59 protein-coding genes (1 of these 59 running past the window's edge) are annotated in these 55,988 nt (G+C 69.7%); 24 read left to right on the top strand and 35 right to left on the bottom strand.

Features of this window, described 5'->3' with window-relative positions:
• The 4 genes from ACWDU4_RS13055 to ACWDU4_RS13040 all read left to right on the top strand — a co-directional run.
• Positions 1-704, top strand: partial view of an amino acid ABC transporter ATP-binding protein gene (locus ACWDU4_RS13055; protein WP_450114383.1) — the 3' portion only. The gene continues 25 nt to the left of window position 1, outside the view; the window shows 704 of its 729 coding nt (coding positions 26-729); its start codon lies beyond the left edge, outside the window; it ends in the stop codon at positions 702-704.
• 52 nt (positions 705-756) lie between these two features.
• Complete coding sequence (locus ACWDU4_RS13050) at positions 757-1,590, top strand: glutamate ABC transporter substrate-binding protein (protein ID WP_450114326.1); 834 nt, start codon at positions 757-759, stop codon at positions 1,588-1,590.
• Between the two features lie 69 nt (positions 1,591-1,659).
• Entirely contained in the window at positions 1,660-2,340 is a 681-nt protein-coding gene (locus tag ACWDU4_RS13045) for an amino acid ABC transporter permease (protein WP_450114325.1), read from the top strand.
• Positions 2,337-3,230, top strand: a complete 894-nt coding sequence (locus ACWDU4_RS13040) for an amino acid ABC transporter permease (RefSeq protein ID WP_450114324.1) — start codon at positions 2,337-2,339, stop codon at positions 3,228-3,230. Before ACWDU4_RS13045 ends, ACWDU4_RS13040 begins: the two co-directional genes overlap by 4 nt.
• A gap of 31 nt (positions 3,231-3,261) precedes the next feature.
• On the opposite strand, the gene recX is transcribed toward ACWDU4_RS13040, so the two are convergent.
• The 6 genes from recX to ACWDU4_RS13010 all read right to left on the bottom strand — a co-directional run bounded on the left by recX (position 3,262) and on the right by ACWDU4_RS13010 (position 8,762).
• Positions 3,262-3,879, bottom strand: coding sequence for a recombination regulator RecX (recX, locus tag ACWDU4_RS13035; RefSeq protein ID WP_450114323.1), 618 nt, complete (start codon positions 3,877-3,879; stop codon positions 3,262-3,264).
• A 10-nt stretch (positions 3,880-3,889) separates the two neighbouring features.
• The gene (recA, locus tag ACWDU4_RS13030) at positions 3,890-4,933 is read right to left on the bottom strand and encodes a recombinase RecA (RefSeq protein WP_450114322.1); all 1,044 of its coding nucleotides are present in this window, start codon (positions 4,931-4,933) and stop codon (positions 3,890-3,892) included.
• 188 nt (positions 4,934-5,121) lie between these two features.
• Entirely contained in the window at positions 5,122-5,316 is a 195-nt protein-coding gene (locus ACWDU4_RS13025; RefSeq protein ID WP_450114321.1) for a DUF3046 domain-containing protein, read from the bottom strand.
• A gap of 45 nt (positions 5,317-5,361) precedes the next feature.
• Positions 5,362-6,528, bottom strand: a complete 1,167-nt coding sequence (locus tag ACWDU4_RS13020; RefSeq protein WP_450114320.1) for a glycosyltransferase — start codon at positions 6,526-6,528, stop codon at positions 5,362-5,364.
• Positions 6,529-6,864: 336 nt separating this feature from the next.
• Positions 6,865-7,686 (bottom strand): CPBP family intramembrane glutamic endopeptidase, encoded by an 822-nt coding sequence (locus tag ACWDU4_RS13015; protein ID WP_450114319.1) that lies wholly within the window; start codon positions 7,684-7,686, stop codon positions 6,865-6,867.
• 92 nt (positions 7,687-7,778) lie between these two features.
• Positions 7,779-8,762 carry an LLM class F420-dependent oxidoreductase gene (locus tag ACWDU4_RS13010; RefSeq protein ID WP_450114318.1) on the bottom strand — a complete coding sequence of 328 codons (984 nt, stop codon included), beginning with the start codon at positions 8,760-8,762 and terminating at the stop codon, positions 7,779-7,781.
• 210 nt (positions 8,763-8,972) lie between these two features.
• Here ACWDU4_RS13010 and ACWDU4_RS13005 point away from each other — a divergent pair, with 210 nt between their 5' ends.
• Complete coding sequence (locus ACWDU4_RS13005; protein ID WP_450114317.1) at positions 8,973-9,128, top strand: hypothetical protein; 156 nt, start codon at positions 8,973-8,975, stop codon at positions 9,126-9,128.
• The gene (locus ACWDU4_RS13000; RefSeq protein WP_450114316.1) at positions 9,125-9,649 is read left to right on the top strand and encodes a pyridoxamine 5'-phosphate oxidase family protein; all 525 of its coding nucleotides are present in this window, start codon (positions 9,125-9,127) and stop codon (positions 9,647-9,649) included. The genes ACWDU4_RS13005 and ACWDU4_RS13000 overlap by 4 nt, the downstream gene beginning before the upstream one ends.
• Here ACWDU4_RS13000 and ACWDU4_RS12995 read toward each other — a convergent pair.
• From ACWDU4_RS12995 to ACWDU4_RS12985, 3 genes are all read right to left on the bottom strand, one after another.
• On the bottom strand, positions 9,646-10,176 hold the full coding sequence (locus tag ACWDU4_RS12995) for a DinB family protein (RefSeq protein WP_450114315.1): 531 nt from the start codon (positions 10,174-10,176) through the stop codon (positions 9,646-9,648). The genes ACWDU4_RS13000 and ACWDU4_RS12995 overlap by 4 nt on opposite strands.
• Positions 10,177-10,308: 132 nt before the next feature.
• Positions 10,309-11,811: a glycerol-3-phosphate dehydrogenase/oxidase gene (locus ACWDU4_RS12990; protein ID WP_450114314.1), complete on the bottom strand. Its 1,503-nt coding sequence runs from the start codon at positions 11,809-11,811 to the stop codon at positions 10,309-10,311.
• Between the two features lie 37 nt (positions 11,812-11,848).
• Complete coding sequence (locus ACWDU4_RS12985) at positions 11,849-12,460, bottom strand: TetR/AcrR family transcriptional regulator (RefSeq protein WP_450114313.1); 612 nt, start codon at positions 12,458-12,460, stop codon at positions 11,849-11,851.
• 77 nt (positions 12,461-12,537) lie between these two features.
• Here ACWDU4_RS12985 and ACWDU4_RS12980 point away from each other — a divergent pair, with 77 nt between their 5' ends.
• Positions 12,538-14,118: an FAD-binding oxidoreductase gene (locus ACWDU4_RS12980; RefSeq protein WP_450114382.1), complete on the top strand. Its 1,581-nt coding sequence runs from the start codon at positions 12,538-12,540 to the stop codon at positions 14,116-14,118.
• On the top strand, positions 14,115-15,047 hold the full coding sequence (locus ACWDU4_RS12975) for a diacylglycerol kinase (protein ID WP_450114312.1): 933 nt from the start codon (positions 14,115-14,117) through the stop codon (positions 15,045-15,047). The genes ACWDU4_RS12980 and ACWDU4_RS12975 overlap by 4 nt, the downstream gene beginning before the upstream one ends.
• A 19-nt stretch (positions 15,048-15,066) precedes the next feature.
• Here the strand turns inward: ACWDU4_RS12975 and ACWDU4_RS12970 are convergent, their stop codons facing one another.
• Positions 15,067-15,789: a PIG-L deacetylase family protein gene (locus ACWDU4_RS12970; protein WP_450114311.1), complete on the bottom strand. Its 723-nt coding sequence runs from the start codon at positions 15,787-15,789 to the stop codon at positions 15,067-15,069.
• A gap of 5 nt (positions 15,790-15,794) precedes the next feature.
• Complete coding sequence (locus tag ACWDU4_RS12965; RefSeq protein WP_450114381.1) at positions 15,795-16,952, bottom strand: MFS transporter; 1,158 nt, start codon at positions 16,950-16,952, stop codon at positions 15,795-15,797.
• A gap of 144 nt (positions 16,953-17,096) precedes the next feature.
• On the opposite strand from ACWDU4_RS12965, the gene ACWDU4_RS12960 reads away from it, so the two are divergent.
• The gene (locus tag ACWDU4_RS12960) at positions 17,097-17,984 is read left to right on the top strand and encodes a LysR family transcriptional regulator (protein ID WP_450114310.1); all 888 of its coding nucleotides are present in this window, start codon (positions 17,097-17,099) and stop codon (positions 17,982-17,984) included.
• A 19-nt stretch (positions 17,985-18,003) separates the two neighbouring features.
• Here the strand turns inward: ACWDU4_RS12960 and ACWDU4_RS12955 are convergent, their stop codons facing one another.
• Positions 18,004-18,177, bottom strand: coding sequence for a hypothetical protein (locus tag ACWDU4_RS12955; protein ID WP_450114309.1), 174 nt, complete (start codon positions 18,175-18,177; stop codon positions 18,004-18,006).
• A gap of 239 nt (positions 18,178-18,416) precedes the next feature.
• Here ACWDU4_RS12955 and ACWDU4_RS12950 point away from each other — a divergent pair, with 239 nt between their 5' ends.
• From ACWDU4_RS12950 to ACWDU4_RS12940, 3 genes are read left to right on the top strand one after another with little or no spacing between them, the layout of a single operon-like run.
• A complete protein-coding gene (locus ACWDU4_RS12950) occupies positions 18,417-19,013 on the top strand; it encodes a biotin transporter BioY (protein ID WP_450114380.1) in 597 nt (198 codons plus the stop codon).
• A 19-nt stretch (positions 19,014-19,032) separates the two neighbouring features.
• Entirely contained in the window at positions 19,033-19,713 is a 681-nt protein-coding gene (locus tag ACWDU4_RS12945) for an energy-coupling factor ABC transporter ATP-binding protein (protein ID WP_450114308.1), read from the top strand.
• Positions 19,710-20,315, top strand: a complete 606-nt coding sequence (locus ACWDU4_RS12940) for an energy-coupling factor transporter transmembrane component T family protein (RefSeq protein WP_450114307.1) — start codon at positions 19,710-19,712, stop codon at positions 20,313-20,315. The genes ACWDU4_RS12945 and ACWDU4_RS12940 overlap by 4 nt, the downstream gene beginning before the upstream one ends.
• Positions 20,316-20,465: 150 nt before the next feature.
• Here the strand turns inward: ACWDU4_RS12940 and ACWDU4_RS12935 are convergent, their stop codons facing one another.
• From ACWDU4_RS12935 to pgsA, 4 genes are all read right to left on the bottom strand, one after another.
• Complete coding sequence (locus tag ACWDU4_RS12935; protein ID WP_450114306.1) at positions 20,466-21,302, bottom strand: PspA/IM30 family protein; 837 nt, start codon at positions 21,300-21,302, stop codon at positions 20,466-20,468.
• Between the two features lie 264 nt (positions 21,303-21,566).
• Positions 21,567-21,947, bottom strand: coding sequence for a helix-turn-helix domain-containing protein (locus tag ACWDU4_RS12930; protein WP_450114305.1), 381 nt, complete (start codon positions 21,945-21,947; stop codon positions 21,567-21,569).
• Between the two features lie 86 nt (positions 21,948-22,033).
• The gene (locus ACWDU4_RS12925) at positions 22,034-22,534 is read right to left on the bottom strand and encodes a CinA family protein (RefSeq protein ID WP_450114304.1); all 501 of its coding nucleotides are present in this window, start codon (positions 22,532-22,534) and stop codon (positions 22,034-22,036) included.
• On the bottom strand, positions 22,531-23,139 hold the full coding sequence (gene pgsA / locus ACWDU4_RS12920; protein WP_450114379.1) for a CDP-diacylglycerol--glycerol-3-phosphate 3-phosphatidyltransferase: 609 nt from the start codon (positions 23,137-23,139) through the stop codon (positions 22,531-22,533). The genes ACWDU4_RS12925 and pgsA overlap by 4 nt, the downstream gene beginning before the upstream one ends.
• Before the next feature lie 159 nt (positions 23,140-23,298).
• On the opposite strand from pgsA, the gene ACWDU4_RS12915 reads away from it, so the two are divergent.
• The 3 genes from ACWDU4_RS12915 (at position 23,299) to ACWDU4_RS12905 (ending at position 24,651) form a co-directional block, all read left to right on the top strand.
• Positions 23,299-23,823 carry an amino-acid N-acetyltransferase gene (locus ACWDU4_RS12915; protein ID WP_450114303.1) on the top strand — a complete coding sequence of 175 codons (525 nt, stop codon included), beginning with the start codon at positions 23,299-23,301 and terminating at the stop codon, positions 23,821-23,823.
• A gap of 49 nt (positions 23,824-23,872) precedes the next feature.
• Entirely contained in the window at positions 23,873-24,160 is a 288-nt protein-coding gene (locus ACWDU4_RS12910) for a YciI family protein (protein WP_450114302.1), read from the top strand.
• Positions 24,161-24,360: 200 nt separating this feature from the next.
• Positions 24,361-24,651: a YciI family protein gene (locus tag ACWDU4_RS12905; protein WP_450114301.1), complete on the top strand. Its 291-nt coding sequence runs from the start codon at positions 24,361-24,363 to the stop codon at positions 24,649-24,651.
• A 25-nt stretch (positions 24,652-24,676) separates the two neighbouring features.
• Here the strand turns inward: ACWDU4_RS12905 and ACWDU4_RS12900 are convergent, their stop codons facing one another.
• From ACWDU4_RS12900 to ACWDU4_RS12890, 3 genes are all read right to left on the bottom strand, one after another.
• On the bottom strand, positions 24,677-25,669 hold the full coding sequence (locus tag ACWDU4_RS12900) for a TerC family protein (RefSeq protein WP_450114300.1): 993 nt from the start codon (positions 25,667-25,669) through the stop codon (positions 24,677-24,679).
• 217 nt (positions 25,670-25,886) lie between these two features.
• The gene (locus ACWDU4_RS12895; RefSeq protein ID WP_450114299.1) at positions 25,887-28,685 is read right to left on the bottom strand and encodes a DNA translocase FtsK; all 2,799 of its coding nucleotides are present in this window, start codon (positions 28,683-28,685) and stop codon (positions 25,887-25,889) included.
• Positions 28,686-28,746: 61 nt separating this feature from the next.
• On the bottom strand, positions 28,747-29,373 hold the full coding sequence (locus ACWDU4_RS12890; protein ID WP_450114298.1) for a TIGR03085 family metal-binding protein: 627 nt from the start codon (positions 29,371-29,373) through the stop codon (positions 28,747-28,749).
• 62 nt (positions 29,374-29,435) lie between these two features.
• Here ACWDU4_RS12890 and ACWDU4_RS12885 point away from each other — a divergent pair, with 62 nt between their 5' ends.
• Positions 29,436-30,215: a sulfite exporter TauE/SafE family protein gene (locus tag ACWDU4_RS12885; protein ID WP_450114297.1), complete on the top strand. Its 780-nt coding sequence runs from the start codon at positions 29,436-29,438 to the stop codon at positions 30,213-30,215.
• Positions 30,216-30,281: 66 nt separating this feature from the next.
• Here the strand turns inward: ACWDU4_RS12885 and ACWDU4_RS12880 are convergent, their stop codons facing one another.
• From ACWDU4_RS12880 to thyX, 3 genes are all read right to left on the bottom strand, one after another.
• Entirely contained in the window at positions 30,282-32,297 is a 2,016-nt protein-coding gene (locus ACWDU4_RS12880; RefSeq protein ID WP_450114296.1) for a ribonuclease J, read from the bottom strand.
• Positions 32,294-33,199, bottom strand: coding sequence for a 4-hydroxy-tetrahydrodipicolinate synthase (gene dapA / locus ACWDU4_RS12875; RefSeq protein WP_450114295.1), 906 nt, complete (start codon positions 33,197-33,199; stop codon positions 32,294-32,296). The genes ACWDU4_RS12880 and dapA overlap by 4 nt, the downstream gene beginning before the upstream one ends.
• Before the next feature lie 68 nt (positions 33,200-33,267).
• Entirely contained in the window at positions 33,268-34,020 is a 753-nt protein-coding gene (gene thyX / locus ACWDU4_RS12870) for an FAD-dependent thymidylate synthase (protein WP_450114294.1), read from the bottom strand.
• A gap of 495 nt (positions 34,021-34,515) precedes the next feature.
• Between thyX and ACWDU4_RS12865 the strand changes: the two genes are divergently transcribed.
• The 5 genes from ACWDU4_RS12865 (at position 34,516) to ACWDU4_RS12845 (ending at position 38,204) form a co-directional block, all read left to right on the top strand.
• Positions 34,516-35,310 carry a tyrosine-protein phosphatase gene (locus tag ACWDU4_RS12865; RefSeq protein ID WP_450114293.1) on the top strand — a complete coding sequence of 265 codons (795 nt, stop codon included), beginning with the start codon at positions 34,516-34,518 and terminating at the stop codon, positions 35,308-35,310.
• A gap of 70 nt (positions 35,311-35,380) precedes the next feature.
• Positions 35,381-35,908, top strand: a complete 528-nt coding sequence (locus ACWDU4_RS12860; protein WP_450114292.1) for a toxin-antitoxin system HicB family antitoxin — start codon at positions 35,381-35,383, stop codon at positions 35,906-35,908.
• 98 nt (positions 35,909-36,006) lie between these two features.
• Positions 36,007-36,441, top strand: coding sequence for an SRPBCC family protein (locus ACWDU4_RS12855; protein ID WP_450114291.1), 435 nt, complete (start codon positions 36,007-36,009; stop codon positions 36,439-36,441).
• Between the two features lie 27 nt (positions 36,442-36,468).
• Complete coding sequence (locus ACWDU4_RS12850; protein WP_450114290.1) at positions 36,469-37,731, top strand: hypothetical protein; 1,263 nt, start codon at positions 36,469-36,471, stop codon at positions 37,729-37,731.
• A gap of 68 nt (positions 37,732-37,799) precedes the next feature.
• Positions 37,800-38,204 (top strand): carboxymuconolactone decarboxylase family protein, encoded by a 405-nt coding sequence (locus tag ACWDU4_RS12845; RefSeq protein WP_450114289.1) that lies wholly within the window; start codon positions 37,800-37,802, stop codon positions 38,202-38,204.
• A gap of 13 nt (positions 38,205-38,217) precedes the next feature.
• On the opposite strand, the gene ACWDU4_RS12840 is transcribed toward ACWDU4_RS12845, so the two are convergent.
• Positions 38,218-39,432, bottom strand: a complete 1,215-nt coding sequence (locus ACWDU4_RS12840; RefSeq protein ID WP_450114288.1) for a winged helix-turn-helix domain-containing protein — start codon at positions 39,430-39,432, stop codon at positions 38,218-38,220.
• Positions 39,433-39,486: 54 nt separating this feature from the next.
• Between ACWDU4_RS12840 and ACWDU4_RS12835 the strand changes: the two genes are divergently transcribed.
• Complete coding sequence (locus ACWDU4_RS12835; protein WP_450114287.1) at positions 39,487-40,140, top strand: DUF3105 domain-containing protein; 654 nt, start codon at positions 39,487-39,489, stop codon at positions 40,138-40,140.
• Positions 40,141-40,177: 37 nt separating this feature from the next.
• On the opposite strand, the gene ACWDU4_RS12830 is transcribed toward ACWDU4_RS12835, so the two are convergent.
• The 5 genes from ACWDU4_RS12830 to dapB all read right to left on the bottom strand — a co-directional run bounded on the left by ACWDU4_RS12830 (position 40,178) and on the right by dapB (position 44,273).
• Positions 40,178-41,212: a TIGR03857 family LLM class F420-dependent oxidoreductase gene (locus tag ACWDU4_RS12830; protein WP_450114286.1), complete on the bottom strand. Its 1,035-nt coding sequence runs from the start codon at positions 41,210-41,212 to the stop codon at positions 40,178-40,180.
• Positions 41,209-42,300, bottom strand: coding sequence for a phosphotransferase family protein (locus ACWDU4_RS12825; protein ID WP_450114285.1), 1,092 nt, complete (start codon positions 42,298-42,300; stop codon positions 41,209-41,211). The genes ACWDU4_RS12830 and ACWDU4_RS12825 overlap by 4 nt, the downstream gene beginning before the upstream one ends.
• Before the next feature lie 231 nt (positions 42,301-42,531).
• Positions 42,532-42,987 (bottom strand): flavodoxin family protein, encoded by a 456-nt coding sequence (locus ACWDU4_RS12820; protein WP_450114284.1) that lies wholly within the window; start codon positions 42,985-42,987, stop codon positions 42,532-42,534.
• Between the two features lie 75 nt (positions 42,988-43,062).
• The gene (locus tag ACWDU4_RS12815) at positions 43,063-43,533 is read right to left on the bottom strand and encodes a hypothetical protein (protein ID WP_450114283.1); all 471 of its coding nucleotides are present in this window, start codon (positions 43,531-43,533) and stop codon (positions 43,063-43,065) included.
• On the bottom strand, positions 43,530-44,273 hold the full coding sequence (dapB, locus tag ACWDU4_RS12810; RefSeq protein ID WP_450114378.1) for a 4-hydroxy-tetrahydrodipicolinate reductase: 744 nt from the start codon (positions 44,271-44,273) through the stop codon (positions 43,530-43,532). Before dapB ends, ACWDU4_RS12815 begins: the two co-directional genes overlap by 4 nt.
• A gap of 302 nt (positions 44,274-44,575) precedes the next feature.
• On the opposite strand from dapB, the gene ACWDU4_RS12805 reads away from it, so the two are divergent.
• Positions 44,576-45,178, top strand: a complete 603-nt coding sequence (locus ACWDU4_RS12805; RefSeq protein WP_450114282.1) for a flavin reductase family protein — start codon at positions 44,576-44,578, stop codon at positions 45,176-45,178.
• A gap of 123 nt (positions 45,179-45,301) precedes the next feature.
• The gene (locus tag ACWDU4_RS12800; protein ID WP_450114281.1) at positions 45,302-45,952 is read left to right on the top strand and encodes a hypothetical protein; all 651 of its coding nucleotides are present in this window, start codon (positions 45,302-45,304) and stop codon (positions 45,950-45,952) included.
• Here ACWDU4_RS12800 and ACWDU4_RS12795 read toward each other — a convergent pair.
• The 7 genes from ACWDU4_RS12795 to ACWDU4_RS12765 form a co-directional block, all read right to left on the bottom strand.
• Entirely contained in the window at positions 45,911-46,312 is a 402-nt protein-coding gene (locus tag ACWDU4_RS12795) for a VanZ family protein (protein WP_450114280.1), read from the bottom strand. The two genes, ACWDU4_RS12800 and ACWDU4_RS12795, sit on opposite strands and share 42 nt — an antisense overlap.
• Positions 46,312-47,652 carry a M16 family metallopeptidase gene (locus ACWDU4_RS12790; RefSeq protein ID WP_450114279.1) on the bottom strand — a complete coding sequence of 447 codons (1,341 nt, stop codon included), beginning with the start codon at positions 47,650-47,652 and terminating at the stop codon, positions 46,312-46,314. The genes ACWDU4_RS12795 and ACWDU4_RS12790 overlap by 1 nt, the downstream gene beginning before the upstream one ends.
• Positions 47,653-47,740: 88 nt before the next feature.
• Positions 47,741-48,472, bottom strand: coding sequence for a respiratory nitrate reductase subunit gamma (gene narI, locus ACWDU4_RS12785; protein WP_450114278.1), 732 nt, complete (start codon positions 48,470-48,472; stop codon positions 47,741-47,743).
• A gap of 1 nt (position 48,473) precedes the next feature.
• Positions 48,474-49,166: a nitrate reductase molybdenum cofactor assembly chaperone gene (gene narJ, locus ACWDU4_RS12780; RefSeq protein ID WP_450114277.1), complete on the bottom strand. Its 693-nt coding sequence runs from the start codon at positions 49,164-49,166 to the stop codon at positions 48,474-48,476.
• Positions 49,167-49,179: 13 nt separating this feature from the next.
• Positions 49,180-50,844: a nitrate reductase subunit beta gene (gene narH, locus ACWDU4_RS12775; protein WP_450114276.1), complete on the bottom strand. Its 1,665-nt coding sequence runs from the start codon at positions 50,842-50,844 to the stop codon at positions 49,180-49,182.
• A 1-nt stretch (position 50,845) separates the two neighbouring features.
• Entirely contained in the window at positions 50,846-54,535 is a 3,690-nt protein-coding gene (locus ACWDU4_RS12770) for a nitrate reductase subunit alpha (RefSeq protein ID WP_450114275.1), read from the bottom strand.
• 66 nt (positions 54,536-54,601) lie between these two features.
• Positions 54,602-55,825 (bottom strand): nitrate/nitrite transporter, encoded by a 1,224-nt coding sequence (locus ACWDU4_RS12765; RefSeq protein WP_450114274.1) that lies wholly within the window; start codon positions 55,823-55,825, stop codon positions 54,602-54,604.
• Positions 55,826-55,988: the final 163 nt, after the last annotated feature.

Below are 55,988 nucleotides of genomic sequence, written 5' to 3'. Positions count from 1 at the left end.
AGCACTTCGGCGACCTGCACGTTCTCCGCGACATCAACCTCGACGTCCCCACCGGTCAGGTGGTGATCGTGGTCGGTCCGTCCGGGTCCGGGAAGTCGACGCTGTGCCGCACGATCAACCGGCTCGAACCCGTCGACGAGGGCACCATCGCCGTGGACGGCAGGGAACTGCCCGCGGAGGGCAGGGCGCTGGCCGCGTTGCGCGCCGACGTCGGGATGGTGTTCCAGTCGTTCAACCTGTTCGCGCACAAGACGATCCTGGAGAACGTCATGCTCGCCCCGGTGAAGGTGCGGAGGATGAGCAAGCCCGACGCCAGGGCCCGGGCTGTGGAGCTGCTCGACCGGGTCGGGATCGGCAACCAGGCCGACAAGTACCCCGCACAGCTGTCGGGCGGTCAGCAGCAGCGGGTGGCGATCGCCCGCGCGCTGGCGATGAACCCCAAGGTGATGCTGTTCGACGAGCCGACCTCCGCGCTCGATCCCGAGATGGTCAGCGAGGTCCTCGACGTGATGACCAACCTCGCGAAGGAGGGCATGACGATGCTCGTGGTCACCCACGAGATGGGGTTCGCACGCAAGGCCGGCGACCGGGTGCTGTTCATGGCCGACGGCCAGATCGTCGAGGACACCGACCCGGACACCTTCTTCACCGCACCGAAATCGCCACGCGCCAAGGACTTCCTCGGGAAGATCCTCGGCCACTGACCACACTGACCACCGCCGAAGTTCCGCTGCTCGACCCGAAGGAGAGGAACACATGAGGATCACCCGCGCGCTACGAGTCGGGGTCGGAGTGCTCGCCGTCGCCGTCGTCGCCACCGCCTGTGGCGGCGACGAGGAGAAGAGCGCCAGCCAGAGCGCCGAGTCCGGAACGCTCACGGTCGGCATCAAGTTCGACCAGCCCGGTCTCGGGCTGCGCAACCCCGACGGCACGTTCAGCGGCTTCGACGTCGACGTCGCCACCTACGTCGCGGGCAAGCTCGGCGTCGAGCCGTCCGGGATCACCTTCAAGGAGTCCCCGTCCGCCCAGCGCGAGACGCTGATCCAGAACGGCGAGGTCGACTACGTGGTGGCGACCTACTCGATCACCGACGCCCGCAAGGAGAAGGTCGACTTCGCCGGCCCGTACCTGACCACCGGACAGTCGCTGCTGGTGCGCTCCGACAACACCGACATCACCGGCCCCGAGTCGCTGAACGGCGGCAAGAAGCTGTGCTCGGTGACCGGCTCCACCCCGGCGCAGAAGGTCAAGGACACCTACGCCAACGAGGTGCAGCTGCAGGAGTTCGACACCTACTCCGCGTGCGTCGAGGCGCTGCGCAACGGTGCCGTGGACGCGGTGACCACCGACGCGATCATCCTGGCCGGCTACGCCGCCCAGTATCCCGGCCAGCTCAAGGTCGTCGGCGACCAGTTCACCACCGAGAACTACGGCGTCGGACTGGCCAAGGGTGACGACGAGACCCGCGCCAAGATCAACGACGCCATCGAGGCGATGATCGCCGACGGCTCCTGGCAGGCGGCGCTGGAGAAGAACGTCGGACCGTCCGGCTACCCGATCCCCGCGCCCCCCACCGTCAACCGCTACTGACCACCCGACGGCCGCGGACCCGGGCGAGATGCCCGGGCCGCGGCCGTCGCCGCCGCACCCGGGAGTGACGTGGACCTGCTCAGCAAGTACGGGGATCAGCTGATCTCCGCGTTCTGGACGACGATCGAACTGACCGCGCTGTCCGCGGTCGGCGCACTCGTCATCGGCACGGTGCTCGCCGCGATGCGGGTCTCCCCCGTCCCGGTGGCCCGCTGGCTCGGCACGGCCTACGTGACCGTCTTCCGCAACACCCCGCTGACGCTGATCATCCTCTTCTGCTCGTTCGGCCTGTACCAGACGATGGGTGTGCGGCTGGCCCCGGAGAACTCCCCGACCTCGCTGGTGGACAACAACTTCCGACTCGCCGTCCTCGGACTGGCCGTGTACACGGCGGCCTTCGTGTGCGAGTCGCTCCGCGCAGGCATCAACACGGTGCACGTCGGCCAGGCCGAGGCGGGCCGGTCGCTGGGCCTGACGTTCGGGCAGAACCTGCGGTTGATCGTGCTGCCGCAGGCCTTCCGGACGGTGATCGCCCCGCTCGGCAGTGTCCTGATCGCGCTGACCAAGAACACCACGATCGCGTCGGTGATCGGAGTGGCGGAGGCGTCGCTGCTGATGAAGACCATGATCGAGAACGAGGCGGCGATCTTCGTGGTCGGCGGGATCTTCGCGCTTGGCTTCGTGATCCTGACCCTGCCCATGGGTCTGCTGTTCGGCTATCTCGGCAAGCGGATGGAGGTGGCACGGTGACCCGGGCGACAGCAACCCCTCAGGCGACCGTCCTCTACGACGCCCCAGGACCCCGCGCCCGCACGCTCCACCGGCTCGCCTCGGTGGCCGTGGCGGCGCTCCTCGTTGCCGTCGGCTATCTGGTGTACCGGGCGCTCGACGCCAAGGGCCAGTTGACGGCGGAGAAATGGAGTCCGTTCACCGAGACGACGTCCTGGACGACGTACCTCCTCCCGGGCATCCGCGGCACGCTCACCGCCGCCGCCATCTCGATCGTGCTCGCATTGATCCTCGGTGTGCTCCTCGGCGTCGGCCGACTGTCGGACCACCGGATCGTCCGGACGGCGTGCGGTTTCGTCGTCGAACTGTTCCGCGCCATCCCGGTGCTGATCCTGATGATCTTCGCCTACCAGGTGTTCGCCGACTACCAGGTGTTCAAGGCGAAGTACCTGGCGCTCGCCGCGGTGGTGACGGGTCTGACGCTCTACAACGGCTCGGTGATCGCCGAGATCGTGCGCGCCGGGATCACCTCCCTCCCGCGGGGGCAGACCGAGGCCGCGAAGGCTCTCGGGATGCGCAAGGGCCTGATCACACGCACGATTCTGCTGCCGCAGGCGATCACGACGATGCTGCCGGCGATCATCTCCCAGATGGTGGTGGCGCTGAAGGACTCCGCGCTCGGCTACCTGATCGGCTACGTCGAGGTCGTGCGATCCGGCCAGCAACTGGGCGCGTTCTACGGCAACTACCTGCCGTCGCTCCTGGTGGTCGCGGCGATCATGATCGTGCTCAACTCGGCCCTGTCCGCGCTCGCGACGTACGTCGAGAAGCGTCTGCGCAGCGGCAAGAAGGGCCGCCCGGCGGTCGCGCCACCGGTACCGCCCGCCGCACCGGGCATGGACATGGTGTGACGGCCGCGTCGACCCGGGCGACGCTCCGGCCTCAGCGGTCGTCCAAACCCTCGGTGTCCGAGCCGGCCTGCGCGAGCTCGGTCTTCACCACGTCGAAGCACATGCCTTGCGGGTAGCCGCGACGCGCCAGCATCGACACCAGCCGGCGCACCAGACGGTCGCGTTCGCTGCTGCGTCCGCCCGGACCGTCCACCTCGAAGTCCAGGGAGGCGGTCCGCAGCTTCCGGCGCACCAGTTCGGCGGCGCGTTCGCGTTCGTCGTCGCCGTCGATCTGATCGAGAGCGACCGCCGCGACATCGGGGGCAACGCCCTTGGTGCGCAGTTCCATCGCCAGCGCACGCCTGCCCTTGCCGGAGTACGTGTGCCGTGAGTGCACCCACTGGGAGGCGAACGCGGCGTCGTCGACCAACCCGACCTCGGTGAGCCGGTCCAGGACCCGCACGATCACCTCGACGTCGAAACCCTTGTCCGTCAACTTCTTCGACAGTTCCGCACGACTGCGCGCGCGGTCCGTCAGGAGGCGCAGGCACAGATCCTTGGCCTGCGCCTCCTGCTCGGCCGGTGAGCGGGAGGCGACGTCGCCGGCCCGCCGTGAGTCGCCGTCACCGGTCCGCCTGCGGGACCTCCGCGGGCGGTCGTCCGGTTCCACGGTGGATCTCCTAGAAGTCGACGGGCGCGTCGTCGCCGCCCTCCGCGGTCACGTCGGCACCGATGCCCAGCTTCTCCTTGATCTTCTTCTCGATCTCGTCACGGATGTCGGTGTTCTCCAGCAGGAACTTCCGGGCATTCTCCTTGCCCTGCCCGAGCTGGTCGCCCTCGTAGGTGAACCAGGAGCCCGACTTGCGAATGAAGCCGTGCTCGACGCCCATGTCGATCAGCGACCCCTCCTTGGAGATGCCCTGACCGTAGAGGATGTCGAACTCGGCCTGCTTGAACGGCGGCGACACCTTGTTCTTGACGACCTTGACGCGGGTGCGGTTACCGACCGCGTCGCCGCCGTCCTTGAGGGTTTCGATGCGGCGCACGTCCAGGCGCACCGAGGAGTAGAACTTGAGCGCCTTACCACCGGTGGTGGTCTCCGGGGAGCCGAACATCACGCCGATCTTCTCGCGCAGCTGGTTGATGAAGATCGCGGTGGTGCCCGAGTTGTTCAGCGCACCGGTCATCTTGCGCAGCGCCTGGCTCATCAGGCGGGCCTGCAGACCGACGTGGCTGTCACCCATCTCGCCCTCGATCTCGGCGCGCGGCACCAGCGCGGCCACCGAGTCGACGACGATGATGTCGAGTGCGCCGGAGCGGATCAGCATGTCCGCGATCTCGAGGGCCTGCTCACCGGTGTCCGGCTGCGAGACCAGCAGCGCGTCGGTGTCGACACCGAGCTTGCGGGCGTACTCCGGATCGAGTGCGTGCTCGGCGTCGATGAACGCGGCGATGCCGCCGGCGGCCTGCGCGTTGGCGACCGCGTGCAGTGCGACGGTCGTCTTACCCGAGGACTCCGGGCCGTAGATCTCGACGACGCGACCGCGGGGCAGACCACCGATGCCGAGTGCGACGTCGAGGGCGATGGAACCGGTGGGGATCACCGAGATGGGCTGGCGAGCCTCCTCGCCGAGACGCATCACCGAACCCTTGCCGAAGTTCTTGTCGATCTGCGCCAGTGCGAGCTCGAGCGCCTTGTCGCGATCGTGTGCCTGCGGTGCCATCGGTTCTCCTTAGTCAACGACTGGTGTTCGGTCAGCACTCGTGATCCGAGCGGTTCTTCTTGATGCCGTCACCGTAGACGGGGGCACCGACAAACTTTGCCGACGCGACCTGACGAGCACCCCCCAAGCATAGGCGAACACCTGTTCGAGTCAACGGGCCGGGCGGCGTGTCGGCCGCGTCCGGGCTCCTACCAGCGATTGCGGGGCACGTCGAACTCGGCGCACAGCGCGCGCCACACCTCCCGCGGCTCGCGACCGTCCTCGATCGCCTGGGCCGCGGTCTTTCCGCCCAGGCTGAGCAGCACGTGGTCCACCAGCAGGGATTCGCCGTAGAGACGGCCGAACTCGCCGTGCACCAGTTCGTTGAACTCGGTCAGTCGCACGACTTCACGGTAGCCGACGGCCGCGAACCCTCGGGGCCGAGACCGTCAGGGCAGCGACAGCCCCGCCTCGGCCGCCGCCCGGCACACCGCCACCGGATCCTCGACGTCGCCGGCGGTCCGCGCGGCCTCCCGCGCCGCCTCCCCGAACGACGGCTCGTCGAGCATCCGCAGCACCGCCTCCCGAAGCGCGTCGACGGTCAGCGGGCGCACCACCAGGGCACTGCCCTGCCGGGCCGCCCGGTTCGCCAGCTCCCACTGGTCACCGCCGCCCGGCACGGTCACCGCGGGAACCCCGGCCAGGAGCGTCTTCGCCAGCATGCCGTGGCCGCCGCCGCACACCACCACCGACGAATCGGCGAGCAGCGCGTCCTGCCTTCCGAGGCCCGCCCGCGCCCAGGACGGCAGGTCGGCAGGTGGGGCGTCGAGCATCGACGCCACCACCCGCACCCCGGTCCCGTCGAGCGCGGTCAGCGCGGTTTCGAGCATGCCCTCGGCACCCGTGTGCGCGGTCGACGGCGCGATCGTCACCAGCGGGCCGTCCCCGGGCGGCAGCCCGAGGAGATCGGTCGTCGGCTCCCACAACAGGGGGCCGACGACGTGCGCGTGTTCGGGCCAGTCCGGCCGCGGCACCTCCAGCGCGGGCACGGTCGCGATCAGCCGGGCCACCGGGCCCGGATCCTGCGCGGGCAACCCGACCCCGACGCGCGCCTCGGACCGCTGGCGCAGACCCTGTTTGATGGACCGGGCGGTGGCCGCCCGCATCAGGGCATCGCGTGCGCGTCCGCGCAGGCCCTCCCCCGGCGCGAGGCCGCTGCCGATCGGCGGCAGTCCCTTCGACGGGAGGTACAGCGGATGCGGGGACAACTCCACCCAGGGCACGTCGAGTCGCTCGGCGGCCATGCCGCCACCGGCGGTGAGGATGTCCGAGACCACCAGTTCCGGCAGCATCGCGCTCAGGTCCGGCAGGATCTCGGTGGAGATGTATGCCGCCCGGGAATGGATCCGCGCGCCTGCGTCGAGGTCGTCGTCCTCGGGCCGCGGCGCCAGCCCCTTGAGCTTGCGCACCGAGATCCCGGCCCCCCGCGCCGCATCGAGCCATCGATCTCCGGTGAACAGCACCGGATCATCCCCCGCGGCAATCAGTTTCAGACACAGAGCGATGGCGGGAATGGCATGACCGGGATCAGGTCCGGCGACGACTGCGACGCGCATCCGACCAGGGTGCCACAGTGCCGGTCCGGCGGAGCCGATCCGGCGTGACCTGTCGCTCGGTGGCGCGCGGCCGGTCGCCCCCGAAGGCCACACCGACGTCCTGCGGATTCTCGACGAACGCCGGGTCGGCCTGGCCAAACAGAACCGCCGACTCGTCAACCAGCTCCACGACCTACTGCGGGAGCTGTTCCCCGGCGGGATGGAACGCGAATTCCACACCGCCCCAGCGGTGTGAACTCTTCCTCGCCCGGTGCCGCAGACCTACCGCGGTGGCTGATTCGGCGACGTGCCTACCCGGCGCGACTGTGGACGCACTCCGCGCCGGGCCGGGCGTCACTAGGTGAGGGACGCGACCGCGTTGTCGCCGGCGCGGTCGGCCGGCTCGATGCTCCGCCTCTTGACGAGGAGAATGATCGCGAGGATCGGGTAGGCCAGCAGAGGCGCGAATGTTCCGAGGTACGCCTGCTGGTCCAGCAGGATGGCCGCCCCGGTGAGCAGCGAGAAGTCGAAGAGTCCGTGCATGACGGAGTTGAGTGCGTTGCTGCCCGAGACACGGCGCGTGAGGTAGAAGAAGTATCCCGCGAGGCTGACGATGACCGCCTGGGCGATCGCGCCTGCGCCGCCGCCGGTGAAGGCGTTCGACAGGTGCACCACGCCGAAGATGAGGCTGGACCACAGGGCGACCTGCCCTTCGCGAAGGCCGTGTTGGCGCAGCACCGTCACACCGATGCCGCGGAACATGCCCTCTTCGCCCCAGCCGACGAACTGCGTGGCGATGAGCAGGCAGACGATGAACAGCCAGCCCTTTTCCGAGAGTGCGCTGTAGTTGACACCCAGCAGGATCGCGCCGAGAAGGATGGCCGGCACGACCCAAACCCATCGGTTGACCGGGCGGTCGTCCTTCATCACGGGCCGCCACCACCCGAGCGCGGCAATGACTCCGTAGGTGAAGATCACGGAGAGTCCCAGTGGGATCAGCATGGTGAAGGCCACCCCTCGGGTGGTCAGGATGTCGTCCTCGTCGGCCCAGTTGCCGATCAGCGTCCCGCTGATCTTGATGATTACGAGGTAGGCGATGACGATCACAGCGAAGGCCAGGTACGAGAGGTGGCGGCCCGCGATCCCTGGCGGCGCGGCCTCGTGCTTCGATGTAGTCATTGCGCAAGACTAAGCAGGTAATTTGCTCAATTGCGTGATTGAAACGCAGTGTGTGTGGCCACCTTCCGCCCACCGTGTGGTCGGGAGATCACTCAGCCGGCCACCAGCGGTCCGAGGGTACGGCCGGCCAACTCCACGATCCCCGGTTCGGCCCCGTTGAGAACGAGATTGATCACGACCCCGTCGACCCCACGGTCCAGGACCCGGGTCTGGATCTGCTCGGCCACCTCGTCCGGGTCGCCGACGAACTGCCGGTCGGTGGCGGCGGCGCGCGCCGCGTCGTCCAGGGTGTCGAGGTCGACTCCGCGGGAGAGCAGGAACTCGCGCTGCAGCTGCCGGGCGCGGTCGCCGCTCTCGTCGACGATGACGGACGCGAGGTAGCTGGTCTCGAGGGTGGAGCGGTCCCGGCCGGCCTCCTCGCACCGCTGCTCGAGGGCGTCGAGCTTGCGTGGCAGTTCCGTGGTGTTGCAGATGATGTTCAGGTGATCGGCGTACCGGGCCGCGTATCCGAACGTCCTGCGTTCGCCGCCACCACCGAGGAGTACCGGCAGGTCGTTGCGGATCCGGGGCTCGTTGATCGCGCTCTCGGTGCGGTACCAGGCGCCCTCGACGGTGGGACGCTGCCCGCGCAGCATCGGCACGATGATCTCGAGCGCTTCACCGAGCCGGTCCATGCGCTCGGCGACGGTGCCGAACTCGTAGCCGAACTGGCGGTGCTCCAGCTCGAACCACCCGGCACCGATCCCGAGCACCGCGCGACCCCCGCTCACCACGTCCAGGGTGGTGACGGTCTTGGCGAGCATCGGCGGGTTCCGGTAGGTGTTGCCGGTGACCAGCGCCGACAGCTTGATGTCGGTGGTGGCCATCGCCAGCCCCGACAGCGCCGTGTACGCCTCGAGCATCGGCTCGTCGGGCTCGCCGATCCCGGGCAGTTGGTAGAAGTGGTCCATCACGAACGCGGTGTCGAAGCCCGCCGCCTCGGCCTCGCGGGCCTGTGCGACGACGGTCGGGAACAGTTCCCGGACCGGGGTTCCGTAGCTGAAGTTGGGCATCTGGTATCCGAGCCGAATGCTCATGGCGCCCAACGCTACGCCGCGCAGCCGCCTCGCGGGCACCGATCGGGCGAGCGGCCGAAGGTGGCAACAACCTTCACCCCAGGGTCACTGGCGGCGGACCCGGGCGGGACCGATCCTGGGGTCGACGACTTCCCGGCACGAATGTCGCAGCACGAATTTGCAGCACGAATTTTGCAGCACGAATTTCTCGGGGATCCGAGGTGGACAACGATGACCGGTACCGATCGAGGCTCGAACGGAGAGGTCGGCCTCGACGCCGCGTGTGGCACCCGCGGCGAGACGGCAATGCAGGACGAGCTGGGGACCTCCTTCCGCGCCGAACGCTTCTATTCGCGCCAGATGTGCAGCCGCCTGAACCCGCGATGATCGAGTTCGTCCGGCGGATGGATCTGCTGTTCATCGGGACCGCGTCGGCCGACGGGTCGTGTGACGTGTCGATGCGGGCCGGACCGCCGGGATTCGTCCGGGTCTTCTCCCCCGACCTGATCGGCTATCCCGAGTATCAGGGCAACGGGGTGATGGCGAGCCTGGGCAACATCGTCGAGAACCCGCACATCGGCCTGTTCATGGCGGACTTCGTCACCGACCTGATCGGCCTGCACGTCAACGGCGCCGCACTCGTCGTCCCCGACGACCAGGTGCGCCTCGCGCACCCGGACCTCCCGCCGGAACAGGTGCGCGGGCGTCGCGCCGAGCGCTGGGTCCTCGTTCACGTCGAGGAGGCGTACATCCACTGCCGCAAGCACATACCGAAAGATGATCCCGGCCGACCGCGCCCGCGAGTGGGGCACCCACACCCCGGAACACAGCACCCACAACCCCGAGCGCAGCGGCGGCGACTACTTCGGTGTCGCCGCCGAGCGCGGGCGGCCTCGATGACCCGCTAGAACTCCATCCCGGCGTCGGCCCCCATCTGCATCGTGGTGTTCGCGCCGTCGAGGCTCTCGCGGATGATGTCGGCATGCCCGGCGTGCTGCGCGGTCTCCCGCAGGATGTGCATCAGGATCTTCCGCCCGCTCCACCACTCCCGTTCGGGTGACCACGGCGCGGTCGGCAGGGGCACCGGCAGGTCCAGGTCGACGTCCCGGATGGCGGCCTCGGTCTCCCGGGCGGCGACCGCGTAGTCGGCGAGCAGGGTTTCGAGCGTCTCGTCGCGGCCGACGGTCCACGACTGCATCCCGGCCGCCATGTCGAACTCGGCGGTCTCGTCCCGCGAGGTCATCGTGTGGACCCAGCCCCGCTCGGTTCCGGTGACGTGCTTGAGAAGCGCAATGAGCGTCAGTTCACTTGCCGTCGACCGGGTACGCGCACCGGCGTCGTCGAGGCCACGAAAGGTGATCAGGAACGTGCGGCGCTGCTCGGTGAGCAGGTCGAGGATGTCGGACTTCGCGGCGTTCTGGGAATCGGTGGTCATGGCGGTCGCTCTCCCGGGAGGTCGGTGCAGCCTTGTCGAACCGGACCCGCCCCACGCTACGTCGGGCCTCCGACAGATACCGGGTCGGCAGGACTCCGAGTTCGCAGGACTCCGAGCCTGCCTGACATCGGCTCAGCCGAGCGCTTCGCTCGCCGCGTCGAGGGCGCGTGCCCGGTCGGCCGGAACGAGACCGATGCGGGTACGGCGGTCTAGCAGATCGCCGACGTCGAGGGCGCCCTCGTGCCCGACGGCGAAGGCGAGTTCCGCGCGGGTGACGTCGAGGCCGTCCGCGACCGGTGTGAGGTCACCGGCCTCTGCGACGGCCGCCGACTCGGCGCCGTACCGGGTGACCAGCGAGGCCGGCAGTCCCGTCGGGGCAGGTCCGGCCCCGACGACCGGAAGGTTCGTCGTCACACAGGACCCGGCCGCGAGGCCACCCGCCCGGATCGCGGCGTCGACGGCATCCTGCGCCATCTTCCGGTAGGTGGTCAGCTTGCCGCCCACGACGCTCACGACGCCGTTGCCCGACGTCAGGACTGCGTGATTGCGGGACAGGTCGGCGGTGGCGCCGTCGCCGGTGTCGAGCAGCGGACGCAGGCCCGCGTAGCTCGCGAGCACGTCGGCGCGGGTCAGCTCGCCACCGAGCGCGGTGTTGACGGTTGTCAACAGGAAGTCGATCTCGACGTCGGTGGCGACCGGCACGTCGGGAATCTCCCCCGGCGCCGCCTCGTCGGTCAACCCGAGGTACACCCGCCCGAGCTGCGCGGGCAGGGCGAACACGAAGCGGTTGGTCTCGCCCGGGATCGGCACGGTCAGCGCCGCCGTCGGGTTGCCGAGCCGCTCGGCCGACAGCACCAGGTGGGTGCCGCGGCTGGGCTTGAGCGTGATGTCGGGGTCGACCTGCCCGGCCCACACCCCGGCGGCGTTGACCACGGCCCGTGCCCGGACGGTGAGTTCCTCCCCGGTCAGTTCGTCGCGCAGGCGCGCGGAATCGCCGGTGACGTCATGCGCGGCGACCCGGGTCAGGATCTTCGCGCCGTGACCGGCGGCGGTACGGGCGATCGCGACAACCAGACGGGCATCGTCGACCAACTGGCCGTCGTAGGCGAGCAGTCCCCCGCGCAACCCCTCGCGGCGAACCGCAGGCGCCAGCGCGATCGCGGCGGCGGCGCCGATGCGACGCGACCGCGGCAGCACCGAGGCCGGGGTGCGCGCCGTCGCGCGCAATGCGTCACCGGCGAGGAAACCGGTACGCACCAACGCCTTCTCGAACCGGCCGACGGACGGCAGCAGCGGCACCAGCTGCGGCAACGCCCGGATCAGGTGTGGCGCCGTGCGGGTCATCAGGATGCCGCGTTCGACGGCACTCTCCCGCGCGATACCGACATTGCCGGTCGCCAGGTAGCGCAGCCCGCCGTGCGCGAGTTTCGAACTCCACCGGCTGGTGCCGAAGGCGAGGTCGCGGCGTTCGACGAGGACGGTCCGCAACCCTCGGGACGCGGCGTCGAGCGCGACCCCGACCCCGGTGACGCCGCCACCGATCACCAGGACGTCGATCGGGTCGCCGTCCCCGAGTCCGGCGAGCTCCCGGGTGCGGCGGGTGGCATTGAGTGCGGTCGGCGCATGAGCGTGCAAGTTGGGCTCCTTGTTCCGGGTCCCGGAGTTCCGGGTCTCAGACGGGCGGTGGGGTCAGATAGGAATCGACGGCGGTGGAAAGCTCCGCGATCAGCATCTCGGGCGCCAGCAGTTCGGCGACCATGCCTGCGGACTGAACGGCGGACTGCGTCATCAGCAGCACCATGGTGGCGATGACGGACGGATCGCCCGCGCGGATCGAACCGTCCACCTGACCGGCCGCGACGACCGGGACGAGGTGGTCGATGATGGCGCGCTGGCTGGCGCCGAGCCGGTCGACGATGTAGGGAATCAGCAGTTCGGGGTCGGACCGCAGGATCTTCACGAACAGCGGGTGGGTGCGCACGGTCTCGGCCGCCACCGCCACTGCGCGCACCAACTGCTCGCGTACCGGTCCGTCCTGCGGGATCAGCGGGATCGCCGACCCGATCTCGCGCGTCAGCAGGTCCCCGACCACCGCGCGGGTGTCCGGCCATCGCCGGTAGACGGTCGGGCGGCTGACGCCGGCGCGCCGGGCGATCTCCGCGAGTGTCGTGCGACGCAGGCCGAACTCGAGCACGCAGGTCCGTGCCGCGTCGAGGATCTGGTCGTCGACGCTGCGTGGCTGTTCGAGCTCCACTGTCTCGATTTCTTCGTTACGGATAGACATCGTGTGTAACACTGTAACGCATGACCGACTTCACAGCGCCCGAATCTCTCGAGCGTCCGGCGACCGAGGCACCGACGATGGAGTGGGACGCCTGGGGACTCGACGCATTCCGCAAGCAACTCTCCCCACAGATCCTGTCCCTGCTCGGCACCGCACTTGGGGTCGGTGCGCAGCAGTCCGCTCCCCCCACCGAATCCGAGGTCACCCTGCGACCGAGCACGCTGACCGACGCGCACCGGGCCGCGCTCGACGAACTCGTGGGCGCGGATCACGTCCGCACCGACGAGGGCGCCCGCCTCCGGCACGCCGGCGGCAAGTCCACCCCGGACCTGCTGCGCCGCAAGGACACCCACGCACAGGATGCCCCCGACGCGGTGGTGCTCCCCGGGTCCCACGAGCAGGTGGTCGACCTGCTGCAGTGGTGCACGGAAAACGCGGTCGCGGTGGTCCCGTTCGGCGGTGGCACGAGCGTCGTCGGCGGCGTCGATCCGGTACGAGGACGATTCGGCACGGTCCTCGCCCTCGACCTACGCCGTCTGAACGCCCTCGTCGACCTCGATCCGGTGTCCGGGATCGCGGTTCTGCAGGCCGGACTGACCGGACCGCAGGCGGAGGAACTGCTCGGCGCGCACGGATTCTCACTCGGCCACTTCCCGCAGAGCTACCAGTTCGCCACCATCGGCGGCTTCGCGGCCACCCGATCCTCGGGGCAGGCGTCCGCCGGATACGGCCGCTTCGACGACATGGTCCAGCGCATGCGCGTCGCCACCCCGACCGGCACACTCGACCTCGGCCGCGGTCCCGCCTCCGCCGCCGGACCCGACCTGCGCGAACTGTTCGTCGGCTCCGAGGGCACCTTCGGCGTCATCACCGACGTCACGGTCCGGGTTCATCCCACGCCCGCGACCACCTCGTACCGGGCCTGGTCGTTCCCCGATTTCGAGACCGGGGCGAACGCGCTGCGCGCCGTCATCCAGACCGGCGCCGCCCCCACCGTGATGCGCCTGTCCGACGAGGCCGAGACCGGCATCAACCTGGCCCTGGCCGGGGACATCGGCGGCGAGAGCCCGACCGCGGGATGCCTGGCGATCACCACGTTCGAGGGCACCGAGGCGCACGTGCGGGCACGCTCCGAGGAGGCGGGCGCGCTGCTGGCCGCGGCCGGCGGCACCGACCTCGGCGACGGCCCGGCCCGCGCGTGGGAGCACGGCCGCTTCGACGCGCCGTACCAGCGCGACGCCCTGCTGAACGCCGGCGCGATCGTCGAGACCCTCGAGACCGCGACCCACTGGTCCAACCTGACGAACCTGCGGACGGCGGTCACCGCCGCGCTCACCGAATCCCTTGCCGCGCAGGGCACCCCACCGCTGGTGATGTGCCACATCTCGCACACCTACGCCACCGGCGCCTCGCTGTACTTCACGATCGTGTGCGCGCAGACGAGCGATCCGCTGCCCCAGTGGGAGGCGGCGAAACGGGCGGCCGGGGATGCGATCGTGTCCGCGGGCGGCACCATCACCCACCACCACGCCGTCGGGCGCGACCACCGGCCGTGGATGACCGACGAGATCGGCGAACTCGGCGCGAGCGTGCTGCGAGCGGTCAAGGACGCAATCGACCCCGCCGGGATCCTCAACCCTGGAAAGCTGATCCCATGAAATCGGTGACGGTGCTCACCAATCCGCACGCCGGCGGCGGGCACCCGCACGAGGTGACCGCTGCCGCGACGGCGCGCCTGCGCGAGCGCGGACTCGACGTCACCACGATCGAGGGTCGCACGCCCGAGGAGGCGCTCGCGTTGACGCGCGCCGCCGTCGCCTCCGGCACCGACGCCCTCGTCGCGGTGGGTGGGGACGGGCTGGTGAACATCGCCTGGCAGGCGCTGGCAGGCACCGAGGTCCCGCTGGGCATCGTGCCGGGCGGCACCGGCAACGACCACGCCCGGCTGTTCCGCGTGCCGATGGACGACCCGGCTGCGGCGGCGGACGTCGTGGTGGACGGCGAGGTCGCCGAGGTCGACCTGGGTCGGGCCCTCCTCGGTGACTCCGGCGTGCACTGGTTCGGCACGGTACTGTGCAGCGGGTTCGACTCGCTGGTGACCGAGCGGGCGAACCGGATGACGTGGCCCCGCGGCCCGATGCGCTACAACCTGGCGATGCTCGCCGAGCTGGCGAGCCTGCGGGCGATCGGGTACCGAATCGTCCTCGACGACCGCACCCTCGAGGTGGACGCGGCGATGGTGTCGGTCGGCAACGGCACCTCGTACGGCGGCGGAATGCTGATCGCGCCCGGCGCCAGCGTCACCGACGGTCTGTTCGACGTGGTCGTGGTGTCACCGGGCAGCCGGCTCAAGCTGGTGCGCCTGTTCCCCACCGTCTACAAGGGCACCCACGTGAACCTCGACGAGGTGCAGGTGTACCGCTCCCGGCGCGTCCGGCTGGAGGCTCACATCCCGGGTCGCTCCGCGGGCTCCGCTCCCACCGGGATCGTCGCGTACGCCGACGGGGAACGGATCGCGCCACTGCCCCTCGACATCGAGACGGTGCCGCGGGCCGGTCGAGCCATCGTGGGCGCGCCGATCGGCTGACATCCTGCGGGGCCGGCGGTCAGAACGAGTACAGCTCGAACCCGACCGCCCGCTCCGCGGGGAACCCGACCTTCGGGCCGGTCGCCATCTCGATCTGCGCCGCGGCCTGCTCGGCGACCGGGGTGTCGCTCAGTGCAGCGAGGTAGCGGGCGTGCTCGGACAGCGAGGCCACGGCCCGGTCGACCGTGTCCGTCACGTCGACGGCATGGGTGACGCCGACCATCACGTTGACCGCGACCCAGCGCACGCCTGTCCAGCGGGGCTCGGTCAGGTCGGGGAAGATCCACTCGTTGGCGGCATCGGACACCGCGTCGAGGGCGGCCTGCCCGACCGCCCGGTGGTCGGCGCTGTTTCGCATCCCCGGCGCCCACGTCTCGTGGTGGTTCAGCGTCACCACGAACTCGGGGCGGTGGCGCCGGATCGCCGCGGCCAGCGACCTGCGCAGCGCGAGACCGTACTCGAGGCGGCCGTCCGGATGCCCGAGGAACTCGACCTCGCTCACGCCGACCACGGCGGCCGATCGGCGTTCCTCCGCCTCGCGCAGCGGTGCGCACTCGGCCGGCGCGAGTCCCTCGATTCCCGCCTCGCCGCTGGTGGCGAGAACATAGCGAATGTCCTTGCCCTGCTTCGTCCACCGCGCGACGGCGGCCGCGCAGCCGTACTCGATGTCGTCGGGGTGCGCGACGATGACCACACCGCGCTGCCAGTCCTCGGGGATCGCTTCTGTGCCGGCCGGTTCCATGTCCTTCAGGATGCCTGTTCCGCCGCCGACTCGCGTGCCACGGCGCGCAGGTCCGCCACCCACACCAGCAGGCCGACGATCGCGAGGACCAGGCCGAGCAGGCACACCCCGGGCCAGCCAGCCGACGCCCACGCGAGCGATCCGAGCGCGGAGCCGGTGGCCGCGCCGATGAAGTACGTCGTCATGTAGACGGAGGTCACGCGGGCGCGGGCGTGCGGCGCGAGGGTGTAGATCACGCTCTGATTGCTCACGTGCACGCTCTGCAACGCCATGTCCGCGACGAGCATGGCGGCCAGAAATGCAGGCAGGCTGTGGCCGCCGAGCGCGAACAGCCCCCACGACGCACACAGCAGCACCGCCCCGGTCCCCGTGGTGGCCTGCACGAATCCGCGGTCGGCGAGGCGTCCGGCCGCATTCGCCATCAGAGCCCCGGCGACGCCGGCCAGGCCGACCAGTCCGATCGCGGCATCGTCGAAACCGAAGCTGTCCCCCGAGAGCAGGAACGCCATCGTCGCGAACACGACACCGACGGACGCGAACGCGACCCCGCCGAGCACGCTGCGGATCCGCAGGCGCGGCTCGTCCCGGATCAGTCGCCCCATCGAGACCAGAATCCCGCGGTAACCGAGGCCGAGATCCTCCCTGGAGGGAGGCAGCGCACGCCACAACGCGAGCGCGATCACCACCATCAGCACCGCCGACACCCGGTACACCGTCTGCCAGCCGCCGAGCCCGGACAGCAGCCCCGCGACGCTGCGAGCGAGGAGGATGCCGACGAGCAGACCGCTCATCACCGTGCCGACCGCGGTGGCGCGGCGCTCCGGCGCGGCGAGGGTGGCGGCGAACGGCACCAGCACCTGCGCGGCCACCGAGAAGAGCCCGGCGGCCGCGGTCCCGACCATCAGCCAGCCGATCGACGGCGCGAACCCGCTGACCGCCTGCCCGGCGGCCGCGAGCAGCATCAGGCCGACGCTGAGTGCGCGCCGGTCCAGCAGGTCGCCGAGCGGGACCAGGAACAGCAGGCCGATTCCGTAGGACACCTGCGCGACCGTGACGGTGACCGCCGCCGTCGACTGACTGACGCCCAGCGCATCCGCGATCGAGTCCAGCAGTGGCTGGTTGAAGTAGTTGCCGCCCGCACACAGGCCGGTCGCGACCGCCATGAGGAGCAACAGCGGCCGGGACAGTCCGGTCGAGACAGAGGTGGAGGTCGTGGTCACTCGCTCGATTCTTGGCCCGCACGAAGCATCTGTCTAACATCTGAATCAGATGCTGTTGATCGTGAAATGTGATGAGAGAGTGATTCGGTGGAGTTCCGCCAGCTCAGATACGCGCTCGCCGTGGCCGAGGAACGACACTTCACCCGCGCCGCGCAACGCCTTCACGTGGCCCAGTCCGCACTCAGCCACCAGGTCGCTGCCCTCGAATCCGAACTCGGCGCCCGCCTGTTCGACCGCACCAGCCGCCGGGTGACGCTCACGCCCGCCGGCGAGGACTTCGTGCTGCACGCCCGCGAGGTTCTCGCCGCGACCGAACGGTTGCGGGCCGGAGTGGCGAGCACCACCGACACCGTCGCGGGCGTACTTCGGATCGGCACGATCTCCACACTGACCCAACTGGACCTGCCCGCGCTGGTCCGCGAGTACCGCGACCGCCATCCGGGCGTGTCCGTCCAACTCGTCCCCGCGATGAGCGAAGCAATCGCCGCCCAGGTCGATTCGGGCGACCTCGACCTCGGCTTCATCGGCCTCTGGCACACCCGCCCGCAGGCGGGCCTCGACGCGGTCGCACTCGGCACCGAGCGACTGACCGCCGTCGTCCCGGACGAGCACCCGTGGTCCGGACGAGCCCGGATCACCCTGCTCGACCTCGCCACCGAACCGAGCATCGACTTCCCCGCCGGGACCGGAGCCCGCAGGCAGAGCGACGACGCGTTCACCGCAGCGGGACTGCCACGCCGAGTGGTCGCCGAGGCCGGCTCTGCGGACCTCGTCGCAGAGCTGACCCGCGCCGGCGTCGGGATCGGGATACTGCCCGAGTCCTATGCCCGCGGTTCCGGGCTGCGACTGCTCCCCATCGCCGATGCCCCGATCCGCACGGTCCACCTGGTCACCAACCCGCGCCTGCTGACACCGATCGCACGAGCGTTCGTCGATCTCGCCTGCCTGCATCTGACCGACCCCGAATCCTCGTGACGGCCCGGTCCTCGCGACGTCAGATCCTCGTGACGTCGCTCGAGTCCTTGTCCGAGAACGCCTTGACCAACAGGTAGACACCGAACACGACCGCGCTGACCGCGAGGATCCAGAACAGTCCCTTCACGAGCACCCCGACCAGCGCCAGGGCAACCCACACCAGCGCCACCACGCCGACAATCTTCCAGAACACGTCGGTCCTCCGTTCCATCCGGCGGAACACCACGACTTGGTGGTCCGTTGCCATCCAGCCTGACACGTCGCGAGCTACATATCACCAGCTCAACGGCAAGATCAGGGAAAGATCAGGGTGATCCCCCATGCCCTGCCCACCTCCCGGCGGGGTGGAGGGCGACCACCGTGTGAGCGGCCTGACATAAGCTCGACCGGTCCCCGTCCTGCAAGGAGCTCTGCACCGTCGTGTCCTCCCGAATCTCCGGCGCCTCCCCGCTGACCGCGCGCGACCTCGCCCAGGTCGCCGTCTTCGCGGCGCTGATCATCGCGCTCGGCCTGCCCGGCACCATCACCATCGGCACCTCGGGGGTTCCGATCACTCTGCAGAGCCTCGGCGTGATGGCCGCCGGCGCACTGCTCGGGGCGCGCAAGGGCACGCTCGCCGTGCTCACGGTCATCGCGGTCGGCCTGGCCCTGCCGGTCCTCGCCGGCGGCCGGACCTCACTGACCGCGCTGGCCAGCCCGACCGCGGGCTTCCTGATCGGCTGGATCCCGACCGCGGCGGTCATCGGCTGGCTGACGGTCAAGGCGCTGCCGCGCTACAACGTGATTCTCGGGACGCTGATCAACCTGCTCGGTGGCATCGTTGTGCTGTACGCGTTCGGCATCGCCGGAATGCTGCTACGCACCGATCTCACCTTCTGGGCGGCACTGTCCGCGAACGCCACCTTCCTTCCGGGCGACGCGGTCAAGGCCGTTGTTGCGGCTGTGGTCGCGGCCCAGGTGCACCGCGCGTATCCCGCGCTGCTCACCGATCGGCGAGTGTCCACGGCACCCGCGGTCGACCCGGCCTGACCTCGCACCCACGCACCCGATGAGCGAGATCCTTTTCCAGTCAGTCGCGCACCACTACGGGGAGCGCGCGGTGCTCGCGGGCGTCGACCTGACCCTGACGGAATCCCGGATCGGGGTCGTCGGCGCCAACGGCAGCGGCAAGTCGACGCTCGCACGGATGGTCAACGGGCTGGTCGTGCCCAGCGCCGGGAAGGTCACCGTCGACGGCCTGGACACCGCCAGGGACGGGCGCACGGTGCGCCGCAAGGTCGGGTTCGTGTTCACCGACCCGGACCACCAGATCATCATGCCGACCGTGGCCGAGGACATCGCGTTCTCCCTCAAGAAGTCGGGACTGTCGGCCGCCGAACGCGAGTCCCGTGTCACCGAGGTGCTGGACCGGTTCGGCCTGGCCGGTCACGCCGACCACCCCACCCACCTGCTGTCCGGCGGTCAGAAGCAGCTCCTTGCGCTCGCGGCGATCATGGTCACCGACCCCGAGGTGATCGTCGCGGACGAACCGACGACCCTGCTGGACCTGCGCAACACCCGGCTGGTCGCCGAGACGTTCGCGGCACTGCCGCAGCAGCTGATCGCGGTGACCCATCACCTCGACCTGCTCCACGACTTCGACCGGGTGATCGTCGTCGACTCGGGTGGTGTCGCCGCCGACGGCTCCCCCGCCGAGGCGATCGGCTTCTACCGGCGGCTCGTCGGATGACGACGCTCGGCCTGTACCGGCCCGGCCACTCGGTTCTGCACCGGCTGCCGGCCGGGGCGAAACTGGCCGGGCTGATGCTGGTCCTCATCGCGCTCGCGGTGACGGTCCGGGCGCCGTGGCATCTCGTCCCGGCCGCGGCCGTCGTCGTCTCGGGGTACGCCATCGCCCGGATCCCGCCGCGCGTCGCGCTCGCCCAGCTGCGTCCGGTGCTCTGGATGCTCGCGTTCATCGCGGCATTCCAGGTGGTGTTCACCGGGTGGCGCCGGGCGCTCGTGGTGTGCGGGGTACTGCTGCTGTCGGTCGCGGTCGCGGCGCTCGTGTCGCTGACCACGCGAGTCCTGGACATGCTCGACGCCCTGCACCGGGTCCTGGGCCCGCTGCGCCGATTCGGCGTCAATCCCGACCGGGTCGGTCTCGTGCTGGCAATGACGATCCGCTGCATCCCCCTGCTCGCCGGCCTGGTGGCCGAGGTGACCGAGGCACGCCGGGCCCGAGGGCTCGGCTTCTCGCTGCGCGCGCTCGCGGTGCCCGTCGTGATCGGTGCGTTGCGGACCGCGGACGCGATGGGCGAAGCCCTCGCCGCCCGCGGCGTCGACGACTGACGCGACCCGACCCTGACCCCGACCCCGCGAGTACCGGCGGCGCGGGCAGGGACGGAGCCGGAGAGCGTCCCGTGCCGTCACCAGGTCCACGACACGCGAGAGCCCGCCCCGGAAGGTTCCGGGGCGGGCTCTCGCGGCGACGGTGAGTGGCTACTGCGCGGCCGGGCCTGCGGCATCCGGCTTGGCGGCAGGCGTCTTCGGCGCGACGGCAGGGGTCGCGGTGCCTGCAGCGGGGGTGGCGGCACCGCCGGCGGGCAGCGCGTCGCCCTTCATCGAGGCACGGATCTGCTCGAGGCGGCTGTGGCCGGCCATCTGGACGCTGGCCTGCTGAACCTCCATCATCCGGCCCTGAACGGAGTTCTGGGCCAGCTCGGCCGAGCCGAGGGCATCCGCGTAGCGACGTTCGATCTTGTCGCGCACGGCGTCCAGGCTCGGCGTGTTGCCGGGCGCGGACAGCGTGGCGTCCATGGACCGCAGCGAATCGCTGACCTTCTCCTGCATCTTCGCCTGCTCGAGCTGGCTGAGCAGCTTGGTGCGCTCGGCGACCTTGGCCTGCAGCGCCATCGCGTTCTGCTCGACGGCCTTCTTGGCCTGCGCAGCCGCCTGCAGCGACTGGTCGTGCAGCGCCTTGAGGTCCTCGACGGACTGCTCGGCGGTGACCAGCTGCGCGGCGAACGCTTCGGCCGCGTTGGTGTACTGGATGGCCTTCTCCGTGTCGCCCGCGGTCTGAGCCTGGTCGGCGAGGGTCACGGCCTGGCGAGCGTTGGCGTTGAGCTTCTCGACCTCGTCGAGCTGGCGGCTGAGCTTCATCTCCAGCTGACGCTGGTTGCCGATGACGGACGCGGCCTGCTGCGAGAGCGCCTGGTGCTGACGCTGCGCGTCCTCGATTGCCTGCTGAATCTGAACCTTCGGGTCCGCCTTCTCGTCGATCTTCGAGTTGAAGAGCGCCATCAGGTACTTCCAGGCCTTGACGAACGGGTTTGCCATTGGTTTGATCCTGCCTCCATCTGATGCCGCGTCATCCGCGACCCGGTGCGCGACCGTCGCCCACCGGACTAGCGCCACTGCCCTCACCTGGTGCTCGAGCGAGCCACCACGCGCGTGAATCCGGTGGCTCGATGTCGAATCTACAGCGATCCGCGGCCATCGCACGCCATCCGCGCCGTACCGGAACCGACAGACCGAAACCGGACGGATCGGACGACGTGCACGCCCTCCGCGGTCAGCCCACGGCCGACGCCGTTTCCTCGCTCAGGCCGCGGCCAAGGCCGTGGCCGACGGCGCCGGAATCACCATTCGGGTGTCCTCGTCGATGCGCGGGGCTGCAGACGGCACCGCCTCTCGAACCGCCGGGGACTGTTCCACCTCGGGCGAGGCGGTCCGTGTGCGATCCATCACGGCGTCCGACAGTGTCTCGCTCACTTCGTGGAGCACCTCTGCCAGCGGAACGTCGAGCGCGTCACAGATGGCCGCGAGCAGCTCGCTCGACGCCTCCTTGCGGCCCCGTTCCACCTCGGAGAGGTAACCCAGGCTGACCCGCGCCGAGCTTGACACCTCGCGCAGGGTGCGGCTCTGGGCCACCCTCGTGCGCCGAAGACTGTCCCCGAGCGCTTCTCGCAACAACACGGTCATCTGGCACCTCCTTCGTCTGCACCCGACGGTTGATACGACGAGTCCTGTTGATTCAACGTGTCGTCGTGTCGAGTTGGTTCCCGACCCTATCCCGCCGACCCCGAGCGCACGCGACCGAGGACGTCGGACAGGGCCTCGATCACCGCCCCGCGCCGGATATCCCAGCGATTTCCCGGCAACGTCAGTTGCCGAACCCGGACCCCGTCCGGGCCCGCGACGCCGACGAACACCGTCCCGACCGGCTTGCCGTCCTGCGGATCCGGTCCCGCCACCCCGGTCAGCCCCACACCCCAGTCGGCGCCGCACCGGGCCGCGGCACCCGTGGCCAGTTCGGCGGCCGTGCTCGCGGCGACGGGGCCGTCCGACGCGAGCGTCGCCGGGGACACGCCGGCCAGGTCCGCCTTGAGTTCGGTGGCATACACGATCAAGCCCCCACGCAGCACGACGCTGGCACCGGGTACCCCGGCGATGGTCGCGGCGAGCAGTCCGGCGGTGAGCGATTCGGCGGTGGCGACCGTCTGCCGTCGACCGGTCAGCTCCGCCACCAGTGCCGGGGCGTCGGTGCCCGTGGTCAGCGGATCGGTCACTGCGCGGGATGGTGCGAGTGCACCCCTGCGCGCAACCGAATCGACTGCACGACGTAGTCGAGTCCGGTGACGACGGTCAGGGCCACCGCCAATCCCATCACGACGGCCGCGGCGCTCGCCCAGGCACCGGACAGCGGGAGCAGGTACATCCCGATCGCCAGGGCCTGTACCAGAGTCTTGAGCTTGCCGCCTCGGCTGGCGGGGATCACACCGTGCCGCAGCACCGCGAATCGGAGAACGGTGATGCCGATCTCTCTCGCGGCGATGATCCCAGTTACCCACCAGCTCAGATCGCCGAGTATCGAAAGGCCGACGAGGGCCGCACCGATCAGCGCCTTGTCCGCGATCGGGTCGGCGAGCTTGCCGAAATCGGTCACCAGGCCGTACTTGCGGGCCAGCTGACCGTCGATCCGGTCGGTGATCGCCGCGACCGCGAACACGACCGTCGCCGCGATCCGCCACGCGGTCTCGTGCCCGTCGCCGACGAACAACACCACCAGAAACACCGGAACGAGCACGATACGCAGCACCGTCAGCACATTCGCGATGTTCAGCAGCGGCACCGGGCGACCGGCGACGGTCTCGGGGAGGTCAGTCGACGGCATCGAAGCGCCGTTCGACTCCCATTGCTGCGCGGTCATCTCCCCACCCCCCGAGGGTCGCGTCGAAGGCGCATGCCCGAGGCGTCATCGAGGCGGGCGGAGGCAAGGCGGGACGGCACATGGCTCAGAATATCGTTTCATGCCCCGACTACTGTGCACCCCATGACTTCAGGCCCCAGCAAATTCGTACCGGGCACGCCGGCGGTACGTCGCGCGCGCACTTCCGACATCCCGGACATCAAGCGCCTGATCGACGTCTACGCCGGCCGCATCCTGCTGGAGAAGAACCTCGTGACGCTGTACGAGGCGGTCCAGGAGTTCTGGGTCGCCGAGCTCGACGGTGAGATCGTGGGTTGCGGCGCGCTGCACGTGCTGTGGGCCGACCTGGGCGAGATCCGCACGGTGGCAGTGGATCCGAAGGTCAAGGGCCGCGGTGTCGGCCACCTGGTCGTCGCCCGTCTGGTCGAGATGGCGCGCGAACTGGAACTCGAGCGGGTCTTCGTCCTCACGTTCGAGGTCTCCTTCTTCGGCCGGCACGGGTTCGTCGAGATCGAGGGCACGCCCGTCACAGCCGAGGTGTACGCCGAGATGTGCCGGTCCTACGACACCGGTGTCGCCGAGTTCCTCGACCTGAGCTATGTCAAACCGAACACACTCGGCAACACCCGCATGTTGCTGACCCTCTGATTTCCGTCCCACCGCGCCGTTCACCCCCCGGAGAGAAAGCGAGCCCTTCGTGCCCGTCATCGCCGTCGAATACACCTACAGTGCTTCCACTGCCGCAGCGCGGGACGCACTCCGTCCCGATCATCGGGGCTGGCTGGCCGGTCTGGTGGAGTCGGGCACGGTCCTGAGCACCGGGCCCTACGCCGACGGTAGCGGCGCGTTGATCCTCGTGTCCGCCGCCGACGTGGAAGCCGCCCGCACCCTGTTCGAGAACGACCCGTTCGGCCGGGCCGGTCTCGTCGAGGCCGCCCGGTTCACCGAGTGGACCCCCGTGATGGGCGCATTCACCGCCAGGTGACTCTTCGGTAGCAAAGTTGGAACGGTCCGCGTATTTCTCGACGCCGAAGCGTCTGACGGAATACTCTCAGCACACCCGCGTTCGGCCGGAAATTCCGTACCGATCGTTCTGTGTTTGCAGACCGCGGTATCCGACGGAGCCGGGCGGGGTGGAGATGTCCCGGGCGTTCTCGTGTCGGTCGTAGTAGGAAGCGAGTCCCGATGCCATACATCGCCGTCGAGTACGTCTACCGCGACGGCTCGGTACCCGACCGTGACAAACACCGCCCCGCCCACCTCGTATGGCTGGCCGAGCTGGTCAAACAGGGTCACGTCCTCACGGCCGGGCCCTACCTGGACGACAGCGGCGCTCTGCTGCTGCTGGAGGTCCCGGATGTGAAGGCGGCCGAGAAACTGCTCTCCGACGACCCGTTCACCCACGCCGGCATCGTCATCGACGCGCGCTACACCGAGTGGAAGCCCGTCATGGGGACCTTCACCCCACCGGTGTAGCGCGCCGCCGAAGGGCGTCGAGCGATCAGGCGGAGGCCTTCTCGGCCTGGTCGCCACGGGTCTTGAGCAGGCTGGCCACGGTGGTGACGATCAGAACACCGACGATGAAGATCAGTGAGAACGCGATGCTGACCTCGGGCACGCTGACGTGCTCGCCACCGTTGATGAACGGCAAGGTGTTCTCGTGCAGCGCGTGCAGCACCAGCTTCACACCGATGAACGCGAGAATGATCGACAGGCCGTAGGACAGGTACACCAGCCGTTCGAGCAGGCCGCCGATGAGGAAGAACAGCTGCCGCAGGCCCATCAGCGCGAATGCGTTGGCGGTGAAGACGATGTACGGCTCCTTGGTGAGTCCGTAGATGGCCGGGATCGAGTCGAGCGCGAACAGGATGTCCGTGAAGCCGATGGCGACCAGGGCGAGCAGGAGCGGAGTGACGAATCGCTTGCCGTCGATCTTGGTGACCAGCTTGTCGCCGTCGTACTCCTCGGTGGTCGGCACGACCTTCCGCACCAGCCCGACGATCCGATTCTCCCGCTCCTCCTCGGCCTCGGCCTCGTTCCCGTGGTCCTTGACCAGCTTGATCGCGGTGTACACGAGGAAGAAGCCGAACAGGTAGAAGACCCAGCTGTAGGCGTTGATCGCCGCGGCGCCGACCGCGATGAAGGCGCCGCGCAGGACCAGGGCCATCACGATGCCCCACAACAGCACCTTCTGCTGGTACTCACGGGGCACCGCGAAGCTCGACATGATGATCACGAAGACGAACAGGTTGTCCACCGAGAGCGCCTTCTCGGTGATGTACCCGGCGAAGTACTCGCCGCCTGCGCCGGTTCCCCACTGCCACATGACGAACAGCCCGAACAGGATCGCGATGCCGATGTAGATGGCCGACCAGAAGCCGGATTCACGCAGGGTGGGTGCGTGCGGTGTCCGCACATGGGCGAAGAAGTCGAAGACGAACAGGCCCAGAATCACCAAGCAGGTGATGATCCAGACCAGTGGTGTGATGTGCACGCGCAAACCTCCGGGGTCGGTGAAGACACCGGAGGTCTCTCCCGCCGTCCGTTACCCGGTGGACACGCGCCGCGCGCCGCCGGAACGTCCGACCGACAACCCCGGAGCGGCGACGGCGCCGTTCGTGTTGACGAGGTTGCCACGGATCACGGGGATACTCCCCTCCAAAGCCTCCCCATTCAATCACAACGACCATGCCTCACCACCAACGACCAGGTCAGTCGTCGGATGGGGATTCGTCCGGGTCCCCACCCCGGATCGACCACAGCAGCCCGTCCAGCTCGTCCGGCTTGATCAGCACCTCGCGCGCCTTCGATCCCTCGCTGGGGCCGACGACGCCGCGGGTCTCCATCAGGTCCATCAGTCGTCCGGCCTTCGCGAACCCGACGCGCAGCTTTCGCTGCAGCATCGAGGTGGACCCGAACTGACTGGTGACCACCAGTTCGACGGCCTGGAGCAGGACGTCCATGTCGTCGCCGATGTCGGGGTCGACGTCCTTCTTCTCCGCGGCCTTGGCCGTGGTGACGCCCTCGGTGTACTCGGGTTCGGCCTGGTTCTTGGTGAAGTCGACGACGGCCGCGATCTCCTCGTCGGTGATGAACGCGCCCTGCATACGGGTCGGCTTGCCCGCACCCATCGGCAGGAACAGCCCGTCACCCATGCCGATCAGCTTCTCGGCGCCCGGCTGATCGAGGATGACCCGAGAGTCGGTCAGCGAGGAGGTCGCGAACGCGAGCCGGGACGGCACGTTCGTCTTGATCAGACCGGTGACGACGTCGACCGACGGGCGCTGGGTGGCCAGCACCAGGTGGATGCCGGCGGCGCGGGCCTTCTGGGTGATCCGGACGATCGCCTCCTCGACGTCGCGCGGCGCGGTCATCATCAGGTCGGCGAGCTCGTCGACGATCGCGAGGATGTACGGGTACGGCCGGTACACCCGCTCACTGCCCAGCGGCGCGGTGATCTCCCCGGACCTGACCTTCTTGTTGAAGTCGTCGATGTGCCGGACCTTGTTGGCCTGCATGTCCTGGTACCGCTGTTCCATCTCCTCGACGAGCCAGGCAAGCGCGGCGGCCGCCTTCTTCGGCTGGGTGATGATGGGAGTGATCAGGTGCGGGATGCCCTCGTAGGGCGTCAACTCGACCATCTTCGGGTCGATTAGGATCATCCGGACCTCGTCCGGCGTCGCCCGCTGCAACAGCGACACCAGCATCGAGTTGACGAAGCTGGACTTACCGGAGCCGGTGGAGCCGGCGACCAGCAGGTGCGGCATCTTCGCGAGGTTTGCGCTGACGAAGTCGCCCTCGATGTCCTTGCCGAGGCCGATGACCAGCGGGTGATGATCCTTGCGGGTGCTCGGCGCGGCGAGCACGTCGGCGAGTCGGACCATCTCCCGATCGGTGTTGGGCACCTCGATACCGACCGCGGACTTGCCGGGGATCGGTGCCAGCAGCCGCACATTGTCGGTGGCGACGGCGTACGCGATGTTCCGGGCGAGCGCGGTGATCTTCTCGACCTTCACGCCGGGGCCGAGTTCGACCTCGTAGCGGGTGACGGTCGGGCCTCTGGTGTAGCCGGTGACCGCGGCGTCGATCTTGAACTGCTCGAGCACCTCGGTGATGGCGTCGATCATCGCCTGGTTCGCGGAACTGCCGGTCTTCGGCGGATCGCCCTCGATCAGCAGGTTCGCCGGAGGCAGGGTGTAGTCGCCCTCGATCACCCGTTCCGGGATCAGCATCTCCGGTTCGTCGTCGGGCTTCGGCGCCGGCGGTGCGGGCTTGACCTGCGGCTTCGCCTTCGGCTTGGGTTTGGGTTTGGGCGGGGCCGGGGCCGCCGTCGCGGCGGCCTCGAGGTCCGGATCGCGGACGAGCACTTCCGTCGGCGCGTATCCCTCGTCGAGCGGGTAGTTCGTGGCCGGATCGGTGGCGACCGGATGGTCGTCGAAGCGGGCGTACCCGGACGCGCTGACCCCGGCGGGCCGGCCGCTGTCCCCACCGGCGGGCCGGCCGTCGTCGACCGGGTAGCCGTCCGCGTCGAACAGGGACGGGTCGTAGTCGGCCTCGTTGCGGCGGCGCGTGGGGCGCAGGTTGCGCAGCCCCTTGAGGTAGTCGGGTTCGTGGTCGCCGTACTCCGACACGGCCTCGTCGTCGTAGGCGTCCCCTTCGCCGTCGTACGGTTCGTAATCGTCGTCGTGCCGTGACGCGCCGACCAGTGAGCGCAGCCGACCGGGCACCTCGCGGACGGTGGTCCCGGTCAGCAGCAGCACACCGAAACCCATCGCGAGCAGCAGCAACGGCACCGACAGCCAGAAAGTCACTCCGTCGGTGAGCGGCCCGCCCGCGATGTAACCGATCATGCCGGCGCCGTTTGCCCGACCGTCTGCGTCGCGGGGTTCGCCGCTGATCACGTGGTACACGCCGAGCGCGGGTACCGCGATGAGCAGGGAGCCGAGCACCAGGCGTGGGCGGATTTCCGGATTCGGCTCGGTCCGCATCAGGATCACCGCGACCACGACACCGATCACCGGCAGCATCGCGGCGCCGCCGCCGAACAGCGCGCGGATCCCGGTCTCGATCCAGCCCCCGACGGGTCCGCCGGCCGAGAACCACATCGCGGCGGCGATCACGGCACTGACCGCGATCAGGCCGAGCGCGATCCCGTCGCGGCGGTGCCCGTGCTCGATGTCCGCGGCACGGCCCACGGTTCGGGTGGTGGCCCCGACTCCGCGGGCCATCAGCGTCCAGCCGCGACCGAGACCGGCGCCGACGGTCTGCAACGCGCCGCCGGACTTGCGGGCGGCGGGACGACGGTTCGCGGGCCGGGGTGCGGTGGCCTTGCGCGGGGTGCTGACTGTCTTGGTGGTTCGACTGCGCGGCTTGGCGCCCCCGCTCTTCGACGCCCCACCCTTCGCGGCCCCGCCCTTCGAGCCCGGGGAGGACGAGCCACCGGACGACCCACCGCGCGCGGTCGACCGCGGGGTGCTCGTGGTGGATCGGGTTCCGGACTTACCAGCCATGATGGTCAGGCTAGTCGCTTCGGCCCCATCGGGACCATCCGCAACACCCGCAACAGGGGTGTCAGACGCCCCGCGGCATCGCCCGGACCGCAGCGACCGCCTGGTCCGGGCCGTCGAACGCGACTCGGACCGCGTCCCGCCCGAACGCGTACAGCGCCAGCTCGGCGGGAGTGCCGGTCAGGGTCACCTCGTCCGCGCCGGCGGCCTTCCGCGGGACCACGCGGCGCCCCTGCCCGGCGTCGATGACGACGGTGCAGGGCGCCTTTCGGAACGCCATCCTGCCCATCCGCCTCGCGAGCGCCCACAGTGCGGCGTCCCAGTCCGCCCCCAGGTCACGAGGCTCCCAGTTGCCGCCGGCCCGCCGGACGTCCTCGTGGTGCACGAACATCTCCCCCAGGTTCGCCTGGGCGTCGACGAGCCACAACGGCGACCAGACCGGTGGACCCGTGCGCACCAGCTCGAGCAGCTCGGGGTACGGGCGCCGCGCGAGTTCGGCCTGCACCTTCGCGGTGTATCCGGCCAGGGGCGCGATCATGATCCCGGGGGACGCGTCGAGGCGCCGTTCCCGGAGCACCAGATGCGCGGCGAGGTCGCGGGTGGTCCAGTCCCCGCACAGGGTCGGGGCGTCGGGTCCGACCGCGGTCATCGTCTCCACCAGGGCGTGGCGTTCGTCACGGGCGAGGCTCATGCCGCGCACGCTACCGCTCCCCGCGCGTCGGCGAGGAAGTCGGCGCCGATAGCGTGCCGAGAATGTCCGCCGCCGAAATGATCGTCATCGCGCTGGCCGGGTTCTGTGCCGGCGGCATCAATGCGATCGTCGGATCCGGGACGCTGGTCACCTTCCCGACGCTCGTGGCGTTCGGCTATCCCCCGGTGGTCGCAACGATGTCGAACGCGGTCGGACTCGTGGCGGGCGGTGTCTCCGGAACCTGGGGCTACCGGCGGGAACTGGGCGGCCAGTGGGATCGGCTGCGCTGGCAGATCCCGGCCTCGCTGCTCGGTGCACTGCTCGGTTCGTGGTTGCTGCTGCGACTGCCGGACGAGGCGTTCGTGACGATCGTGCCGATCCTGCTGATCGGGGCGCTGATCCTGGTGGTGACGGGGCCGCGGATCCAGGCGTGGGCGCGTTCCCGGGCGGAGGCGGCGGGCCGCACCGCCGACCACGTGGGCACCGGCCGAATGATCGCGCTCACCGCGGGCACGTTCGCGGTCGGCGTGTACGGCGGCTACTTCACCGCGGCGCAGGGCATCCTGCTGATCGGGGTGATGGGTGCGCTGCTGCCCGAGTCGATGCAGCGGATGAACGCGGCGAAGAACCTGCTGGCGCTGCTGGTGAATGTCGTCGCGGCGACCACGTACACGCTGGTCGCGTTCGACCGGATCGACTGGGCCGCGGCCGGCCTCATCGCGGCGGGATCGCTGGTCGGCGGGTCCGTCGGCGCCCGCTACGGCCGACGGCTGTCCCCCAACGCACTGCGTGCCGCGATCGTGACGCTCGGCCTGATCGGACTGTGGCGGCTGCTCGCCTGACGGCGCCGGTCACGCGAAACACGTTCGGCCCCCGGCGAAACCGGGGGCCGAACGCGGTGAAGGCTCCTACACGCCGATGACGGTCGGAACGATCATCGGACGACGCCGGTACTTGTCTGCGACCCAGCGGCCGACGACCCGGCGCACGGCCTGCGCGATCCGGTGGGTGTCGGTGATGCCCTCCCCCGCGAGGCGGGCCAGTTCGGATTCGACGAGTACCGCCGCCTCCTTGAGTGCGGCCGGGTCGTCGGAGAATCCGCGACCGGACACCTGCGGGGTGCTCACGGCCTTGCCGGTGTGCTCGTCGACGGCGAGGGAGATCGAGATGAAGCCGCCCTCGCCGAGGATCAGCCGGTCCGACAGCGTGGAGTCGCCGACATCGCCGACCGAGTTGCCGTCGACGTACACGTGCCCGACCGGGACGCGACCGACGATCTCGGCGAGCCCGTCGACCATGTCGACGACGACGCCGTCCTCGGCGAGCACGATCCGGTCCTCCGGCACGCCGGTCGCAGCGGCCAGGGCGGCGTTGGCGCGCAGGTGCCGCCACTCGCCGTGCACCGGCATGGCGTTGGTCGGCCGGACCGCGTTGTACAGGTACAGCAGCTCGCCTGCGGACGCGTGCCCGGAGACGTGGACCTTGGCGTTCTGCTGGGTGACGACGGTCGCGCCGCGCTTGGCGAGCCCGTTGACGACCGCGAACACCGAGTTCTCGTTGCCCGGAATGAGCGACGACGCCAGCACCACGAGGTCGTTGGCGCGGATGTTGATCTGCCGGTGCTCGCCGCGCGCCATCCGCGACAGCGCGGACAGCGGTTCGCCCTGCGAGCCGGTGGAGATCAGGACGAGCCGGTCGTCGGGCAGGTTGGCGGCGGTGTCGATGTCGACGACCACGCCGTCCGGCACCGACAGGTAGCCGAGATCCTGCGCGATCTGCATGTTGCGGACCATCGAGCGTCCGACGAACGCGATCCGGCGGTTGTAGCGGACCGCAACGTCGACGACCTGCTGGATCCGGTGCACGTGGCTCGCGAACGAGGCGACGATGACCCGCTGCTTGGCCTTGCCGATGACTCCGTCGAGGACCCCACCGATCTCACGTTCGGGGGTGACGAATCCGGGCACCTCGGCGTTGGTCGAGTCCACCAGGAACAGGTCGACGCCCTCGTCCCCGAGCCGGGAGAACCCGGCGAGGTCGGTGAGCCTGCCGTCGAGCGGCAGCTGGTCGAGCTTGATGTCACCGGTGTGCAGCGCGACGCCGGCGGAGGTCTTGATCGCGACCGCGATCGCGTCGGGGATCGAGTGGTTGACGGCGAAGTACTCGCACTCGAACGGCCCGTGCGTGGTCATCTGACCCTCGACGACCTCGACGAGGTTCGGCCGCTGGCGGTGTTCGCGGCACTTCGCCGCGACCAAGGCGAGGGTGAACTTGGAGCCGATCACCGGCACGTCCGGCCGCAGGCGGAGCAGGAACGGCACCGCACCGATGTGGTCCTCGTGACCGTGGGTGAGGACGACGGCCTCGACGTCGTCCATCCGGTCCTCGATGTGCGCGAAGTCCGGCAGGATCAGGTCGACGCCCGGCTGCTGGTCCTCCGGGAACAGCACACCGCAGTCCACGATGAGCAGCTTGCCCTGGTGCTCGAAGACGGTCATGTTGCGACCGATCTCGCCGATACCGCCGAGCGCGACGACCCGGAGCCCGTTGTGGGGCGCCTTGGGGGGCAGGCCGAGCCGTTCGGTCGGGTCGACACCGACGATGCCGTCGGGGCGGCCCTTCGGCTGCCGCGGCGCCTTGCCACCACCCTGCGACCGGCGCCGGCGCGGGGCCTTTTCCTGGGCCGCCTTCTCCTGGCCCGCCTTCTCCTGGCCCGCCTTCTCCCGGGGCGCGGCCTCGGCCTTGGCCGGCGCGGTCTTCTTCGCCGCGGCCTTCTTCGCCTTCGCGGGCGCGGCCTTCTCGGCCGCCGCGGGGGCTTCCGTCTCCGGAGCGGCGCTCACGGGCTGTGTTTCGGGCGCGACGGGCGGAGTGCTCGGCGGACCGGCCTGACGACGTGCGCTGCGACGGCGCACCGGGCGGGTCACGACAGCGCCCCAGCGGCACGGAGGTCGGCGGCCAGCACCTCGACCTGATCGGGTGTCGGCGGCACCTGCGGCAGGCGCGGATCACCGACCTCGATGCCCTGCAGGCGCAGGCCCGCCTTCGAGGCGCTGACGCCACCGAGTCGGCCGACCGACCGGATAACGGGGAGCAGGCCGGCGTTGATCTCGCGGGCTCGCACGATGTCACCCGCCTGGTACGCGGCGAGCAGCTCGCGCAGCCGTCCGGGCACGAGATGCCCGATGACGCTGACGAATCCGACGGCACCGACCGACAACCACGGCAGGTTGAGCGGGTCGTCGCCCGAGTAGAACTCGAGGTCGGTGTTGGCGATCAGTTCGGCCCCGGCGGCGAGATCACCCTTGGCGTCCTTGACCGCCTTGATCCGGGGATGCTCGGCGAGCCGGTAGATCGTCTCGGTGGCGATCGGCACCACCGAGCGCGGCGGAATGTCGTAGAGCATCACCGGCAGATCGGTGGCGTCGGCGACGGCGGTGAAGTGGGCGAGCAACCCGGACTGCGGCGGCTTCGAGTAGTAGGGGGTGACGACGAGCAGGCCGTGCGCGCCGGCCTTCGCGGCGTCGCGGGCGAGTTCGACACTGTGCGCGGTGTCGTTGCTGCCCGCGCCGGCGACGATCTTCGCGCGGTGGCCCACGGCGTCGATCACCGCGCGCATCAGTTCGAGCTTCTCGGACTCGGTGGTGGTCGGCGATTCGCCGGTGGTGCCCGCGAGAACCAGGCCGTCGCATCCGCCGTCGACGAGATGGGTGGCCAGCCGCACACCCGCATCCACGTCCAGCTTCCCGTCGGCTGTGAACGGGGTCACCATCGCGGTCAGGACGGTGCCGAACGGGCGCTCGACTGGTGCGGATTCAGCATGGGTCATGGTTGTCAAGGTTACCCGGTGACGCCGCCCACTCCGCACACCGTGCGGACCCGACCCGCGGCACCCCGTCAGGCGCCGGTGCCGAACTCGCCGACCGCCACCTCGGTGCCGTCGGAAAGTTCCGCAATACCGAAGTCGCCGAACACGTTTGGTGCCACCGCAGACAGCTGACGCAGGCACTCGACCGCGACCTTCCGGATCTCGACGTCCGCGTGCTCGGTGGCACGCATCGCGATGAAGTGCCGCCACGCCCGGTAGTTGCCGGTCACCACCAGCCGGGTCTCGGTGGCATTGGGCAGCACCGAGCGGGCCGCCTGCCGGGCCTGCCGTCCGCGCAGTGAGCCGTTGGGCACGTGCGCGAGTTTGCCGTCGAGCGCCTCGAGGAGTTCACCGTAGGCGGCGCGACTGGCCTCTGTCGCGGCCTCGAACAGGGCCTCGAGTTCGGGATCGCCTGCGATGGCGGGCGGCACGACGACCTTGGCGTCCCGCTCGGACACCGACCGCTGCGACAGCTGGGAGTAGGACAGGTGCCGGTGCCGGATCAGTTCGTGGGTGCAGGACCGCGAGATGCCGGTGATGTAGAAGCTGACGCTGCCGTGTTCGAGGACCGACTCGTGCCCGACCTCGAGCAGGTGCCGCAGGTAGCCGGCGTTGGTGGCGGTCCGCGGGTTGGGCTTGTTCCAGCTCTGGTAACAGGCGCGCCCGGCGAACTCGACGAGGGCCTCGCCGCCGTCCGCGTCCGTCTCCCACGGCACGTCGTCGGGCGCGAAGAACTCCGTCTTCGCGATGAGCTGCACCTTCAGGGACACCGCTTGCCGCACTGCACTCCCACCTTCCGCAGACCCGTCTGCCACCTGCACGATAGGCGGTCCCGGGCCACTCCCTTGTCCCGCACCCGGCTCGCGGACGGCACCCGCCATGACGGACGCCGGGGCCGGCCCGGCGATCCGACAGTGCGGAGGCCCGGCGTGCCTACGACCCGAGGTACAACCCGAGCTGGCGGAGGGGTTCGAGAATCCGAACCAGGAGGGTTCCGTCGAGCGCGGTTGTGATGTCACCGTTCTGCATGTGCAGTCTCCTCGCCTGTTGTGTCCCGCCCTGATCGAGCGGCGGACGAAGTATGCACATGCACTCCGGGCCTCGACCGGGCTTCCGATGACAATTTCCGGAACGCGGGCGGCACGCAAGCCCGAGCGGAACTGCGCGCGACCGGCGAGTCGTTCACCCGATGAATGCCCAAATCCCACGTTCCGGTGGCTCAGCGGGTGTAGACATCGGAACGAGCGTCCAACCGATCTCGCCACAGAGGAGCCCGCGTGACCACCAGTCGTCTGCTTCGCGTCACCGCCACCTTCGCCGCAGCCACCGCCCTGTTCGTCGGCGGCGGCTCGTCGGCGGCGATCGCCGCACCGGTTTCCATCGCCGACCATGTCGACTTCGACCGCTCGCTGCACCTCGACGGCGCGAAGAACGCCCGCGACGTCGGCGGCTACACGACGACGGACGGCAAGACCGTCAAGACCGGCCTCGTCTACCGCACCGACGCCCTGAGCAGCCTGAGCGCGGCGGACCTGATGAAGCTGCAGTCCCTGAACGTGAAGGTGGTCGACGACCTGCGCACGGTCTACGAGCGGACCATCCAGCCGGACAAGGTACCGGCCGGCGCGACCGCGAACTGGTACGACGTGCTCGGCGGTTCGCCGATCACCACACTGGTGGACCTGAAGTCGGCGTATGTCGCGTTCATCGACGGACCCGTCGCGAACGAGGCGTTCGGTGCGGTGCTGCGCGACATTCGCGACACCGACGGCGCGGTGCTCTACCACTGCAGTGCGGGCAAGGACCGGACCGGATGGACCACGGCGGTGCTGCTGACCATCCTCGGCGTCGACCGGGCGACCGTGAACGAGGACTTCATGCTGTCGAACGTCTACCGCGGCACGGACGGCACCGGCAGCACGGGGTCGATCGACGGCGTGCAGCAGAGCTGGCTGGACACCTCGTTCGCGACCGCGGAGGAGCGCTACGGCAGCTTCGACGCCTATGTGCGCCAGGGACTCGGTCTGACGGATGCCGATATCGCCGCGCTGAAGGCGAAACTCCTCTCTTGACGTCACCATGGCGCCACATTTGCCGCCGAATTTCCTTGACTGACGTCAGTCATGACGTCAGGATGATGTCATGGAGCTGTCGAACTACACCCAGACCCTGCGTCGCGATCTGACCGCAGCCGCGGCCCTCGGCGACGAGAACACCCGACGCATCGCGGAGGCCCTCGCCGACGCCGCGGAGAACTCGGCCCGCCTCATGCTGATCAGCGCGCTGTCCGACCTCGCCACCGAGGTCTCGACCGCGCTCGGCGACCGTGCCGTGCACGTGCGCCTGACCGGCACCGAGGCGAGCGTCGAGGTCACCGGCGCCGAGCGGGCCACGGAGACCGACCGGGCCGCCGAGACCGACCGGGCCACGGAGTCGGGGCAGGCGCCCCGGACGGAGACCGGGACGCCGCCGCGGTCGTCGGACTTCGACGACCTCGGCGGCGACATCTCCCGGGTGACACTGCGACTGGTCGAGCAGGTGAAGGCGCGCGCCGAGGAGGCCGCCGCACAGAACGGGGTGTCACTGAACTCGTGGGTGGCGCAGGCCGTACAGGGGGCACTGAGCGATCAGATGCGCCGCAGCCGGGAGAACACGAGGTTCGGCCTGTAACTGACCCACCGGTAAGGTCGTGTCGCCCGGTGGTGATCTTCTCCGGTAGTGATCTACTGACGACTCAGGTTGTCACAGCAAGCGCGAAGGGGTGGGTCATGGCAGTGTCCGGGTCCAAGGAGTTCGAAGTCGATGCCGATCCGTCGACGGTGATGGCGGCGCTCGTCGCAGTCGAGCGGCTGCCCGAGTGGTCGTCGGCGCACAAGTCGGTGACCGTCGAGAGCACCCACCCCGACGGTCGGCCGAACCGGGTGCGGATGACCGTTTCGGTGGTCGGCATCACCGACGAGCAGGTCGTCGACTACACCTTCGAGGGCGACGAGAAGTTGGCGTGGACACTGGTGTCGGGCACCCAGCAGAAGCAGCAGGACGGCAGCTACGTCCTGACCTCGAACGGCAACGGCGGCACCCACGTTCAGTTCTCTCTGACCGTCGATCCGAGGATTCCGGTGCCCGGCTTCCTGGTGAAGAAGGCCCAGAAGATGGCGCTGGACACCGCCTCCAAGGGCCTGACCAAGTTCCTCGAGGGCTGACCCGGGCCGGGGACCGACGCCGCGGCGGTGAGCGCACCGAAGCAGACCACCGGGCCTGACACACGTCGGGCCCGGTGGTCGTGGCGCGACACCGCCGTCGTCGGTGCGATCGTCGCGCTGGGGATCGGCGCCGCATGGGCACTGCCCCACGACAGCACCGACTCGACGACACCGGAGTACGTCACCGAACCCGTCGCGTATCCGGTCGACATCCCGGGCTGCGACAAGGTGCTGCCCCCGCCGCCACCCGTGACCGCGGCGAGCTGGCGCATGTACGGCGCGTCGTACGGCTACGACGACCCGGACTTCACCTGGCTCACCGCGGCCAAGGCGACGGCGATGACCGAGGCACTCCTCGGCACCCTCCCGACGGACGTCGAGGTCCGGTTCGACGCACCATCTCGAATGTTGCTGTTCCAGCCGATCTTTCGGATCAACACCGACACCCTCCCCGACCACGTCGACCCCGACGACGTGACCGGCAAGAGCGACGCCAGGGGAATCGTGGTCCGGGGCGGCCACACCGGGACCCTGTACGCCACGGTCCGGACCTGGGACCGTCCGCCACCGCCGTGCGTGGCGGGTGAGCTGGACGAGCGGCGTCTCCTCCCCGACGGCACCGTCGTCGATGTCCGGGACACCTGGTCCGAGCTCCGCGGTGTGCGCACCCTGGCCGCCGTCGCGACGGCCTACCCGCCGGACGGCTCACGCGTCATCGTCACGGTCGACGACGAGGACGGCGACGCGCACAGCGGCGCCCTGCCCCTGACCGTCGACGAGCTGGCCTCGATCGCCGCCGACCCCGGATTGCGCACCACCACACCGGTTCCCGCCGGCACCGCCGCGGCGCGGATGGGCTGCGGCGCGGGACAGAATCGGCAGGGCCGTCCGCTGACCCGCGCCGACGTGGACCGGCTCGGCGTCGCGCTCGACACCGCCTGGGCCGCCCTCGGCCCGATGCCCTCGCCCCCGGACCGTCCCCTCAGATCGCTCGAGCTCACCGACTCCACCCGCACGTCGGTGTGCACGGAGGTGACGCTGCCTGGCACCACCGGCGACACGCGTCTCCGGGTCACCATCGCACCGGCACTGTCACCCGACACACCCCCGGCGGGCGACCTCCGCCCGGACGGCACCCGGGTGCACGTCACCGACGAGTACGGCACGACCTACGTGACCGTGGCCCGCCCGTCGGGCACCACGGTCACCTTCAGCGTCGAACTCCTCGGCGCCACCGCGACGGTCGACCAGCTGATCGCCCTGGCGACCGCGCCGGGCCTGGACCTCTAGCCGCCGGGCAGAATCGGATGTGCCCCTCGGGGCACTCACGATCCGATCGACCCCCGGAGGTATCCGAAATGAGCGAGCACGACACCGGCTACGACGCGGGACTGGAAGTGCGGCGTGCGGTGATGAGCGACGAGTTCGTCGACCGCGCCCTCGACCGCAGCCGGGGCACCGACTCGGAGGCCCTCCAGCATCACGTCACCGCCACGGTGTGGGGCGGGGTGTGGACCCGCCCCGGTCTGGAGCGGCGGGATCGCAGCCTGCTGAACATCGGGATGCTGATCGCGCTGCGGGCGCACGAGGAACTCGAGGGTCACGTGCGCGGCGCGCTGGCGAACGGCCTGACCCGCACTGAGATCACCGAGGCCGTGATCCATTCGTCCGGCTACTGCGGCGCCCCGGCGGCACTGTCGGCAATGAAGGTGGTGCAGCGGGTGCTCGACGCCGAGCTCGGACCGCTCTCCGACCAGGGCTGACGCCGGGCCGCGCTCACACCCGGGCCGCGAGCGCGGCGGCGAGGTCGCCCCGCTCCCCCACGACGACGTCGGACAGGCCGAGCCAGTCCGCCATCGCGCGCAGTTCGGCCGCGAGCGCGTCCGCGACCTCGCCCGGGTGGTTTCCGGGCTCGACGAACGCGCCGGGCACCCGCAGCGCGTCGGCGGCCCGGTCGGCCTTGAGGTCCACGCGCGCGACCAGCTCGCCGCCGTACAGGAACGGGAACACGTAGTACCCGTGGACCCGTTTGTGGGCGGGCGTGTAGATCTCGATCCGGTACCGGAACCCGAAGATCCGTTCGGTGCGTGGGCGGCAGAACACCAGCGGATCGAACGGGCTCAGCAGCGCGGTGCCGGTCGCGCGTCGCGGCGTGCGGGCGTCGGCGTGCCGGTAGCCGGGCGCGTCCCAGCCGCGCACGGAGACCGGGATCAGCGTGCCCTCGTCGACCAGGTCGGCGACCGCAGTGCGGCACTGTGCCGCCGAAAGCCGGTAGTAGTCCCGCAGATCGGCCTCGGTGCCGACCCCGAGCGCCGCCGCCGAGCGTCGGACCAGCTCGCGGACGGCGTCGGATTCCTCGACGCGGACGGCGAGGACCTCGGCGGGCAGCACCCGATCGGCGAGGTCGTAGTGCCGGGCGAACGCGACCCGGCGATCGACCGACAGGGCGCCGGCGGCGAAGAGCTGTTCGCAGACGACCTTGGTGTCGCTGCGACCCCACCACGTCCGGCCGCCCGCGGGCGGCGTGATCCGCAGGTGCCCTTCGACGTCCCCGGCCGTCGCCGCACCGACCTCGGCGATCGCGTCGAGCACGTCCCTGGCGAGCGTGGGGTTGCGCTCGAGGACGCGGCGCTCCCCCGCCCACCGCCCGGCGGCGTAGTCCCGCATGCGCCAGCGCAGCAGCGGCCAGTCCTCGATCGGGATCAGCGCCGCCTCGTGCGCCCAGTACTCCACGAGCGCACGGGGTTTGGCGACGGTGTGCCGCCAGGCCGCCGAGTCGAGCAGGTCGCGGTCGTACCTGCCGACGCGACTGAACACCGGCATGTAGTGCGCGCGGACCGCGACCGAGACGGAATCCAGCTGCAACAGCCCGGTCCGCCCGACGACCTTCAGCACCTGCCGACGCGTCGCCGTCCCCGCCGGCCTGCGGTCGGCGAAGCCCTGCGCGGCCAGCGCGGTCCGGCGCGCCGCGGCCGCAGTCATCGTCAGCATGCCGTCCACCCTGCCACGGACCACCGACACCGCCCTGCCGCTACCATCCCGCGGGTGCGCATCGCGATTTCGATCACCGTCGCCGTCCTGGCCCTGACCGCCCTGGGGTGCTCGGCGTCGGTGGAGGGCACCGCCACCGCGGACCCGTTCGTCCCGACCCTCCGCAACCCGGATCCGTCGACCGGCATCGACGGGATCGTCGTCGTGGAGCCGCCGGTCGGGCTGCACGTGCTCCCGACACAGCGCGTGGCCTACGACATGGTGCCGCCGGTCGGCGGACCGCACGACGCGACGTGGGCGGCCTGCAACGGCGTCGTGTACGACACCCCGGTGCGGACCGAGAACATCGTGCACTCGCTCGAGCACGGCGCCGTGTGGATCGCGTACGACCCGGACCGGATCCGCGGCGACGACCGCAGCCGCCTCGCGGCGCGGGTGGACGGGAACAGCTACCTGCTGATGTCCCCGTATCCCGAACTGCCGGAACCGATTTCGTTGCAGTCGTGGGGCCACCAGCTCGCGTTGGGCGACGCCGACGACCGCCGCATCGACCTGTTCGTCTCGGCCCTCCGGCTGAACCCGAACACCTTTCCCGAACCCGGGGCGACCTGCTCCACGCTGCCGGGACGATTCGACCCCGACAACCCGCCGCCGTTCGATCCGTCCCCCGTCGATCCCGCGGACCCGAACACCGTCCCGGTGCGGTGACCCGCACCCGGGGCAGGGGCACCTCGGCCCGCGCGGGTCAGCACGCGCCGCGGTAGGCGGCGACGATCGGGGCCAGTTCGGCCGGGGTCGAGCCGTGCAGGATGACGCCGTCGCAGCCGAGGTCGAACTGATGGCGGATCGCGTCGACACACTGCGCGGGTGTGCCGGTGGCCGCGGGGGCCAGCCACTCGTCGGGCAGCAGGCCGGCCGCGTGCTCCAGCTGGTCGGTGGTCCCGACGATGTCGAGGCCCCCGACGCTGCTGATCACCGGGTCGGACAGGAACCTTTGCAGCACGACCGGATCCCAGCCGTTGGTGTCGACGAGCAATTGGCCGTATCCCTGCAGGTAGGTGCCCAGCCGTCCGACGGTCTTGCGCAGTACGTCCACGGGAGCGATGTGATCACCGACGGTGGCGAGGCAGGCCCAGACCTTCACACTGTCGGGGTCCCGCCCCGCCTCCTCGGCAGCGGACTTGACCAGGTCGACGCAGCGGCTGGTGGTCTCGTCGGTGAAGTAGGTGTGCAGGACCACGTCGTCGAAGAGCCTGCCGCCGAGCTTGAGGGTCTCGGGTCCGAAGGCCACGATCCCCAGTGGGAGGTACTCGTCGAGTTCGGAGTCGAGGTACAGCACCGGGTAGCGGCCGGACGGTCCGTCGTGACCGACGATCGTCTCGCCGCGGAACAGCCTCCGCATCAGGAGCGCGAAGTCGGCCATCTGGGCGGTGGTGATCGGCGGGATTCCGTACGCGCCCTGCAGCACCGCGACACCGCGACCGATGCCGAGGGTGAAACGTCCGTCGGTGAGGTCACGCAGTGTCCGCGTCATGCCCGCGGTCACCATCGGGTGCCGGGTGTTGTGGTTGGTGGCGGCGGTGCACAGGCGGACGCTGGTGCTGGCCGCGGCCGCGGCCCCGGCGAAGGCACCGATCTCCTTCTTGTTGTACCTCTCGGAAAGGAAGGCCGTGCCGAGCCCGAGACGTTCGGCGTCCGCCACCTCGTCGAGAACGTCTCGCGCCGAACGGGGCTGGCCGCCGAGCAGGTAACAGCCGAGTTCGTCCAGTGTCCGCGTCACGCCTGCTCCCGGATCAGGTCGAGGGAGCCGAGGTCGCGGATCGCCGCGCAGCCCCGCTCCAGCATCGTCACGATCATGTCGTCACCACGGTCGGTGGCCGCGGAGAACGCGAAGCCGAGCGTGGTGATCATCGGTATCTGCAGCACGGCGACGCGGTAATCGCGCCAACACTCGTCGAGGCCGTATCCCTCGACACCGTGTTCGAGGAGTGCGCGGTGGTACACCTCCACGAGCGCGCGCTCGCAGTCGGCTCGCGTGCTGGGCGCGAAGCTGGTCCCCACGAAGTATGCGAGGTCGCGGGCAGGCAGGCCGACGGCGAGGGTCTGCCAGTCCACGACGCCGATCCGTTCGCCGTCCGGATGGAAGAGCAGGTTGTCGAGCCTGAAGTCGCCGTGGAGGATCGCGAACCGCTCCACGTCGCGCAGCAGCCAGGCGCCGATCAGGTCCGCCGATTCACGCAAGGTGCGAACGTCCGCCTCACCGAGGCGTCCACCGAGGCGCTCGATCGTGGTGTCGGCCGCCACCCGGCAGACCTCGCCGAGGCCGGCGGCGGTGTCCTCACCCGGCCTCGGCATCACGGTGCCGGTGAAGTCCGTCCAGCGCGGGTCGCACCACCCCGGGCCGTGCAGGCCGGCCAGCGCCGTCACCGCCAGCCGGGCCTCGGTCATGCCGCAGCCGCGTAGTTGGTCCCCCTGGACGGCAGGCGAGAGATCCTCCAGAAGGAGTACGAAATCTCTTCCACCGTCGTCTGTTTCGCAGTAGAAGCACCGCGGGACCGGCATCCGGACCGACGCCGCGACCTGGGTGTAGAAGGCGTGCTCCGACCGGTAGCCGAGTGCCACTCGGTCACGCACCGAGTCGTCCTGGGACGGAAGCTTCAGAACGAACGTGTCCGGGAGGTCCGACGCGCGTCGGTACCGCACGGTCAGTCGGTACGTGGCCGCCGTCTGTCCGGTTCCGACCGGTTCGAGGTCGAATCCCTCGACCGCCACCCGCGCGTCGGTGTCGGAAAGTACGCGCTGAAGCCAGTCCGTGGTCACGTCCGCAGGCGATCCGGGCAGTGCGGCCGCACCGAAGCCTCCGCCCATCGGGCCCCTCCATCCGCCGCGCGGTACAGACCAGAACTCGGCACATCCAGGGCACGACCATACATCCATGCACGCCCTGTATGGCCGGATTCGCGGACTCCGACCCGACCTCCGGCCGCCCCGAAAGGGCGCCCTCGGGCCCGGACCGGTCCGGCGGTCAGCGCCCGCGCCAGGCCCCCGATTCAGCCCGCGAGCGTGACCGCGACGGCGACACCGAGCTCGTAGCGCCGCTCATTCCCCCATCAGACCCGCAGCCACGGTCGCCCCCAGCTCCCAGCACGCCTCGATGTCGGCCTTGCTCGGCTTCCCGGACACCACGACGTCCGCAGCCGCCCTCACCCATCCGAGGCCGGTGGTGATCGAGTCCACCGCGCGTTCGGCGCCCTCCGTTCCCTCGTTCCCGTGGAGGTACAGCCCGAAGGGCCGTCCGCGCGTGGAGTCGAGGATCGGGTAGTAACACATGTCGAACGCGTGCTTGAGGGCACCGCTGATGTAGCCGAGGTTGGCTGGTGATCCGAGGAGGTAGCCGTCCGCTTCCAGCATGTCCGACGGTGTCACCGCGAGCGCTGCCCGCCGGACGACCTCCACGCCCTCGATCTCCGGCGCGGTCGCGCCGGAGACGACCGCCTCGAACATCGCCTGCATGAACGGCGACGGCGTGTGGTGGACGATCAGCAGACGCGGCATTTCTCCGGTACCCCGTAATCTCTTGAATTGGTGCTCGAACTCCCGGACAACCGCCCGGACGATCCCGGTGCGCCGCTAGTTCGCTCCACGCTCGGCCGCTTCGAGCGCCACCGCGCGACGCATCGTCTCGCGCGCCCGCGAGCGGTCGCCGGCGTAGTCGTAGGCGCGGGCCAGCCGGTAGGTGGTGAGCCAGCTGTCGGGGTCGGCCTCCCACTCCGTCTGCACCTGCGCGAACAGCGCGTCCGCGGCGTCCCGCTGGATCCGCCCGGAGGGCATCCTCGGCAGATCGGAGACGTCGAGGTCGCGGCCCTCGTCGCGGGCCCGGGCCACCAGATGCTGGTGCTGGAAGCCGGAACGCACCGTCGAGTAGACCATCCAGACGCCGATGAACGGGAGGACCAGTACCGCAATGCCGAGTACGACGGGGACGGCGCCACCGTCCTGGATCAGGGCGATGCCACGCTGACCGAGCAGCACGAAGTAGAAGGCCAGCGCGACGACGATCGCCGCGATCGCCACGAGGACCTTGGTCGAGGTGCCCTTCACAGGTCCAGCAGGGGGTCGATGCCGACGGTGAGGCCGGGACGGCCCGCGATCTCGCGGACACCGAGCAGCACGCCCGGCACGAACGAGTTCCGGTCGATGGAGTCGTGCCGGATGGTCAGGGTCTCGCCCTGGGTGCCGAGCAGCACCTCCTGGTGCGCGACCAGTCCGGCCAGGCGCACCGAGTGCACCCGGACCCCGTCGACATCCGCGCCTCGTGCGCCGTCGAGTTCGGTGGTGGTCGCGTCGGGGCTCGGTCCCCGCCCGGCCTCGGCGCGGGCTGCCGCGATCAGCGCCGCGGTGCGGTAGGCGGTGCCGGACGGCGCGTCCAGCTTGTTCGGATGGTGCAGTTCGATGACCTCGACGGAGTCGAAGAACCGCGCGGCCTGCTGCGCGAACCGCATCGACAGCACCGCGCCGATCGCGAAGTTCGGAGCGATCAGCACGCCGACCTCGGGCTGCTCGGTGAGCCAGCGCTGCACCTGCGCGAGACGGTCCTCGTCGAAGCCGGTGGTGCCGACGACGGCGTGGATCCGGTTCGCGACGAGGAACTCCAGGTTGCCCATCACAACGTCAGGGTTGGTGAAGTCGACGACCACCTGGGTGCGGGTGTCGACGAACATCTCGATCGGATCGCCCGCGTCGACCTGCGCCACCAGTTCCAGGTCGGGAGCCGCCTCGACGGCCTCGCAGATGGTACGGCCGACCTTGCCCCTGGCACCCAGGACACCGACCCGAATCACCGTCACTTGACCCTCACTCCATCCGATCGTCTTGCACGTCCAGGCAAGCCTACGCAATCGACTCCGGCCCCCGTCGGGCGGACAATGGACGGGCGGAACCTAGGTGAGGAAGTGATCGCAATGCCTTCCGACATGATGTCCTGGTGGCATCAGTTCATGATGTGGATGCATCACATGGGCATGCCCATGATGCCCGGCATGCCGATGATGCCCGGGATGCCGATGATGCCCGGGATGTGACGTCGGGCGGGGGCTGAATCGTCGACCCGCCCACGGGCCGCGCACGGTGGCACGATGTCGGAGTGCGAACGCTCTTCGACCCCGCCGCCACAGCCCCGCACCGGATGTACCAACTCCTCACCGCGTCGGTGGTGCCGCGGCCCGTCGCGTGGGTCTCCACACGCGCGGCCGACGGCACCCCGAACCTGGCGCCCTACAGCTTCTTCACCGTCGCCAGCGCGAATCCGCCTGTCGTGCAGTTCACCTCGGTGACCCGCAAGGACAGCCTCCGCAACATCGAGGCGACGGGCGAGTTCGTGGTGAACCTGGCGCCGGCGCACCTGATCGAGCAGGTCAACGCGAGCTCGGCGATGTTCGACGCCGCGGTCGACGAATTCGACACGGTCGGGGTCACCGCCGAACCGAGCGAGCGGATGGCGGCGCCACGGGTGGCGGAGTCCCCCATCGCGATCGAATGCGAACTCTTCCGGGTGATCGAGGTCGGCGACAGTTTCGTGGTGATGGGATCGGTGCGCGCAATCTCCGTGCGCACCGAGACGCTCGCCGGGGACGGCTTGCCCGACTTCGCAGCGATCGCGCCGGTCAGCCGTCTCGGCCGGATCCAGTGGGGACTGCCGCCGCAGGTCAGGGAGATCCCGCGGCCCGGGCGCCCGGCGGCCTGCTGACTCCGCCGTTCCCGGGCGAGAGGAGGCACGCTACTCGCTGGCTACTCGACTTCGGTCATTCCGGCGTTCCCGACGACCACCCGTGGTTAGGCTGCCCGGCCACGAGACGAAAGGAACCGCCACATGAATGCATCCGTGAGAGTGACCGCGGCCCTGGCCGTGGCAGCGGGATCGATCTTCGCGTTGTCCGGCGCACCCGCCGTCGCCGAAACCGCCGACGAGGGGCAGCGCACCGGCCCGGTGCAGTTCTGGGCGAAGGACCTGGGCAACTGCCAGGCCGAGTTCAACATCGAGAACCAGACGAACGTGACCACCTACACGATCGACTGGCGCATCGACGACGAGGTTCCCGAGGGACGCGACATCGGCCTCGGATTCCCGGTCTGGCGGACCGGCACGCCGAACATGGCCTCGAAGGCGGAGTCGCCGACGTGGCCCGACGAGGTTCCGGAAAACACCGTCGAGAACCGCACCATGGTCTCCGACCGGGCGCCGGTGCTTGCCACCTACGTCCAGGACCTGAAGAACCTCAACGGCGCCTGGAACCCGGCGCTGCCGAACCCGGACGCCGACACGCACAAGATCGACTACCGGATGGTGCTCGGCCCGCCCGGGAACAACGGGCAGACCCCGACCGAGACCCCCGAGTGGATCGGCGACCGGCAGTGGCACTCGATCACCGTCACCGGCTGCAATCCCTCCACCGGCGGTGGCGGTTCGGCCGACTTCGGGTCACTCGATCTCGGTGGCCTGCTGGGACTCTTCGCGTCCTGATCGGGCACCCCCGGACCGTCGGCGGTGGGCCACCCACCACACCAGTGCCAGGCCCACCGCGACGCCGACGACATCGGCGACCCAGTCCCAGATCGATCCGCTGCGATGGATCGGCAGCAGCGCCTGCAGCACCTCCGACACCGCGGCGTACAGCGCGCCGCCGAGCAGCACCCACCCGGCCCGGAACCCGGCGTACCGAGCGGCGACCGCGAGGGCCAGGAACATCAGCAGGTGCGTGACCTTGTCGCTGTTCGGCGGCCCACTCGGCACCGTCGACCCCGGCGAGAACAACATGACCAGGGTGATCACCAGGACGACGAAGAACGGAATCGCCCGGCGTGACCCCAGTTTCGCGAGCATCAGACGATCCCGCGCACCACGGCGGGCAGGTCCCGCGCCCGCTTGTAGGGTCCGACCACGGACGCCGCGAACGGCCGGGTCAGCAGCATCGCCGCGACCTCCCGCACCTCCTCGGTGGTGACGGCGTCGATCCGCCGCAACGTCTCGGTGATGGTGCGGTGGCTGCCGTAGTTCAGTTCCTGGCGGCCGATCCGGTGCATCCGCGAACCCGAATCCTCCAGCCCGAGCACCATTCCCCCGCGGATCGAGCCCTTCGCGCGGGCGCACTCGGCATCGGTGATGCCGTTCGAGGCGACCTGCGCGAGCACCTCCCGGATCAGGGTGGTGACATCCGCGAGGTTCTCCGGCTGGCAGCCCGCGTACACCGAGAACGCCCCCGTGTCGGCGAACGTGTCGACGCTCGAGTAGACCGAGTACGCCAGGCCGCGTTCCTCCCGGATCTCCTGGAACAGCCGCGAGGACAGCCCGCCGCCGACCGCGGTGTTGAGCACCGACAGCGCCCACCGGTGGCCCTCGTGCCGGCCCAGGCCACGCACGCCGACGCAGAGGTGGGCCTGTTCGCTGTCCCGCCGCAGCACGCTGAGCGCAGGCGCCGAACGCGGCCGCAGCCTGCCCTCCCGCCGTGGGGCGGGAACGGCGCCGTCGGTCAGGTGGCCGCCGAACGCCCGGCGCACCAGCTCGACGGTCTCGTCGTGATCGACGTTGCCCGCGACGGCCACCACCATCCGCTCCGGCGTGTACCGGCGGACATGGAACGAGTGCAGTTGGGTGCGCGTCATCGCCTCGATCGACTCGGTGGACCCGATCACCGGCCGGCCGACGGGATGATCGCCGAACAGGGCGGTGAGGAACTCGTCGCCGAGCAGGTCCTCGGGGTCGTCGTCGCGCATCGCGATCTCCTCGAGCACCACCTGGCGCTCGATGTCGACGTCCGCGGACCGGCACTTCCCGCGCAGCACCACGTCGCTGACGATGTCGATCGCCAACGGCAGATCCTCGTCGAGGACGTGCGCGTAGAAGCAGGTGTGCTCGCGGGAGGTGAACGCGTTCAGCTCCCCACCGATCCCGTCGACCACTTGCGCGATGTCGAGCGCGCTGCGGGTGGGGGTTGCCTTGAACAGCAGGTGCTCGAGGAAGTGCGCCGCGCCGGCGACGGACGCCTGCTCGTCGCGCGAACCCACCCCCACCCAGACGCCGACGGACGCCGAGCGCACGCCGGGCATGTGTTCGGTCACCACCCGCAGCCCCCCGGGCAGCACCGTGCGACGCACGGTGGACCGCGGCGTGCGGGTTCGTTTCCTCGGGATCGTGGTGGTGCGACTGCGAGCTGTGGTGGCCATGTAGTGGTTCAGCGGTCCTCGGGAGAAAGTCCGGACGTAGAAGTCCAAACAGTACAGCCGCGTCCACATCCGTCCGAAGGCGGCGCCGTCACCAGCCGCGCCGGTGCGGCTCCGAGCCGACGAGTTCCCCCGGGCGTGCGCCCTCGCGGCTGCGATACACGATGTACGGCCGGAACAGGTACGCGAACGGCGCACTGAAGGCGTGCACGAGCCGGGTGAACGGCCACAGCGCGAACAGGACCAGCGCGATCGTGACGTGGATGTGGAACGACAGCGGCGCCTCCGCCATCAGGTCGCCCCGCGGCTGCAGGATCCAGATCGACCGGAACCACGGCGAGACGGTCTCGCGGTAGTTGTGGGCCTCGTTCCCTTCGAAGGCGCCGATCATCGTGGTCGCGAGCCCGGCGACGATCGCGGCGACGAGCAGGGCGTACATGACCTTGTCGTTGAGGGTGGTGGCGGTGAACACCGGGCCGGTCGTCCGACGCCGGTAGATCAGCAGTGCCACGCCGACCAGGGTGGCGAGGCCGGCGATGACGCCGGGTATCGCCGCACCCCAGTGGTACATGTGCCCACTGATGCCGATCGCCTCGGTCCAGGACTCGGGGATGACGAGGCCGATGACGTGGCCGAGGATCACCACCAGGATGCCGAAGTGGAACAGCGGACTCGCGATCCGCAGCAGCCGGTTCTCGTAGAGCTGGGAGGAGCGGGTGGTCCAGCCGAACTTGTCGTACCGGTATCGCCACCAGGTGCCGATGACCAGGATCGCGAGCGTCACGTACGGGACGACGTCCCAGTAGATCTCCCCGGCGGACATGTCAGTGCGCTCCTTCCGATCGCGGCGAATCACCCGGTTGTCGCCTCGGCGGCACGGTCAGCGTGAACGGCTGCAGGCCGACCGCCTCGGCGGGCGGACCGGTCAGCGCCAGGTCCCGGGCCCGTTTCCGGTCCGGTTCGGTCGCCGGGGGCAGCGTCGCGGCGACCGCGCCGAGCACGTCCGCGTACGGCGACCCCGACTCGCGAAGCGCGAGGTGCAGCATGTCGATCGCGGCCCGATTCGCCGCCAGCAACCGGCCCCCGATGTCGGGGGCGACGGTGGCGGCGAACTCGAGCACCACGGCGAGGTGGTCGGCGGACTCCCCGGTCGGCGGCTCCGCGCCCGCCTCCCGGTAGGCGCGGGCGAAGTTCAGGATCGCCGACCCGCGGTTTCGGGTGTCCCCGTCGGTCCAGTAGGTCAGCAACAACGTGGTCCTGCGGCGCAAGTCGAAGGTGTCGACGTACGCGGTGGCCGCCTCGAGCGGGGGCCGCTCCCGCAGGTGCCGGGCGAGCGCGGCGAGCGGGTCCGCGAGCTCACCGGGCAGGTGGGCGAGCAGCGCGTCGACGGCGGCGAGCCGGTCGTCCTGGCCGTCGTCCGGGTAGGCCAGCAGCAACGACGACGCCTGCCACACCAACCGGTGCCGCTGCACCAGCCGAGCGTTCCCCGAGGAGGTCGGGCGGCGTAGCAGTTTCATCGCACGGTTCCCTTCACCGCCGGGTCCCCTCGCCCGGGAACATGCCGTCCGGCACACCCTTGCCGTCCCAGTTCAGCAGGTTCACCCGCGACGGGTTGCTCGCGTTCGCGCCCATCGCCTCGCTGGTCTGCCGTTGCCGCAGCGCGTGGAACGTCTCCACCGCCACCGGGACCGGACCGCCACTCGCCTCCCCGAACGGCCCCGATCCCTGGTCGTACAGGCCGGGACCGCCCTCGAAGTCGAGCGCGCATTCCGTGACGGTCTCTTCCAGCCCATGCGCCTCCTCGGCATAGGCGGACGGAATCACATACCGCTCTTCGTATTTCGCGAGTGCGAGCAGCCGGTACATCGCGTACATCTGTTCCTCGGTCATTCCGACCGCTGCCGGGATGTGTTCCTGCGGGAGCCGACCGAGGTTGATGTCACGCATGTACGAGCGCATCGCCGCGAGCCTGCGCAGCACCCCGGCGACCACCTCGGTGTCCCCGGCAGCGAGCAGTTCGGCCAGGTACTCGATCGGAATCCGCAGCGATTCCAATGCGCCGAAGAGGTTGCCCACGTCCTCGCCGTCGTGACCGTCGCGGCTGACGGCGTCGACGACCGGTGACAGCGGGGGCACGTACCAGACCATCGGCATGGTCCGGAACTCCGGATGCAGCGGCAGCGCGACCCGGAACTCCTTGATCAGCGCGTGGATCGGCGACCGCTGTGCCGCCTCGATCCAGGTGTCCGGGATGCCTGCGGCGTGCGCGGCGGCGACCACGTGCGGATCGTTCGGATCGAGCAGGGTGTCCAGCTGCGCCTCGTACAGATCCTTGTCGTCCGTCACCGATGCCGCCTCGAGCACCCGGTCGACGTCGTAGAGGATCAGCCCGATGTAGCGCAGCCGCCCGACGCAGGTCTCCGCGCACACCGTCGGCAGGCCCACCTCGACGCGCGGATAGCAGAACGTGCACTTCTCGGCCTTGCCGGTCTTGTGGTTGAAATACACCTTCTTGTACGGACATCCGGACACGCACATTCGCCAGCCGCGGCACTTGTCCTGGTCGACGAGCACGATGCCGTCCTCGGACCGCTTGTACATCGCCCCCGACGGGCAGGACGCGACGCAGGCCGGGTTCAGGCAGTGCTCGCAGATCCGGGGCAGGTAGAACATGAAGGTCTGCTCGAGTTCGAGTGTGACCTGATCGGAGACCTTCTTCAGGATCGGGTCGTCGGCGAGGATCTCCGGTGACCCGCCGAGGTTGTCGTCCCAGTTCGCCGACCACTCCACCTTCATCGGCTTGCCGGTGATCAGGCTGCGGGGCGGAGCCACCGGCATCTGATCACCGAGCGGCGCGTTGGTGAGATTCTCGTAGTCGTAGGTCCACGGCTCGTAGTAGTCCGAGATCTCCGGGAGCTTCGGGTTCGAGAAGATCCGCGACAGCTTCTTGAGCCGGCCGCCGTCGCGCAGACGCAGCCGCCCCCTCGAGTCCCGCACCCAGCCACCGCGCCACCGATCCTGGTCCTCGTAGGTGCGCGGATAGCCCTGCCCCGGCCGGGTTTCGACATTGTTGAACCACACGTACTCGGTGCCGGATCGGTTCGTCCATGCCTGCTTGCACGTCACCGAGCAGGTGTGGCAGCCGATGCACTTGTCGAGGTTCATCACCATCGCGAGCTGTGCCATGACCTTCATGTCAGTACGTCACCTCCTGGCTGCGGCGGCGGACCACCGTCACCTCGTCGCGCTGGTTGCCGGTCGGGCCGAGATAGTTGAACGCCCAAGACGTCTGGGCGTAGCCGCCGGCCAGGTGCGTCGGCTTGATCAGCAGCCGGGTCAGTGAGTTGTGGATGCCGCCCCGGTTGCCGGTGGTCTCGGTTCGGGGCACGTCGATCGTGCGTTCCTGGGCGTGGTGCACGTACACCACTCCCTCGGGCATGCGGTGTGAGACGACGGCCCGGCACACCACCACGCCGTTGCGATTCACGGCCTCGACCCAGTCGTTGTCATGGACCGAGATCTTCGCCGCGTCCGTCGGGCTCATCCACATGGTCGGTCCACCCCGGGACAGCGACAACATGAACAGGTTGTCCTGGTACTCGGAGTGGATGGACCACTTGCTGTGCGGGGTCAGATATCGCACCGTCAGGCCGATCCCCTCCCGCACCTCACCGATGTGCGGCTCGTCGAACAGGCGCGCCATGTCCAGTGGCGGCCGGTAGATCGGCAACTGTTCGCCGAGTTCCTCCATCCAGTCGTGGTCGAGGAAGAAGTGCATCCGTCCGGTCAGGGTGTGGAACGGCTTGAGTTCCTCGATGTTCACCGTGAACGGCGCGTACCGGCGACCGCCGGTCTCGCTGCCCGACCACTCCGGGCTGGTGATCACCGGCACCGGCCGGGCCTGGGTGTCGGCGAACGTGATCCGGCGTTCCTCGCTGCCCTCGGCCAGGTGCACCAGTTGGCGGCCGGTGCGCTGTTCGAGCTGTCGGAACCCCTCCACCGCGAGCCGCCCGTTGGAGGTGCCGGACAACCGCAGCACCGCTTCGCACATCTTCTCCGCGGTGTCGAGTGCCGGACGTCCCGCCGCCGCACCGGAACTCATCACGCCGTGCTGCGCGGCCAGTTCGGCGACCTCCCGGTCGGGATGGAACGTCACCCCCTTGGTCACCAGGCCGGCCTTCTCGACCAGAGGGCCGAGGGCGGACCACTTCTCGGCGATGGCGGTGTAGTCCCGCTCCACCACCACCAGCGGTCCCATCGTCCGGCCGGGCACGGGCACCTCCCCGGTGGTGCGCCAATCCGATTCGGTGCCACCGGGATACGCCATCGCGCCGGGGGTGTCGTGCTGCAGGGTGCCCAGGACGACGTCCGTGCGGGTGCCCAGATGCGTCCGGGCCTGCGCGGAGAACGCCCGAGCGATCGCCGCGAACGCCTCGAAGTCCGACTTCGTCTCCCACGGCGGGTCGATGGCCGCGGTGAACGCGTGGAGGTAGGGGTGCATGTCGGTGCTGGACAGGTCCGGCTTCTCGTACCAGGTGGCCGCCGGCAGCACCACGTCGGACAGCAGGGTCGTGGACGTCATCCGGAAGTCGATCGACATCACCAGGTCCAGCTTGCCTTCGGGTGTCTCGTCCACCCATTCGACGCCGGTTGGCCGCAACTCCTCCCGGGTCGGAGTCGCCTGCAGGTTCGACGTGGTGCCGAGCAGGTGTTTGAGGAAGTACTCGTTTCCCTTGCTCGACGAGCCGAGCAGGTTCGCGCGCCAGATGCTCAGCACCCGCGGCCAGTTGCGCGGGTTGTCGGGGTCGGTGACGGCCAGGTTCAGCTCGCCGGACGCCAGTTGCTCGGTGACGTGCGCGGCGACGTCCTTGCCGACGGCCGTCGCCTCGTCGGCCAGGTCGAGGCTGGAGCGGTCGAACTGCGGGTAGAAGGGCGTCCAGCCCATCGCGACCGCGGAAGCCATCACGTCCATCGTGTGCCGCCCGGCGAATCGGCCGCGGCCGGTGGGGCTGGCCAGGGCGTCGGCGCGGTAGCCGTCGTAGCGCCACTGGTCGGTGTGCGCGTACCAGTAGGAGGTGCCCGCCATCTGACGCGGGGGCCTGCTCCAGTCGGTGCCCATCGCGACGGTCGCCCACCCGGTGACCGGCCGGCACTTCTCCTGGCCCACGTAGTGCGCCCAGCCACCGCCGTTGCGGCCCATCGACCCCGTCAGCAGCAGCAGGCTCAGGATGGCCCGGTAGGTGGCGTCGCCGTGGAACCACTGGCAGATGCCGGCGCCCATGATGATCATCGACCGGCCCCCGGACTCGACCGCGTTGGTCGCGAACTCGCGCGCGATCCGGATCACCTGTGCCGCGGACACTCCCGTGATCGGTTCCTGCCACGCCGGCGTGTACGGCGACGTGTGGTCGTCGTAGCCGGTCGGCCACTGTCCGGGCAGGCCCGGTCGCGCCACCCCGTACTGGGCGAGCATCAGGTCGAACACCGTGCACACGCGGTGCCCCGCCACGGTGCGGACCGGTACGCCGCGTTCGACGGTCTCGCCGCGGCCGTCGACGGTGTCGAAGCGCGGGAACGTCACCGTCGCGACCTCGCTCTGCTGCGCGTGGGCGACGGTCAGGGACGGGACCAGGTCGCCGAGGTCGAGGTTCCACTTGCCGACACCCTCGTCCCCGAACCGGAACCCGAGCGATCCGTGCGGCACGGCGGGCGCGTCGGTGGCGCCGTCGACGATCACCGGCTTGAAGGCGGCGTTCTCGACGCTCTCCCCCAGATCCGCTGCGGTGAGCGTCTTTCCGGGGACGAGCCGCCCGTCGCGTTCCTCGAGCTTGATCAGGAACGGCAGGTCCGTGTAGCGGCGCACGTAGTCGACGAAGAACGGCTCCCGCGCCTTGACGAAGAACTCGGACAGGATCACGTGCCCCATCGCCATCGCCATCGCGCCGTCGGTGCCCGCCGCACACGGCATCCACTCGTCGGCGAACTTGGTGTTGTCGGCGTAATCCGGGCTGACGGCGACAACCTTGGTGCCGCGGTAGCGGACCTCCGCCATCCAGTGCGCATCCGGTGTCCGGGTGACGGGGACGTTCGAGCCCCACATCAGCAGGTAGCTCGCGTCCCACCAGTCCCCCGACTCCGGGACGTCGGTCTGGTCCCCGAACACCTGCGGCGATGCAACGGGCAGGTCGGCGTACCAGTCGTAGAACGAGGTCATGACCCCGCCGAGCAGTTCGACGAACCGGGAACCGGCCGCGAAAGAGATCATCGACATCGCCGGGATGGGCGAGAACCCGGCGATCCGGTCCGGGCCGTACTCCTTGATGGTGTGCACGTGCGCGGCCGCGATCATCTCAGTTGCCTCGTCCCAGTTCACCCGGACCAGGCCGCCCTTGCCGCGGGCCCGCTGGTACCGCCTGCGCCGTTCCGGATCGTTCTGGATCTCCGCCCACGCCAGCACCGGGTCCTTCAGGCGGGCCTTCGCCTCCCGGTACATCTCGACGAGGACGCCGCGCACGTACGGGTACCGCACGCGGGTCGGCGAATAGGTGTACCAGGAGAAGGCCGCACCACGCGGGCAGCCCCGCGGCTCGTACTCCGGCCGGTCGGGACCGACGGACGGGTAGTCGGTTTCCTGGGTCTCCCAGGTGATGATTCCGTCCTTGACGTAGATCTTCCACGAGCACGATCCGGTGCAGTTCACGCCATGGGTGGAACGAACGACCTTGTCGTGGCTCCACCGGTCGCGGTAGAAGATGTCGCCTTCCCGGCCGCCCTCGCGGCTGACGGTCCGGCGGTCCGCCGAGAACGTGCCGGGAGTGAAGAATCGGCCGCTGCGCAGCAGCACGTCCTCCACCGCACCTCCGGTGCTCGACCCGCTGGACGTCACGTCGCCTCCTCTGTGCCGTCGGCGCCCACTGCCTCCGGCACCGCCGCTGATTCTCGAATCGTGCGTCTATCCCGCTGTCGTGCTTGCCTTCTCGGGTTCCCGGGCGTGCAGCTTGAGCGCGGTGTACAGGAAGGCGGCTCCGGCGGTCACCGCCAGCAGCAGCAGTCCCACGGTGTAGTTGTTGTCCTCTTCGTTGTAGGTCGCGCCCATCACGAGCGGCGGGAAGTAGCCGCCGAGGCCGCCCGCCGCGGCGACGATTCCGGTGACACTGCCGACGCTCTTCGCCGGTGACCGCCGTGCCACCCACGCGAACACGCCGCCGGTCCCGATGCCGAGGAAGATCGCCAGGGAGATGAAGGTGACCGCCGCCCAGAAGTCCGGCGGGGGCTGGAACGTCGCCACCACCGCCAGGGCCGCGGTGCCCGCGAGGGACACCAGCACGACCCACTTCGGTGCGATCCGGTCCGACAGCGATCCACCGATCGGACGGGCGATCACCGCGGCCAGCGCGAACGCGGCGGTACGCGTGCCCGCGTCGACCGCCGAGAAGTCGTAGATCGTCTTGATGTACGTCGGCAGGTAGTTGCTGAACGCCACGAAGCCGCCGAACACGATCGCGTAGAGGAACGACATCTCCCATGTCACACCGAGTTTCGCGGCGGCGGTGAGCTTGGGGACCACCGGTTCCTCGTTCGGCGTGAACGCCGGCGAGTCCCTCATCAGCACCACGCAGAGGCCCGCGGTGGCCGCGAGCGCGACGGCGACGATGACGTGGGTCGGAACCAGCCCGAACCAGCGCACGAATCGAGGGGTGAAGAACGCCGACAGGGCCGTGCCCACCATCCCGGCCCCGAACACGCCGGTGGCGAAGCCGTGCCTGCTCGCCTCGTACCAGGACTTCGCGAACGGGATGCCGATCGCGAACACCGTGCCCGCCACGCCGAGGAGGAACCCGGACACCAGCAGCATCACGTACGAGTCGGCCTCGGCGGAGAACCCGACGGCGAGCACGGGAACGATGGAGGCGAGCGCGACGAAGATGAACAGCGCCCGACCGCCGAAGCGATCCGTGAGCGGTCCGGTGACGATCCGGCCGAGTGATCCGACCAGGATGGGCGTCGCGACCAGCATCGACGCCTGCGAGCTGCTCAGTTCCAGCCGGTCGGCGTAGGTGGTGGACATCGGGCCGATCATGTTCCAGGCCCAGAAACAGATGGTCGACGTCCAGGTCGCGAGAACCAAGTTCCGGGCCTGGGCGGACTTGTCGAAAACAGGAGCACCTGTGTTCACGCGTTCAGCAAACCACCGCTCTCAGCGGTTCGCAGCGCGAAACAGTCACCTCGAAGGCAACTTTCCGGTCACGGCGCCGGAAACGCCGGGGGGGCCCCCCCCCCCGCCGGCGGGGGGGCCCCCGGGGTTATCGTATGGCTCATCTAAAGGGTATCTGTTAATT

Source organism: Rhodococcus sp. NPDC003348 (assembly GCF_053589375.1).
The sequence above is the reverse complement of the archived record's forward strand: the minus strand, read 5'-3'. Positions and strand labels throughout refer to the sequence as shown.

Excerpts from the sequence above, each read along its gene's own strand:
- ACWDU4_RS12915 (WP_450114303.1), top strand. The coding sequence starts at position 23,299 with ATGACTTCAGGCCCCAGCAAATTCGTACCGGGCACGCCGGCGGTACGT.
- ACWDU4_RS12980 (WP_450114382.1), top strand. The coding sequence starts at position 12,538 with ATGGAGTGGGACGCCTGGGGACTCGACGCATTCCGCAAGCAACTCTCC.
- ACWDU4_RS13005 (WP_450114317.1), top strand. The coding sequence starts at position 8,973 with ATGACCGGTACCGATCGAGGCTCGAACGGAGAGGTCGGCCTCGACGCC.
- narJ (WP_450114277.1), bottom strand. The coding sequence starts at position 49,166 with ATGAAACTGCTACGCCGCCCGACCTCCTCGGGGAACGCTCGGCTGGTG.
- ACWDU4_RS12845 (WP_450114289.1), top strand. The coding sequence starts at position 37,800 with ATGAGCGAGCACGACACCGGCTACGACGCGGGACTGGAAGTGCGGCGT.
- ACWDU4_RS12970 (WP_450114311.1), bottom strand. The coding sequence starts at position 15,789 with ATGGAACCGGCCGGCACAGAAGCGATCCCCGAGGACTGGCAGCGCGGT.
- ACWDU4_RS12825 (WP_450114285.1), bottom strand. The coding sequence starts at position 42,300 with ATGGGCGGAGGCTTCGGTGCGGCCGCACTGCCCGGATCGCCTGCGGAC.
- recA (WP_450114322.1), bottom strand. The coding sequence starts at position 4,933 with ATGGCACCGCAGGCACACGATCGCGACAAGGCGCTCGAGCTCGCACTG.
- ACWDU4_RS12890 (WP_450114298.1), bottom strand. The coding sequence starts at position 29,373 with ATGAGCCTCGCCCGTGACGAACGCCACGCCCTGGTGGAGACGATGACC.
- ACWDU4_RS12995 (WP_450114315.1), bottom strand. The coding sequence starts at position 10,176 with ATGACCACCGATTCCCAGAACGCCGCGAAGTCCGACATCCTCGACCTG.
- ACWDU4_RS12930 (WP_450114305.1), bottom strand. The coding sequence starts at position 21,947 with ATGACCGTGTTGTTGCGAGAAGCGCTCGGGGACAGTCTTCGGCGCACG.
- ACWDU4_RS12905 (WP_450114301.1), top strand. The coding sequence starts at position 24,361 with ATGCCATACATCGCCGTCGAGTACGTCTACCGCGACGGCTCGGTACCC.
- ACWDU4_RS13000 (WP_450114316.1), top strand. The coding sequence starts at position 9,125 with ATGATCGAGTTCGTCCGGCGGATGGATCTGCTGTTCATCGGGACCGCG.
- ACWDU4_RS12985 (WP_450114313.1), bottom strand. The coding sequence starts at position 12,460 with ATGTCTATCCGTAACGAAGAAATCGAGACAGTGGAGCTCGAACAGCCA.
- narH (WP_450114276.1), bottom strand. The coding sequence starts at position 50,844 with ATGAAGGTCATGGCACAGCTCGCGATGGTGATGAACCTCGACAAGTGC.
- ACWDU4_RS12945 (WP_450114308.1), top strand. The coding sequence starts at position 19,033 with ATGAGCGAGATCCTTTTCCAGTCAGTCGCGCACCACTACGGGGAGCGC.
- narI (WP_450114278.1), bottom strand. The coding sequence starts at position 48,472 with ATGTCCGCCGGGGAGATCTACTGGGACGTCGTCCCGTACGTGACGCTC.
- ACWDU4_RS12790 (WP_450114279.1), bottom strand. The coding sequence starts at position 47,652 with ATGGCCACCACAGCTCGCAGTCGCACCACCACGATCCCGAGGAAACGA.
- ACWDU4_RS12975 (WP_450114312.1), top strand. The coding sequence starts at position 14,115 with ATGAAATCGGTGACGGTGCTCACCAATCCGCACGCCGGCGGCGGGCAC.
- ACWDU4_RS12935 (WP_450114306.1), bottom strand. The coding sequence starts at position 21,302 with ATGGCAAACCCGTTCGTCAAGGCCTGGAAGTACCTGATGGCGCTCTTC.
- ACWDU4_RS12855 (WP_450114291.1), top strand. The coding sequence starts at position 36,007 with ATGGCAGTGTCCGGGTCCAAGGAGTTCGAAGTCGATGCCGATCCGTCG.
- ACWDU4_RS12940 (WP_450114307.1), top strand. The coding sequence starts at position 19,710 with ATGACGACGCTCGGCCTGTACCGGCCCGGCCACTCGGTTCTGCACCGG.
- ACWDU4_RS12795 (WP_450114280.1), bottom strand. The coding sequence starts at position 46,312 with ATGCTCGCGAAACTGGGGTCACGCCGGGCGATTCCGTTCTTCGTCGTC.
- ACWDU4_RS12965 (WP_450114381.1), bottom strand. The coding sequence starts at position 16,952 with ATGGCGGTCGCGACCGGCCTGTGTGCGGGCGGCAACTACTTCAACCAG.
- ACWDU4_RS13010 (WP_450114318.1), bottom strand. The coding sequence starts at position 8,762 with ATGAGCATTCGGCTCGGATACCAGATGCCCAACTTCAGCTACGGAACC.
- ACWDU4_RS12885 (WP_450114297.1), top strand. The coding sequence starts at position 29,436 with ATGTCCGCCGCCGAAATGATCGTCATCGCGCTGGCCGGGTTCTGTGCC.
- ACWDU4_RS13015 (WP_450114319.1), bottom strand. The coding sequence starts at position 7,686 with ATGACTACATCGAAGCACGAGGCCGCGCCGCCAGGGATCGCGGGCCGC.
- pgsA (WP_450114379.1), bottom strand. The coding sequence starts at position 23,139 with ATGCCGTCGACTGACCTCCCCGAGACCGTCGCCGGTCGCCCGGTGCCG.
- ACWDU4_RS12860 (WP_450114292.1), top strand. The coding sequence starts at position 35,381 with ATGGAGCTGTCGAACTACACCCAGACCCTGCGTCGCGATCTGACCGCA.
- ACWDU4_RS12840 (WP_450114288.1), bottom strand. The coding sequence starts at position 39,432 with ATGCTGACGATGACTGCGGCCGCGGCGCGCCGGACCGCGCTGGCCGCG.
- dapA (WP_450114295.1), bottom strand. The coding sequence starts at position 33,199 with ATGACCCATGCTGAATCCGCACCAGTCGAGCGCCCGTTCGGCACCGTC.
- ACWDU4_RS12800 (WP_450114281.1), top strand. The coding sequence starts at position 45,302 with ATGAATGCATCCGTGAGAGTGACCGCGGCCCTGGCCGTGGCAGCGGGA.
- ACWDU4_RS12895 (WP_450114299.1), bottom strand. The coding sequence starts at position 28,685 with ATGGCTGGTAAGTCCGGAACCCGATCCACCACGAGCACCCCGCGGTCG.
- ACWDU4_RS13020 (WP_450114320.1), bottom strand. The coding sequence starts at position 6,528 with ATGCGCGTCGCAGTCGTCGCCGGACCTGATCCCGGTCATGCCATTCCC.
- ACWDU4_RS12820 (WP_450114284.1), bottom strand. The coding sequence starts at position 42,987 with ATGCCGCGTCTGCTGATCGTCCACCACACGCCGTCGCCGTTCATGCAG.
- ACWDU4_RS13050 (WP_450114326.1), top strand. The coding sequence starts at position 757 with ATGAGGATCACCCGCGCGCTACGAGTCGGGGTCGGAGTGCTCGCCGTC.